Origin of the sequence: Nostoc linckia z4 (assembly GCF_002608075.1) — a bacterium.
Taxonomy (GTDB): domain Bacteria; phylum Cyanobacteriota; class Cyanobacteriia; order Cyanobacteriales; family Nostocaceae; genus Nostoc; species Nostoc linckia.
The window spans coordinates 57,672-111,783 of sequence record NZ_LAHA01000018.1; the positions used below are offsets into that span (position 1 = coordinate 57,672).

The window sequence follows — 54,112 nt, forward strand, 5'->3', positions numbered from 1 at the left end:
GATCGCAAATGGCGGAAGGTTTTGCTCGGACTTTAGGTGCAGGGAAAATTGCTGTTGTTAGTTCTGGTTTAGAAGCAAGTCATGTAGACCCAAAAACTATTGATATTATGTCAGAAATTGGCATTGATATTAGCAATCAAACCTCGAAGCCTTTAAGTGATTTTCAAGCTGAAGATTATGATGCTGTGATTTCATTATGTGGTTGTGGGGTTAATTTACCTCAACAATGGGTGTTAAGAGATGTATTTGAAGATTGGCAACTTGACGACCCAGAAGGACAAGCAATTGAAGTTTTTCGTCGCGTTCGTGATGAAGTTAAAGAACGAGTTTTAAAATTAATTGATTCTCTTAATTAAAGCAAGCTCAAGTTGATCGACAAGCCAGAAACGAAGGTAAACACTGTAGGGACTTCCAAGTAAAAAATATTCCATAGAAGATTGTTGACTGTTGACGGTTAACCGTTAACAGTCAACAGTCAACGCTTGAACCAGAATAATTTTTTGGAGTTCCTTAATACCACGGATGATAAAATTTGAGTTGAGCTAAGAAGCCATCCCTCAATTACAGTTAGTATTACGTATGGTAAATGAAAAATTGAGGGCTTGGGCTGGGCATAGGGCATGAAAAAATCCCCTGTTTGGCTTATTCCCGACTTCAACAAATCATCTCGCTGCGTAAATCCTGATAGTGTTTCCTACTTTGCTTATGACACCTGAAGAAATTACGGCTACTTTAACAGAATTATTTGGCACAAATGTTGATGCCAGCACCCCTAATTCTTGGGAAGTCAATACTTCTACTTTTAAACTTTTGGTGCTACTGTCTAAAGATAATACTTGGCTGCGAGTTTTGCTACCAGTATTACCATTACAAGAAGCCCAATCTTTTTTAGCAGAATTTTTGTCAGCTAACTTTGATGAAACTCAGGAAGTACGGTATGCTTTGTATGATGGGCAAATTTGGGCAGTGTTCCACCATAACATTACTACTTTGGTAAAAGTGGATTTTGAAAGAGCGATCGCCCGATTAATTTCTCTACATGAAATAGGTATAGATAATGCCTTCAATCGCTTAGTTGAAACCCGTATCCGCCAAGTTATTAAAGTTGCAAAACTACAAGGACAATCCCTGCAAGCTACCATTCAAAACCTAGAACGTTTTTATGCAGAAGGAATCATGGGTGAAATCGATGAGACTCCAGAGGCGCGAGAAGAAACCCTAGCTGCTTGGCGGCGTCAGTTACAACGCTTATGGGATGAAGTATAAAATGGATATCATTGAAATTCTCAAACAAGACTATCAAAGATTCCCAGTCAATCAAACTTACAGTATTTATGCTCCAGATGTTTATTTTCAAGACCCATTGAATAAATTTCGTGGAGTTAAACGCTATCAAGAAATGATTAATTTCATCCAAACTTGGTTTTTAAATCCCAAGATGGATTTACACAATATTGAACGTTTGGGAAATACAATTAAAACAGAGTGGACACTAAGTTGGAATACCCCTGTTCCTTGGAAGCCACGTATCTCCATTACTGGTTGGAGTGAATTAGGTCTTAATTCTGAGAATTTAATTATCTCCCACATTGATTATTGGAACTGTTCGCGACTAGACGTAATTAAGCAGCATTTTTTCTCTGCAAAAAATTGATATTGCCAGAAATTAATAGCTGATTACTATTACAGTAGAGGCATTGAAGAAGAATTCAGAAGTCAGAATTCAGGAGCAAAGCCGGAGACGCTCCGCCAAGGCGTCAGAATCAATTAGTGGGGGATTCAGACCCGCCACTAATTGTTCGCGTAGCGTCTCCCCTTGGGAGAAGACTACTAAATCGTTCGCGCAGCGTCTCTGAAAGAGAAGATTTAGTGGGGGTCTTAAACCGGATTATTCAGACGCTCCTACGTCGCTCTAAGCGAAGCCATGCCGCAGGCTTTACGCTGCGCTATCCGCCACTCGTACAGAATTCCCAAGCTGAATTCTGACGACTGACGCCTTTATTCTGTTTGATAACTAAGTATCAAACTATAGAAGCAAATGCTGATGGCTGGTTGTGGAGTCAGCAATTAAAGTTATTTTTGGGAGTGTATGAGTCAAAATTACGGTTTTCTAACGCGGATAAGCAGTTAGTAGCGACTCCAGAAGAAAGGGTAAAAGCAGCAGAACGAGAAGCTGAACAGCTAGAGTAGTAAGCACCAAACCCACAGGTAGCCAAGGATACAATACAAGGTACATAACTCCGCGAAGAGCCGATTCTAATTGGTGAATTTACCAATTCTGTTGTAAATATTGAGTTTAGCGATCGCTCCATTCAACCTACAACTTATGATCGATAATAAACTCAACTTGAAAGTGCAATGGCAATGACTGATAAAGAACTCAAACATCTAATTGAGAGTAATGCTAAAACAGTCCAAGCTATGTTGGATGAAATCAGCGAAGCGCGAGAGGAACGCCAAGAACTCCGAGAAGGAATGATTCAACTTCAGAATGCACTGACACAATTAACGAACATACAAGATAAGATAGCTAATTTACTAGTTGCTGTTGATGGCGATCGGCCTACAATTCTGAAAAAACTTTCAGCAATTGAAACCAAGCTCGATCTACTGTTACAGGAAAACCCAACAGATAAATTAGAGTAAATATTGACAAGCTAATCGTCATTCAAATTGCATCTTTGTGTCTGGTGTGTCCCCGTGTAAGAGCGTCTTTCTAACGAATTGAGTTATGCAATTTAAAAGCGCATCAGCTTATTTGGTGTCTCTACGAGTAGTTCTGCGAATCAAAACGGATTCCTATACTATATAAATAGCAGTCAATATGGCAATATAGCTGGATTGTCCCACATATTTATTATTGATCTGCTTGCGCCTAAACGTGTTAAAGCAGCATTTATTTTCCTTAAACAGCCGATAATTGTAAATAAATGTAAAAATCCTTAGGCAGGAAAGAAGCATCCATGCGTGTAATTTTAATGACTGGGAAAGGCGGCGTGGGTAAAACCTCCGTTGCTGCTGCAACTGGACTCCGTTGTGCAGAATTAGGTTATCAAACCTTGGTTTTAAGTACAGATCCTGCTCACTCCTTGGCAGATAGTTTTGATTTGGAAATGGGACACGCACCCCGAAAAATTCGCCCAAATTTGTGGGGTGCAGAATTAGATGCACTGCAAGAACTAGAGGGAAACTGGGGTGCGGTGAAACGTTACATTACCCAAGTTTTACAAGCAAGGGGTTTAGAAGGGGTACAAGCGGAAGAATTGGCAATTTTACCAGGTATGGATGAGATTTTTGGCTTGGTAAGGATGAAACGCCACTACGATGAAGGTGAGTTTGATGTCTTGATTATCGACTCAGCCCCCACTGGCACAGCATTGCGCTTGCTGAGTTTACCGGAAGTCGGCGGTTGGTATATGCGCCGTTTTTATAAACCATTTCAAAATATCTCAGTAGCACTTAGACCTTTGGTGGAACCTCTGTTTAAACCAATTGCTGGTTTTTCGCTACCAGATAAAGAAGTGATGGATGCACCTTATGAGTTTTACGAACAAATTGAAGCTCTGGAAAAAGTATTAACAGATAATACTCAAACCTCAGTGCGTCTTGTGACTAATCCCGAAAAGATGGTGATTAAAGAATCTCTCCGCGCCCATGCTTACTTGAGTTTATATAATGTTGCCACGGACTTGGTTGTGGCTAATCGTATCATCCCCAAAGAAGTAGAAGACCCATTTTTCCAACGTTGGAAACAAAATCAGGAGCAGTATCGCCAGGAAATTCATGATAATTTCCATCCTTTACCGATAAAAGAAGTGCCACTGTTCTCTGAGGAAATGTGCGGACTGGCTGCACTAGAACGCTTGAAGGAAACCCTTTATAAAGATGAAGATCCAACTCAGGTTTATTACAAAGAAACGACTATTCGAGTTGTGCAAGAGCAAAACCAATACAGTTTAGAACTTTACTTACCCGGTATTCCGAAAAACCAAATTCAACTCAGTAAAACTGGGGATGAATTGAATATTACTATTGGGAATCACCGTCGTAATTTAGTTTTGCCACAAGCCCTAGCAGCACTACAACCAGCCGGAGCCAAGATGGAAAATGACTATCTGAAAATTAGCTTTGCGGCAATGTAAAAGTTTGATTTTGTTGATATTTGAAGAAGAATACAGAATTCAGAATACAGAATTCAGCAATCAATCGATAGGGGATTCAGACCCGCTACTGATTGTTCGCGTAGCGTCTCCCCTTGGGAGAAGACGACCAAATTGTAGATTTGGTGGGGGTCTTAAACCAGATTATTCATCCGCTAGTCGTACAAAATACCCGACTGAATTCTTACGACTGACGCCTTTATTCTGTTTGATAAACTTTCAACAAAAACTGCAAACTCAACAGTAAAAATATTTTCTGATAGCTAAGAAGACGCAACAAAAATTTGCGTCTTTTTTTTAATTTTTTATAAATTTAATTAGCTATTTGCCGTAGTTTTACTGAAGACAAATTGCTGAAATTAATTGAAAAATGTCATTAGATTTTAGAAAAAAGAATTCAGGAATCATGTTCGCCACTAAATGAATGAATAAAGGATTTTAAGTCTGCCACTTCAAGCATTGCTAAATTCTGTTAGCGCAGCAGGGCGTAGCCCATTCTGGCTTATGACTTGTGACTTCTCCATTAATCATGTGTGTTTGCAAATTATTAATTTAAGATTTTATCAGCAATGACCTCGAACTCTCACCAAGCTTGGCAGGCAACTGGCCATGAAGAAACTTTACTGCACCGGATTACAAACCGTATCCGGCGGAGTTTAGAATTAGAAGATATTATCACAGTCACAACAGCAGAGGTGCGATCGCTACTGCAAACTGACAGAGTGATGATTTACAAATTTCATCCCGATGGTAGCGGTCAGGTCATTGCTGAATCAATTCACAATAATCGTTTACCGTCACTACTAGGGCTAAATTTTCCTGCTGATGATATTCCATCTGCTGCCCGTGAATTATTTACAAAATCACGAGTGCGTTCTGTTGTCAATGTTGACACTCAAGAAATCGGTCAAAGTCTCCTGCACGATTTAGAAAATGGAGAAACCATCTCAGAGGAAATCTTTTATCGTCCTGTAGACTCTTGCCATGTTGAATATTTAAAGGCAATGGGGGTAAAGTCTAGTGTCGTAGCTCCTATTCTTGACCAAAATCAACTTTGGGGACTTTTGGTGTCTCATAATTCCCAAGCACGTTTGATTTTAGAATCAGAACTACAAGCATTACAAATAATAGTCGATCAATTATCAGTTGCCATCGCTCAAAGTACCCTCTTGACTCAAGTCCGCAAAACAGCTGCCCAAGAAGCCATCATCAACAACATTGCTAGCCTGTTACATTCACTACCGACAATTGTATTGCAGCCAGCCCTAGAAGCCGCCGTTGCTGCCTTTGATGGTGTTGGTGGTCGGCTTTGCATTAGAAATGCAGCTTTTGATTACCACAATGGTAGCGTCACCAGTTTTACAGAATGCTTAATTCCCGGAAATACTTGTATAAAACTGTATACCTGCGGTCAGCAACCCATAATACCAAAACAAACCATATATCCACTCATAGAGCAGTATAGTGCGTGGCAGGAATACTTTAATTTTATAGAAGAATATGATGTTTGGCCGATTTTAGATATTTATCAAATTCCAGGCTGGCGAAGTTTGCAAATTGCTTTTGAAGCAACTAAAATTCGGAGTATGTTGGTGATTCCACTCCACTATCGCCAACAGTTGTTGGGTTATTTAAGTATTTTCCGCAACGAAATAGATATAGAAACTCTCTGGGCGGGACAGTATGACACCGACAAGAGACAATTATACCCCCGGCGATCGTTTGAAGCTTGGCGCGAATCTAAAAAAGCACAGGTACAGCCGTGGACGCCTGAAGAAATTGAACTGGCTAAAAATCTTGGTAAACACTTTGCTTCGGCAGTTCAGCAGTATGAATTATACCAACAAGTCCAAGTCTTCAATGAAAATTTAGAACATCAAGTTAAACGACGCACAATGGAATTACAACGCACAGCCGAACAACAGCAAGCTGTGTTTAAAGTTATTGCCGAGATTCGTGAATCTTTGGAGACAGATACAATTTTTCAAACAACAACCAAAGAAGTTTGTCAACTAATCAAAGCCGATCGCGTTTCTGTTTATCGTTTCGATGGTGATTGGGGTGGTGAATTTGTCGGGGATTTCGAGGCTGCTAGTCCATACTGGTCGAATGAATCCGAACTAGGGATTAATACTATTTGGAATGACACCTACTTGCAAGATACCCAAGGAGGACGCTACCGCCACAATGAAACATTTGCAGTGGATGACATCTACACAATGGGATTTACTCAGTGTCATGTGGAGAATTTAGAGCAATTTCAAATTCGGGCTTTTATACTTGCTCCAATTTTTGTTGGGCAACAACTTTGGGGTTTATTGGCAAGTTATCAACACACTGGCCCTCGTCAATGGAAAGCTCCAGAAATCGATTTTATCAGTCAAATTGCGGCTCAAATGGGGGTAGCACTCCAACAAGCTCAATTACTAACTCAGACACGAGAACAGGCCTTAGATTTGCAACAAGCAGCAGAACAACAACAGGCATTATTTGAAGTTGTAGCGAAAGTAAGGGAATCTCTAGATTTAGATGCAATTTTTCAAACAACCACTCAAGAAATTTGTAAATCACTCAAAGCCGATCGAGTTGCAGTTTACCGTTTTGAAGCTGATTGGAGTGGTGAATACATTGCGGAATTTGTGAATGAAGGTTGGGTAAAGTTAGTCAATTTTGGTAATAATATAATTTGGCGAGATAGCTATTTGCAGGAAACCCAAGGCGGGAGATATCGCCACAATGAAACCTTTGTAGTTGATAATATTTATAAAGCTAATCACTCTGAATGTCACGTTTCAGCTTTAGAAGAAATTCAAGCCAAAGCCTATGCCATTGCACCTATTTTTATTAGGCAAAACCTTTGGGGTTTGTTAGCAGTTTACCAAAACTCTGCACCTCGTGATTGGGAAGCTTCAGAAATTCAATTTATCACTCAAATTGCCAATCAGCTTGGGGTTGCACTCCAACAAGTGGAATTGCTCAATCAGACCAAAGAGCAAAAGGAAAAACTGGCTATAGCTTTGGAGGATTTAAAGCAAACTCAAACCCAATTAATTCAAACAGAAAAAATGTCTTCATTGGGTCAATTAGTTGCTGGTGTTGCTCATGAAATTAATAACCCAGTGAACTTTATTTATGGCAACATTAATCATGTCAGCGAATACGCCCAAGATTTACTGGGAATGCTAGATCTGTATTTGCAAAACTGCCCTAACCCAGACCCAGAAATTCGCGATCGCGCAGAAGAAATAGATTTAGAATTTCTGATTGAAGATTTGCCGAAAACTCTCTCTTCAATGAAAATTGGTATCGATCGCATCCGGCAAATTGTTTCTGGTTTACGCAATTTTTCTCGCCTAGACCAAGCAGAAAAAAAACCAGTTAATATCCACGAAGGTATTGATAGCACATTACTAATTTTGCAGCATCGCTTGAAAGCAAAACCGGAAAGTCCAGCAATTAAATTAGTCAAAGAATACGGTCAACTTCCCTTAGTAGAATGCTATGCCGGGCCATTAAATCAGGTATTTATGAATGTTTTAAGCAATGCGATCGATGCTCTAGAAGATTATCGAGATTCTCAATCAAAAGCTCATAACAGTCAAATTACTATTACTACTTCTCTTGGGCAAATAGACAGTAATATCAAGAGTGTAATAGTTCGCATAAAAGACAACGGCCCAGGTATACCCGAAGACTTAAAGGTAAGAATTTGCGACCCATTTTTTACTACTAAACCAGTAGGAAAAGGCACTGGTTTGGGGTTATCAATTAGTTATCAAATTGTTGTTGATAAACATGGCGGTGTATTTAAATGCGATTCGCAACCAGGATTAGGTACAGAATTTTGGATTGAAATTCCCATTACACAAATTAACAAATCCCACAATCAAATTTCCTAGATTAGCGAGCAAGCCCAGTTTATCTACTATAGCGACCAACGTTCAGATAAGCCTGTTTTTTCTTTTTGCCGTTCAGAGTTCCCTCAATACGTTTTGGATAAGCATCCCTTGTGGTCTGGGAAAAGGTTAAGGGGTAAAGGGTAAAGGATGTATTTGAAACCTTTCCCCTTTGCCCTTTCCCCTTTAACCGAACCGTATTGAGAGTTCCCTTACCTTCATAGAGGATCTTTCTTAACACCAAGTGTATTGAATTTTATCTCTCAAGATGGATGATTTAAATTTTAAAACCTATCTGAAGGTAAATTGAATAAAACTCAACTTAGGCGATAAGATATCTGAACAAATCAAAATTACCTTAGTAAAAGCAAATATATGTTTAGTATACTTTGGGGTGTTGTTGTTGTCCTATTTGCTTTTTGGGCATTAGGATTAGTACTTCATATTGCCGGAAATTTAATTCATGCGGTATTGCTTATAGCTATTGCACTTGCTATTTACAATTTTCTGAAAGTGCGCGATGTTTAAAAATTAAAAAGCAAATCTCCATTATTTATACAAAAGTGCAAAAAGCACTTTTATGGGAAAAGGGAAAAGGTTAAAGGGGAAAGGGAAAATACCAAACCTTTTGCAAAAGTGCAAAAAGCACTTTTATGGGAAAAGGGAAAATACCAAACCTTTCCTCCTTCCCCTTTTCACAACTTCTCTTAGAAGTCTAATGATTACGTATTATTTCTCGCGCGGTGCGTCTGGCGATCGCCAGCTACAATTATGGAAATTTCCTATAAATTTTAACTTCTCAGTTGCACCGGCATAGCTAGATAAGTCATTTTTAAACCACCCAGTGGCGTAAAAATCACTGGAGTTAAACTTTGATTTAAATGCATTTGAATTTCGGTAGATGGTAATTCTTTTAAGCCTTCCATTAAATATTTGATGTTAAAAGCAATTTCTATGTTTTCCCCAGAAATTTGCGCCGGCATTGGCTCTCTACCACTACCTACATCTTGGGCTTCACAAGATAAAACAATTTCTTGAGCTTCGCTATCAATACTGAGTTTGACAATATTATTTTTTTGATCTGCCAGTACAGCAATTCGTTCTAAAGTACTGATAAATTGCCGCCGTTCAATTGTGACTTGTCGCTCAAATTGACGGGGAATCAGTTGTCGATAGGCGGGATATTGTCCTTCTAATGTACGACTGGTCAAGCGTTGATTTTGCCATGCAAACACCACTTGACCTCGATCCAAATATAAAGCCACGGGTTCATCAGATGAAGCGCTATGAGCTAGCATTCGTTGTAGTTCGCGTAATGCTCTAGCTGGGACTGTGACTTCTAATTGATTAGTTCCATCTAGAGGACGTTCGTTGCTAGTTTCTACCACTGCTAGGCGGTGTCCGTCGGTAGCTGCAAATTCTAAAGTATCTTCTTTAACTGTTAAATGCACTCCCGTAAGTACTTGTTTAGTTTCATCAGCACTAGTGGCAAATAATGAACCCCGTAATCCCTCGATTAATGCAGTGGTGGTGAGATGGATAACCTCTGTATTTTCAATTATAGGTAGTTCTGGAAATTCCTCTGGACTCATGGCTCGTACTTCATAATGGCCACTCTTGGGTGTGATTGTTACGCTCACACCTTCGCCACTTGATGTTGGACTAGTGGTGTCCGAGCCATCATCGAGAGTAATTTCGCCCTCTGGAAGACGAGAAATAATGTCTACAAGTAACTTAGCAGGAAGGGCGATGGCTCCTCCTTCCCATACCTCGGCGTTAAAACTAGTACGGATACCCAAACTCAAATCAAAGGCCGTTAAGCTGACTTGATTAGTTTCCGCATCCGCTTGTAACAGCACATTGGCAAGTATCGGATGAGTCGGTCGTGAAGGTACAGCACGACTGACGAGTGAGAGGTTTGTACTGAGGTCGCTTTGGGCGCAAACTAATTTCATAAGTCAGATTCACCTTGTGAAAAATATCCTAACATCACATTCATTCTTAATCAGAATTCAGAATCCAGAATTCAGAATTCAGGAGCCAGAGATAATTATTCCCCACCTCACCACTCAAAACTTATCGCCCAGATAAATTAGCAGTAAGCTATTTTAGGGCGTTTTTCATAATTGAGTATGGCAAGTATTAACGACAACTACCTGAAACTGAAAGCGGGTTATCTGTTTCCAGAAATTGCTCGGCGGGTGAATGCTTTTGCTGAAGCGAATCCTGATGCTAAGATTATCAGACTGGGCATTGGTGATGTTACTGAACCTCTGCCAGAAGCTTGCCGGACAGCGATGATTAAAGCTGTGGAAGAAATGGGCGATCGCAATACCTTTAAAGGCTATGGCCCAGAACAAGGCTATGCTTGGTTGCGGGAAAAAATTGCTGCTCAAGATTTCCAAGCACGGGGAGCCGAAATCGATGCTTCAGAAATCTTTATCTCTGATGGTTCTAAGTGCGACACTGGTAATATCCTAGAAATCTTCGGTCATGACAACACCATAGCGGTTACTGATCCAGTTTATCCCGTATATGTAGATACTAATGTAATGGCGGGAAATACAGGTAAAGCTAACGATAAAGGCGAGTTTGAAGGTTTAGTTTATCTACCAATTTCGGCTGATAACAACTTCACCGCCGAGATTCCCTCACAGAAAGTTGATTTAATTTATCTCTGCTTTCCCAATAACCCCACTGGCGCAACTGCTACCAAAGAATATCTCAAAAAATGGGTGGACTACGCCAAAGCTAATAACTCGATTATTTTCTTTGACGCAGCCTATGAAGCTTACATTACCGATGCATCGATTCCCCATTCAATTTATGAAATTCCAGGCGCAAGAGAAGTTGCGATCGAATTTCGCTCTTTCTCGAAGAATGCAGGCTTTACAGGAACTCGCTGCGCGTTAACTGTAGTACCGAAGACACTCACAGCCAAAGCCGCCGATGGTTCGGATGTGGAATTGTGGAAACTGTGGAATCGTCGCCAGTCCACTAAATTTAATGGCGTTTCTTACATCGTTCAACGGGGAGCCGAGGCGGTTTACTCTCCAGAAGGACAAGCACAAATTAAAGAACTTGTTAGTTTCTATTTAGAAAACGCCAAAATTATCCGCGAGAAACTCACAGCTGCGGGATTATCTGTTTACGGTGGCGTGAATGCGCCTTACGTGTGGGTAAAAACGCCTAATGGTTTATCAAGCTGGGAATTCTTCGATAAATTGCTGCAAACCGTCAACGTTGTGGGAACACCGGGTTCTGGCTTTGGTGCTGCGGGTGAAGGTTACTTTCGGATTTCGGCGTTCAACAGTCGGGAGAATGTGGAAGAAGCCATGAAACGCATCACTGAGAAGTTTAAAGTGTAAAGCGATCGCTCTTTACTGCTTTTGTTAAACTCATTTTATTAGTAAAGGTTACGGTGGGCTATATTATCCACCGAACCTGATAAGTAATTATTGAGATTTAGTTTACTCATATTTTGGTTATGACTGCTGCCATTCCCGTTTTCAAACCTGTTAGCCAGATGCAATTGTCGCCTGGTAGCACCGTGACCATTCCTGATGTAAGCTGGGAAGAATTTGAATCTATTTTGCAAGAATTGGGAGAAAAAAGAACTACAAGAATTGCTTATAGCCAGGGTAATTTAGAAATTATGGCTCCTTTACCAGAACATGAAATTCCCAAAGATTTAATTTCTGATATTGTCAAAATATTGCTAAAAGCTAAAGATATTAGATATCAACCTTTTGGTTCCACCACCTTTAAAAAGCAAGGTTTAGCAGGAGTAGAACCTGATGCTTGCTTTTATATTCAAAATTATCAACAAATGATTGGTCGTCGCCGCTTACAACCCGATGACCCGCCGCCAGATTTAGCGATTGAAACTGATGTCACATCAAAAACTACTCTGGATGCTTATGAAGCCATTGGAGTTCCAGAACTATGGGTTTATGACAATGGAAGCCTTTCTATTTATTTGCTTCAAGAAGGAAAATATATAAAATCTGACACGAGTCCTAATTTTGAGAATATAGCTATTACTCAAATTATTCCTGCGGCTGTAGAACGTAGTTGGCAAGTAGGAAGTTTTCAAGCTTTGTAAGAATTGGAAGCAACGATTTAGTAAATTACACAAAGTCTATATTTATGGAAAACCTTTTTGTAATTGGTCGTTTAAATGCAAATCCTCATTATTATGATTACTTTCATTATTTAGTTTTTAATGAAAATGGAACTGTAGATATGGGAGCTGGAGCAGGACAAGCAATAATTGTTGTTGTTCAAGGAAAATATTCAGTAGTAAAAATTGATGATTATTCTGCTTTTATTAATTTTTATGAATTAAGTGAAATCAATCAGTATATTAGAAATGGTAATATCGGAGATAAAATTCAAGATATTTCTCCCTTTTCAGTTAAAGTAACAAAAGAAAATGGAATTTTTGCTTTTTACCAAGAAGTTATTTGGAATATAAAAAATGAAGAAGAATATCCATGCTATTTATTTTCTACAAGATATGTATTTGATTCCGATCCCTTAAATTTTGCTAAAAAACGCAGTCAAAGAAACCTCTATTATTTAATAGAACAGAAAGATTTCGATGAATCTGAAAAATATTATTATCCTCAAGCTGAGTGTAAAAAAATGATATTGAGAGAATTACAAGAGCTTGGGATTACACCGATTGATTAACATACTATAAACTAAATTCATCTAAATGATGAGTGAATAAAATCGAATTATTTATCAAAGCGATCGCTAACGATAATTACCAATGCTAAACTCTATGAGCATAGTAAATTTTTATTCTAAACGGCATATTTGTGAAATGCTCGCAAATATATAAGTTAAGCATAGCGGTTATGGCACATACATAACTACTCTGACAATTGCGATGCCTACGGCGGTAAATTATGCACTTTCTTTCCTAATTATCCATTAGTTTCATCAAAAAATTATTCTTGAGAATTACTTTCTCCTTGTTCGTTATCATCAGGCGAATCAATTTTACCTCGCCGATAATTAGCCAAAGTCACTCCTTCTTCTAAAGATACAGCAGAGTATTTACTCAAGCCGATACGCTGTGACGAATAAATTCCTGAATGACCAGAAAATAAGTAACTTACTACACAACTAATACCAATAAATACGCCTGATTCTAAACCGAATAATTCAATTCCCATGAGAGTTGATGCTAAGGGTGTATTTGCTGCGCCTGCAAACACGCCTACAAATCCCATTCCTGCTAATAGTGGTGCGGGTAATCCTAAAATCAATGACAAAGCATTACCTAAGGTTGCACCAATAAAAAACAAAGGTGTCACTTCTCCTCCTTTAAAACCTGCACCTAAAGTTAAAGCAGTTAAACCCAATTTGGCTGCAAAATCCCAAGGAGGTAGTTGAGTGTAGAAAGCATCAACGATGGTTGGGATACCAAGTCCAATATACTTAGTTGTACCACTTAAAATCACAATTATTGCTATTAGCGCCCCACCAATTAAAGGACGCATTGGAGGATAGGATATTTTTGTTTTAAACAAGTGACTGATTTTATGAGTTACTTGAGCAAAAAATCTGGCAACTAATCCAAAAATCACACCAGCAATAATCGCAGAAATTAATCCCCAAATTGTCAGGGATGGTATAGATGGAGCGTGTCTATATGCTGTATGATGCAAACCAAATAGTAAAGTTACTTCATTTCCAACGATCGCCGCAATCAAAGAAGCAAAAAGAGCATCGTAATGAATCTTTCCAATGGCTAAAACTTCTAGACCAAATACAGTTCCTGCAAGGGGTGTACCGAATACAGAAGCAAATCCACCACTAATACCTGCTGTTAATAAAATTCTTCGATTAGCTCCTTTAAAATGGAATATTTTTGTCAATTGGTCGGCTAAAGAAGCACCCATTTGTAATGCTGTACCTTCCCGACCGGCTGAACCACCAAATAAGTGAGTTAGGTCTGTTCCTAATAAAACTAAAGGAGCCATACGTCCGGGAATAATATTTTGAGGATTATGGATTTCTTCTAATAAAAGATTATTTCCAGCTTCTACAGACCTGCCAAATTGATGATAAATCCAACCACTCAAAAAACCACCAAAAGGAAGCAAAGCGATAATCCAACGATGTGATTCTCGCCAATCAGTTGCCCATTCCAATGATGCTAAAAGAATAGCAGATGCGGTTCCCGCAAGAATGCCAATTACAAAGGCAATAGGCAACCATTTAATTAGGTGTGGCAGTGCGATAAATATTTCAAATTTACGAAGATTTTTCATGTTAGTTTGTAAGTATATTATGAGTCAAAATTCCAAATTCAAAAATGAGAATACTTAAAAAATCATTTGTTTGTGCAACTCTCAGTTATACAATCTAAAATTTAAAATCCAAAATTAAATTTTCATGACTTTCTAAGAAAATTACAGGTATTGGACTGGTTTCTAAAACAGCTTGTGAAACTGAGCCAATTAACACTTGTTCCCAAGGTCGATGTCCGCGTTTTCCCATAACGATCGCAGTCACAGAATACTCTTTAGCAATGCGGATAATTTCTTCTGGAATCGTACCTGTAACAGTTAAAAATTCATATCTAATATCAGATAATAACTGTTTAGCTTGTTGTTTTATTTGTTCGATATCTTGCTGGTTTGAAGTATTAATTACATGCAAAACAATGACTTCGCCATTACTGCGGCGTGCTAAATCTGCAACTTTGGTTAAAACTTCTGTGGCCAAACTTGATGTATCAACTGCTGCTAATAACAAAGTACGAGTAGCAACTGTAACTTTGCTTGGGTCAACTTCACCTTTGTTGAGCAATTTAGGAGCAAAAGTCATAGTTCCCCAAGCGCCTAAAGGTGCAGTGATTAAAATTGAAAGAGCTGCGATCGCTAAAATTATCTCTCCTCCCGCAATTCCTTGGGAGAGGGGTATTGCCCCGATGGCTGCTTGGACTGTGGCTTTGGCTGAGTTCCCTGGTAACAAAAATAATCTTTCTCGCCAATTCCAATTACTACCCAAAGTTGACAGATACCAACCCAACATCCGACCAATCAGTAAACCAATTGCTAAAATTAAAATGCCGGGTAAGAGAATTTTATTTAATACTTGCAGTTGAATATTTGCGCCTAACAATACAAACAAGAAAATCTCAGCTACTATCCATAAACTATCGAAGCCACCGCGCAATCTTCGCGCTAATGGAGCATCTAATTCAATCAAGAAAAATCCCATAGCCATTGCTGCCAAATAACCAGAAAAGTAAGGCATAACATGAGCTATAATTACTAAAAATAAGGCTAAACTAGCAGCAATTACAGTGTCTTGAACGACGTTTTGAGTCCAGTTTTGTTTGGTTAAGAGTAAAACTAATAAACGAGCCGCTAAATAGCCAAACAATACTCCCAAAAATATTTGCACGATAATTTGAAATGGCAGCAGTTGTAGAGCAGTTAAAGTCAACCCCCCAAAGGTAATCTGCTCAACACCTGTATCACTTAAAAAACCCAACAGTAGGCTAAAAACTAGTAACAGCAATACATCTGATAAAGCACTACCAGTTAAAATTGCATCGGGAATTCCTTTGGTGACACCCCAGCCTAAACTTTTGAGCCTCAACATTCCTGGGACAATTACAGCCGGAGATTCAGCACCGATTACACAGCCCAAAAGTAAACCAGTGGCAAAGTTAAATTTAAAAATTACCATAGCAGCAAAAGCGATCGCCATTGCTTCTGTTGCTGCTGGCAAAAACCCCAAGCGCAACGCCACAGTTCCCTGTTGAGCTAGCTTTTCTCGATCTAAACCAAGTCCAGCTTTCATTAAAATAATCATTACTGCCAAAGTTCTTAACTCATCAGCAGCACCCAACACATCTTCACTGATGACATTCCGAACTTGGGGGCCAAGAATAATCCCCACTAAAATCATGCCAATTAAAGGCGGAGCGCCTAAACGACGGGCGAGTTGTCCGACAAAAAAGCCCATCATTAAAATCCACAATACACTGGCTAACATTTCATGACTCCTTGAGGTGCAATCTGTAGATTTTCACTTTCTACAGAAGAGTCAGGTAATGCATTTAGCCAAGCCCTACTCTCCCGCAGTTAGCGAAGAAAGTAGGAGCCATCAGCCTTTCAAGTGATGATTTATCGGGTTGAAAAGGCGGTTTTGGCGAGCTCCATCGCCATTAATTTGGCATTAAATTAAGGATACCATTTTTGGCGTTGCTGATTTCATATATGAAAACAATTGTGCATGATATCAAAATCCTTGTAGAGACGTTGCAATGCAACGTCTCTACATCTGAATTCATACCACAATTTAGCAAAGCCCCATTTTTTAATATTTATTTTTTTGAGAAAGTAATAATAATACAGCTGCGATCGCCAACAAGCTCCCACTAATAAATGTTGCCTCTGCTCCCAATGTTTCCCACAAACCACCAGCGAGGAAACTAGCAGGTAAAAGCGCTATTGCCACAGCCAAATTGAAAAATCCAAAAGCAGTGCCACGCAGATTTGCAGGTATACTATCTGCCACTAATGCCAACAACAATCCTTTACTCATGCCCAAATGCAAACCATAAAGGGCAAACAATCCCCAAACTTCCCAAGGTGCTTGTGCGAAGGCGAAGCCCAGATATACTAAAGCGTAGAGGAGAAATCCGCCTACCAATAACCCAAATCTACCCAAGCGATCGGAAAGTATTCCTATAGGATAGGCGCTGAAGGAGTAAGCTATGTTCATGACTACAAATGTCAACGGTATCAGTGAGGCGGAAATACCTGTTTGTTCTGCTCGCAGTAATAAAAAAGCATTGCTGGAGTTGCCTAAATTGAATAGTAGCGCCACTACTACCAGCATCCAATATTTTTGACCTAAACTCTGTAAAGCTTGCCATTGCAGGGGATTGCTTCGCTTTGCTTGTGTTTCGTTTGTTTCGGGTTCGCTGATTCCTACTGTTAATAAAGCCACCGCGAAAAAACCAGGGATGAGGGCTAGCCAAAACACCAGGCGGAAGTTGTTTTGGGAAGCAGCCATTAAAGCAAACGCTATCAAAGGCCCCAAGAATGCGCCGATGGTATCCAGAGATTGACGCAATCCGTAGGCTGCACCACGTACCTCTGATGTAGTAGAATCGGCGACTAAAGCATCACGGGGTGCGACTCGGATACCTTTGCCAAAGCGATCGCCAAATCGAGCGATTAACACCCCAGTTGGACTGGTAGCTACAGCAAATAAAGGTTTCACAAAGGTAGATAACCCATAGCCAAACACCGCTAAACCCTTGCGATTTCCCAAGCGATCGCTCAACACTCCCGAAAAAACTTTCAAAACTGAAGCTGTTGCTTCCGCAATGCCTTCAATAATACCCACTGTCAACACATTCGCGCCTAAAGCTGATACCAGAAACAACGGTAACAGCGAATTAATCATCTCGGAGCTAATATCAGTCAGCAAACTGACAAACCCCAACACCCAAACAGTACGGGGAATTTTCTGAAAAAATTTATTTTGTAGTTGCATATTGACTGCTACTCTGACAAATACCGTAGATATATAATGATTCTCTTTTAACTTTTGCTTTTTGTACTAGCATTCAAAGCTGATAACCGCGTTTTCCCATTACAATAGCAATATATGATACGCCTCGGTCAAGCGTGTACCAAGCGGTATGATATGGTGTCATCATCAGAAAATAATTATCAGCCTGTTAAAAATTCTCCAACAAAACTAGATAAATTTTTAGTTTGTGGGCTAGGAAGTTTGGGTCAACATTGTGTTGCTATCCTCAAAGAATATGGTGCCATTGTTAATGCCATCGATTTAGAACAACCTCAAAATTTACAAATTCCAAATTTATTAAATTTATTAGAAAATTTATTCTTTGGAGATTGCCGTCAAGCTAGTGTTTTAGAACAAGCAGATATTAGTCAATGCCGGACTATCATTTTAGCCACTGGTAACGAAAGAGTAAATATAGAAGCTGCCTTTGCCGCACGGCTTTTAAATCCTCAAGTTCGTTTAGTGATACGTTCTGACAAACAAAATCTCAATCAACTTTTAAGTCAAACTCTTGGTAATTTTATTGCCTTTGAACCGAATCAAATTTCTGCTTCTGGCTTTGCTGTTGCAGCCCTTGGAGACGAGCATATTGGCTATTTTCAAGTAGAAGAACACCAATTTCGGGTAGTCAAGCATCAAATTCAAATGCACGATCCCTGGTGCAATCAACTGCACATACACGAACTGAATACTCAAAATCTCCGGGTTTTATATCACACTTATGATGCATCTGTTTTACCTAAAGAATTTCATCAGTGGGAACCAGAGAGAAAATTACGCCCGGACGATACTATTATTTATATTGAAGTGAAAGAGCAACTCCAAAGTTTGAAAAAAGTTGCCATTAAGCCACAACGTAACTGGCAGCAGTTATGGCAAGAAATTGTATTGGGCAGAGTTTGGAAAAATTTCCAACAACAAATTCCATCTTGGAGGCGAAAATTACATACCTATCAAAGTTTGCGGGTAGCAATCATTTGCGGACTAACAGTAATTTTTCTTTGGTGCATTGGAACAATTATTTATATCTTAAATTATCCTCATAGTAATGTAGTCGAAGCCTTTTATGGTACTGCTGTTTTACTATTAGGAGGATATGGAGATTTATTTGGCGGTATTAACTTTCAAACTCCACCAGAACCAGCCCAACACATGCCTGGATGGTTGCGATTATTTAGTTTGGTACTAACTTTAACGGGTATAGGCTTTGTTGGGGTATTATATGCATTGCTCACTGATGTCCTTTTAAGTTCAAGATTTCAATTTTTCAAGAGTTACCAACCATTAATCCCCGTAAAAAACCATGTTGTACTCATTGGATTAAATCGAGTCGGTCAAAGAGTAGCAGCTTTATTAGAAAAATTCAAACAACCTGTGGTGGGTATTAGTAGCACAGGATTGGGCATAGATTTTTTCCATAAAATCCCAGTAATTATTGATAGTATTACTGATGCTTTAGGAAAAGTGAATTTAGCTAATAGTAAAAGTGTCGTTGTAGTTACAGACGATGACATGGAAAATTTAGAAATAGCTTTGATGGTACACGCCCAAAGTCCTACAACTCGTGTGATTATTCGGACTTACGACCGAAATTTTCGTGATAATGTCGCACGCTTATTTCCTTATGCTCAAGTTATTTGCACCTCTGCAATTTCCGCAGAAGTTTTTGTCGCTGCGGCCTTCGGAGAAAATATTCTCAGCTTGTTTAACTTTGATACTCAAAGTATTTTAGCAGTGGAGTATACCATTGAAGTCGGCGATACACTCAACGGATTACTTTTGGCTGAGGTTGCCTATGGTTATGGAGTAGTGCCAATTTTATACCAAAATTTCAAGCGATCGCCAGTCAAATTAATGCCTTCTGATAATATACAGCTTGCGGTTGGCGATCGCCTCATCGTTCTAGCCAATACCAATAGTCTTCAGCGCATTGAACGAGGCGAAATGTTTAACAAAACTTGGCAAGTAGAAATCGAAAAAGCATTAGCTGAAGATGCCATCTTTGATGGTGCTAACGAAATCAGTATTATCTCAGGATGCAGTATCGGCACAGCCAGAAAATTAATGGATAATTTGCCCGGACAACTACCAAAAGCATTATATAAACAACAAGCTTTACGTCTAGTGCGGAGACTATCTAAATTAAGAGTAACAGCTAGGTTGAAACCCTTTTCTGATAACTGAATAATGTAGAAGTCAGAAGTCAGAACTCAGAATTCAGAAGTCAGAATTCAGAAGTCAGAACTCAGAAGTCAGAAGTCAGAATTCAGAAGTCAGAAGTCAGAAGTCAGAAGTCAGAATTCAGAAGTCAGAATTCAGAAGTCAGAACTCAGAATTCAGAAGTCAGAAGTCAGAATTAAGAACTCAGAATTCAGAACTCAGAATTCACAGCGTTAGTGATTTAATTATGAATTGTTTTTTGTTAAATTAATATTGTGAATTATTAATCAAACGTATAACTACAGATAGATGCAACTTTACATTGCGTTACGTTAGATTATATATAAAATATTAAAATGAAAGTAGTCATTAAAGTTTGCGGCTTGCCGCATTCATCAAAAAGTCAGACTTGAATTTATACTGAATTCTGACTCCTGAATTCTGAATTCTTCTTGATTAATTCCAGGGGGAAAACCGTACATATTGGATAGGTTTTCTGCATCCTACTATCTAATTCTAGCTCGATACAATCAAAGTGTAGCTTAATCAATGCTGTTTTCTAGAAAAACCATACAGCATTAGCAGGAGAGCAAAAATATGGGAAATCAATTCAAAACAGCTGCTTTGTTAGCTGCACTAAGTGGTCTTTTAATAGCAATTAGTTACTGGGTAATTGGTGGTACTAGTGGCTTATTGGTTGGAATCGTCTTAGCAGCAGTAACAAATCTGTTTTCCTGGTATCAATCAGATAAAATTGCCCTTGCAGTATATCAGGCACAGCCTGTGAATGAAAGGGAAGCACCGGGACTTTATCGGATGGTGGAAAAGTTGTCTCGTCGTGCGAATATTCCTACACCTAGAGTTTATATTGTTCCTAGCCAAACTGCTAACGCCTTCGCTACAGGGCGCGATCCAGAACATGCTGCTGTTGCTGTTACTGAAGGCATTTTGAATATATTACCAGAGGACGAACTCGAAGGCGTTATCGCCCACGAACTCACCCACATTATTAATCGTGACACCCTCACGCAAGCGGTTGCTGCAACAGTGGCCGGTGCGATTTCATTCCTCGCACAAATGGTAAGTTACAGCCTGTGGTTTGGTGGTGGTTCGCGAGACAGCGACAGGGGTGGAAATCCTTTTGGTGTTTTGTTAACTGTAATGCTTGCGCCATTAGCTGCAACAATTATTCAGCTGGCAATTTCACGCACAAGAGAATTTTCCGCTGATGCTGGTTCTGCAAAATTAACTGGTAATCCCCGTGCTTTAGCTAGAGCTTTACAAAGATTAGAAGCTACAGCCAGACAGATGCCTTTAAACACTAATCCAGCTTTCGAGCCATTATTAATTATTAATTCTATTTCTGGACAATTTTTGGGTAACTTATTCTCCAGTCACCCGGCGACAGAAGCGCGAGTTGCAGCATTATTAAAATTAGAACAACAGCTGACAACAAGAGCTTAATTGAGTATTGGGCATTGGTAACAATTCCCAATCCCAAATCTAAAATCCAAAATTGAATTTGCTTTGCAATTAAGGATGTTTTAAAGATGACTTCTAACAACATCGAATCCGTTGAAGCTACATTTGTGGAAACAACTGAATCTACAGTCATTGTAGAAATCAGTTCTCAAACTGATGCATTAGTAGAAATTGAAATGGCTGGTGAAAGTGATGAAGTGAAGCGCGAAACCAAAGCGCTAATTGAAGCACTAAAAAGACGCGCTCAAGCCGAAGCTGATTCCGCAGGTACTCTCACTCGTGAAACTTATTTAAATGCCGTGCGTCGAGCCAGAGAATTGGTTGAAGGAAGGAAATTGATTGAAGGCAATCGCCTGCAATTAGAAAATGCTTTGGCAGTATTTCAAGACGAAGCCCAAAGAAATTGGCACTTGATGATGAAGGATTTAGTAGATTTCAATTATCGCTTACAAAAAGCTGCCAAAGCTGCTTGGGAAGCCTTTAATCATCCTTATTCTCAAAATTAAATAGTTGATGCCAAAAGCAGTTCATATCAATTGCACATTAGACTTCTTGCAGAAGTCGGGAAAAGGGGAAAGGGAAAGGGGGGAAAAGGAAAAGGGGCAAAGGGAAAAGGGTTTTTATTTGCCCTTTTCCCTTTACCCCTTACCCTTTTCCCCACTTCTCTTAGAAGTCTAGTCAACAGTCAACAACTACCACAAGTAGTTATGCTTTTTCAGCGTGTATTAGCTTACCCTGAATTTAACCTTTGACACACATAACTTGTTTCAGAGTTGCCACAACTTCCACTAAATCTGCTTGATTTGCCATAACTTGTTCTATTGGTTTATAAGCACCGGGAATTTCATCTAAAACGCCAGCATCCTTTCGGCATTCTACCCCTTGAGTTTGCTCAATTAAATCATCAAGAGTATAGACATTTTTGGCTTTATTTCTAGACAATAACCGACCAGCACCGTGGGAGCAAGAACAAAAACTGTGGGCATTACCTTTACCTTTAACAATGAAAGATTTTGCCCCCATTGAACCAGGAATAATCCCATAATCTTCTGTTTGGGCGCGGACTGCACCTTTACGAGTCACATACACATCCTCGTCAAAATGCACTTCTTTTTCGGCGTAATTGTGATGACAATTCACCTGCAATAAAGGTTTAGTTGCTTTTCCACCTGCGAGATGTTTCTCGACTATGTGCTTAAAACGCGCCATCATTACATCGCGGTTCACACGGGCATAATCTTGCGCCCATTGTAAATCGTGCCAGTATGCTTGGAATTCTGGCGTACCAGCCACAAAGTAAGCCAAATCGGGATCGGGTAATTTCTCACCTGCCATCTTGGCTAATTCCTTGGCTGTGTTAATGTGACACTGAGCGAGATTATTGCCAATGTGGCGCGAACCAGAATGCAGCATTAACCAAACTTGATTCTCTGTATCGAGGCACACTTCAATAAAATGATTTCCTCCACCCAGAGAACCCATTTGTTTCATTGCTTTGCTTTGGAGGTCTTGCACGCCGCGATGCAAATCTTTAAAATCATTCCAACCTTGCCAATTAGTAACAGGTTTTTCAACGTCTTTGTTTTCGTTGAATCCTGTAGGAATTGCGGCTTCAATATCCAAACGGATTTTTTTGAGTTTACCTTCCAATTGTTCGCCAGTAAATGGGGTTTTGATAGCACCCATACCACAACCCACATCTACGCCGACAGCAGCAGGTATAATCGCTTCTTTGGTGGCTATTACAGAACCAACTAAAGCACCTTTACCTAAATGAACATCTGGCATTAAAGCTAGGTGTTTAAATACAAATGGCAGCGATGCCACATTTTTTGCCATCTTGGTTTCTTCTGGCCCCAAAGCGTGATTCGCCCAAGATAAAACGGGTGCTGGTGTAGTAATTTCTAACTGTTCGTAGGGCATAATTTTCTAATTTGAGATTTTTAATTTTAAGTTTTAAATTGGTAATTTGGCATTAGGTGGGTAAAGGCACTGGGGATAAGAGACTTCTAAGAGAAGTCGGGAAAAGGGGAAAGGGAAAGGGGGAAAGGTTTGGTATTTTCCCTTTCCCCGGTTGGTGAGCTTGTCGAACCATTAACCTTTTCCCACAAAAGTGCAAAAAGCACTCTTGTGCAAGAGGTCTAGTCAACAGTCAACACTTTCAATTTCAACGCCCGCATTACAAAATAATTCTATATTACAAATATAATACACTTTCATCTTTCCTACCTCCTCAGCGCCATCCCTACACAATGAAAAAAAAGATGTATTAAAATTTGTAAAGAAAATAATTCTGATTAAAACAGTTTTTACACTTCTTACACAATACCTATGACAGTGCGTCAAGATACAATCTGGGAACGTTTTTTATCGCCTGTAGCGCGTTTGTTCATTAATGAAGATGAGTTGCGGCGTTATCAACAGAGTATTGATTGGGAGAAAGAAAGCGATCGCTATCGCCGAGCTGATGTCATAATTCCATCGTACTACAGCAATCAAAACTTTCACGGCATCAAAGGCGGATATCTTACTTCTGATGCGGCGGTTACTTACGACCCCATAACGCAGTATGTTCTGCTACCTAACGAAAATCTGATTCGTCAGGCTTTAATTGATGCTGTCAAAGTCAAACCACGACGCATACTCGATTTAGGTTGCGGTACGGGTTCCACTACTTTAATGTTGAAACAAGCTTTTCCTGAAGCCGAAGTGATTGGTTTGGATTTATCACCTTATATGTTATTGAGGGCACAACATAAAAGCCAAGCTGCTGGTTTGGATATAGTCTGGCGACATGGAAATGCTGAGAAAACTGGTTTGAGTGATGCAACATTTGATTTGGTGACAGCTGCTTTACTATTTCACGAAATACCAGATGCAGTGTCATTGGCAATTTTGCGCGAAAGCTTCCGGTTATTGGTAACTGGAGGACAAGTGTTAATTCAAGATGGCAACCAAAAGACTCTGCGTCAATTAGAATGGCTCAATGACCTTTTTGAAGAACCATATATTCGTGAGTATGCCAATGGTAGCGTTGATGCGAATATGGGTGCAGCAGGGTTTGAAGCTGTGCGAACTCAAGACGTTTGGTGGATAAATCAGGTAACTAGCGGTATTAAACCGATTGCATCAGAAAATATCCGTCAAGCGAGTGCAATTTCAATAGACACCACAATAGATAATAATAATTTGGAGGAACTTGGATCGCCAGCGTTTGGCATAATCGCATGACTTTAAAGGCAGTTCTCTTTGATTTTAATGGTGTCATCATTAACGATGAGCAAATCCACCTGCAACTGATTGATGAGATTCTCATTCAAGAGAATCTGCAACCACAGAGGGTTGATGAGCGTCAAACTTCTTTAGGACGCAGCGATCGCGCTTGTTTTACTCAACTACTCTCCAATCGTGGTAGAATCGTGACGGAAAAATATTTAACTCAACTGCTGCACCGCAAAGCTGAAGCTTACACGCTAGAACTGGAAAAAATTGAGAAACTGCCTTTATATCCAGGTGTGGAAGATTTAATCTATCAAGTGCGATCGCGTAATCTGAAATTAGGATTAGTCAGTGGTGCTATTCGCAAAGAAATAGAACTGGTACTACATCGGGCTAAACTGAACGAATACTTTAAAATTATTGTCGCCGGTGATGACATCACTGCTAGTAAACCAGAACCCGATGGTTATCTACTAGCAGTGAAAAAGTTGAACGAAGAATACCCGGAATTGAATCTCCAACCCCAAGAATGTCTAGCAATTGAAGATACACCAGCTGGTATTCAAGCAGCAAAGCGATCGCACATGCAAGTGGTGGGTGTAGCGAACACTTACCCCTTTCACATGCTTCAGCGCTGCTGTAACTGGACTGTCGATTACCTCACTGATTTAGAACTCCAACGCGTGCAGGAAGTTTATTCTCAAAAACAGTCCCAGCCATCAGTAAGTGAATGATAAAATATTCATTGGTGAATCAATTACGGGGAATTAGCTCAGTTGGTAGAGCGCTGCGATCGCACCGCAGAGGTCAGGGATTCGAGTTCCCTATTCTCCATTTGTCCGTTGTGGAAATTATAGCAGGGAAGAGGCAATAGTTTGGTAGTGGAGTGTTTTAGCTAATTTGGTGCTTTAGTTTTTGCTTGATTCCTCCTCAAAAACTAACTGGATAAAGATGTTTGAGTTTGACTCTGGCATCTTCAATGCCCGATCGCACTTAATATAAGTGGTAGGTATGGCGATCGCATCCTTAGTTTTTAACGATATGCAATGATTTGTCCCAAATGCTTGAGGATTTTTAGAACCTGATAAAGATTATTACGGTATTGCGAACCGTTTGCAAACAACTCAGAAATAGCATATTGTTTACCCAAAGTTTTGATAAATAAATAGCTGCTACCATGCAATTGAGTTGTGTCGCCTCGCAATTGAATTGCGTCGCCTCGCAATTGAGTTGCGTCGCCTCGCAATTGAGTTGCGTCGCCTCGCAATTGAGTTGTATCGCCTCGCAATTGAGTTGCGTCGCCTCGCAATTGAGTTGCGTCGCCTCGCAATTGAGTTGTGTCGCCTCGCAATTGAGTTGTGTCGCCTCGCAATTGAGTTGCGTCGCCTCGCAATTGAGTTGTGTTGGTGTGCGATTGCTAAATTAATCTTTTTTTTAACTGTGGCGATCGCAACTTAATTAATAGTTATCAATTTTGTAACAACGAACCGCATAGACGCGGTAGCGGCTTCCCGCAGGGTAGGACGCATTCGCCAAGCGTCTCCTCAGAGAAGGACACAAAGAAATAAGAGTTTGAGAGAGTTTTTGCATAAGTCCTATATTTGAAACCTTTCCCCCTTTCCCCTTCCCCTTTCCCCTTTCCCCTTTTCCCTTTCCCCTTTCCCCTTTCCCCCTTCCCCTTCCCCTTCCCCCTGCGTCTGATTTCCACTCAAACTTTTTCTAAATTTTCCCGCATCGCCAGACATCGGGCATGATTCACACCCCGAACTCGCTCACAAATTTGTAATGCTTGCAAATAAAGAGATCTGGCTTGACTATAACGCCCCGTTTCCCGATAAATTTCGGCTAAATTATTCAGACTTTCGGCAACATTCGGATGATTTTCTCCCAACAACAGCTTATCAAGTTCTAACGCTTTGATACATAAAGGTTCCGCCTCTTGATAGCGTTTCTGTTCCCGATACAAATAACCCAAAGCATAGATAGTATCTGCTAAAAGTGGATGCGCTTTTTGTAATACGCGCTGCTTCAGTTCCAAAGATTGCAAAAACAAAGATTCTGCTTCATCGTAGCGTCCTTGAGCGCGGTAGATTAAACCTAAATTATGCAAATCTGTCGCCACATCAGGATTTTCTTCGCCTAAAAATTGCTTGTCTAATTCTATAGCTTGTTGCGATAAAGGTTCAGCTTCACTGAAGCGTCCTTGATGGTAATAAAGTAGGGCTAAATTATTTAATATCAACGCAACAGAAGGATGATTTTCACTCAGTAAAACTTTAGCAATTTCTAAGGAACGCAGATACAAAGGTTCTGCCTCATCATAACGTCCTTGCTCATCATATAATAATGCTAAATTATTCAGACTAGCCACAACATCAGCATGATTTTCTCCCAACAAATTTTTCCTTAATTCCAAAGCTTGTTGATAGAGAACTTCTGCTTTGTTATATTGTCCCGTAGATTTATAAATTCCTGCCAAATTATTCAAACTAGTAGCATAAGCAGGATGATTTTCACCTAATAGGCGTTTCCTTAATTCCAAAGCCTGTTGATATAGTGGTTCTGCTTCGCTGTAGCGTCCTGTTGCACGATATAAACCTGCTAAATTGTTGAAACTAGTAGCTAAGTCTATTTGCAAACCTAATTCATTTTGCAATTCAATGGCTTGACGCCAATACTTGATTGCTAATTCTTGTTCTTCTTGATAATTTTGAGACTCACCACGTTCTAATCTACTGCGGTAAATATCACCCAATCTAGAATATAAAGTAGCTAAGCTAGGGTCTTTAGTTCCTCGTTCGTGTTCGATATTATCAATTAGCCTTTGTAAATCTTGGATAGGTAAGAAGAAATGATTATTTACATTAGTATCTGTGCCAGCTAATTCTGTATCTCGAAAAACAAAACGTATAGGTTCTAATTCTTTACCAGCAATAGCATTAGTTTTTTTAGACACAAATCGAAATACACCATTCCGCCAACTCCAAAAATCAGGAGCTTTTTTACTCAAGTTAACTAAAATTTGATTAGTTACCCAAAGGACAATTGTAAAAGGAAAATCACGCAATCCTTCCCTTGTCCATTGTAAATAACCAAAAAATTTCTCCTGTTCTGATTGTTCTTGTCCTAATCTGAGGAAATAAAGTTGTTCTGCACCCGTGACAGTAATTATCGCTGGTTGACGCTGACGCAGATATTCTTCTTGTTCTACGAGTTGGTTGAGGGCAGCTTTTAAACTTGGTTCATGGCGTGCTAAGATTACCCGATATGCACAAAAATTCAGTTGAAGTTCGGCTTCATATCTAGCAATAATTTCATCGCGAAAGCCGGGATCGTCACAAACCGCAATTAATAAATTTAATCCTTGGGTTTGAGCTTCAATAGAAACAATTAAATCATCATAAGCATCTTCATTATCCCCCTCATCATCTAACAAATCTTCATTGGACATTAATAGCTCCCTGCCTTTTCAAGCTTTCGATAATAATTGGATGAACATCGTACCATGTTTCTTCAGTGCGATATTCTAGAACGTATAAACTATGTAGTAAATCTAAAAATTCAGGTTGTTTGGGGTCATTGGGCATAAATTCTTCGTAAACACTTTGTAAAATATCAATATCAACTTTTCCTAAACTGATAGAAAAATCATTGCGAATTTTATTGATTGCTTGGGCGAGAATTCCATCGTCAATAATAACTTCGGCGTTGGGATTGCGTCGAATCATCCGCAAACAAATACGGCAACATTCTTTAGAAATGCGAATTAATTCTCGTAATACGCCCCCACTATAAATTACAATTTTTTCAGCAGTTTCTGGTGCTATTAATTCACTGGCAATGCGCTTGTGTAAAACTTCACCGAGAATCTTTGTTGCTTCGGAACGCGGTTGAGCATGAGGAAAGCGATTTTTACCTTTGTCAAAAATTTTTAGGACAGGCATTGCTACAATTTGGTCATTAGTTTCAGTGGCAATGATTGTGCTAATAAAAGTTTCTCGTAAAACTGCAATGGGTATTGTGTAGATAATCCGAAAATTCGGTTGACAAAGAGCTTTAATATTATCTTTGTAAATTTCATTCACTCTGCCTAAATCCAGTTTATCTAAATCATCAATGATGACTAAAACATCTTGTTTAGTTGCAGCTTGAATCAAAGCCGCAATTTCGTTAATTCTCGCCACTAAATCTGAAATTTTGCGCTCAAACTCTTGTTTAATTTCATCCCGGACGCTAGCATCAGCTTTTAATTTAGAACTAATTAACTTGAGTAAGTCAAAACCTATCTCAGCCTCTACTTGCAAATTTAATTCTTCAGTGCGAGTCCGGGTAGCAAACCATTTATAAAGAGCCTCTTTAGTACTTTGAGGAATATCAACTTGGCGCGCTTCTGCTTCTGCCATTAAATTGACTGCAATGGCAAAGAGAATATTAATATGGTTCACTGCTGACATTTCAATTTTGTCAGCAATGGAAAATAGAACAACAAAATACTTATTTTGAATCTGCCTGCTAAATTCAGCCAACAAAGTTGACTTACCACAACCGCGATGTCCTGTAAAGACAATTTTGCCATCTTTATTGGGACTGTCTTCAACTAATTGGTTGAGGTCTGCAATTAAATCATCACCATATTCGACTCTAAATCTTTCCATCTCGTTCCGTTCCATTAACGGAAATAGTTCGAGATTGCTATATGCTGACTGAAAGGAATTTAATAATTCTTGAGACATTAGATTGTGCCGTAAAAGTGCTAGCTATTCATATAATGCCTCATCATTTTTGTTGTTAAAGCTCAGGCAATGTCTAGAAAAGATGATGCCGATTTTATTGATAAAGATTTATCAATTAATAATTACTAAGTAACTTTTATATGATGTCTTAAAAAATAGATGCTCTCTACCAAAATATCAACCAATAAACAAGTAACATACCTGAATCATGCATCAGGCTAAATAATAGATTATACATCAATTTATTAAATATCAATAATAGATTATACAAACTTGATAGTAAAAGTTACTTAATAAATCAAGAAAATAAAATTTTCAGTTATAAAAATAAATTTTTAGTGTGGTTTGTTGATTAGGGCGCAATGTCACTTACTGAAAGCTATTTTTAGGTAAATAGACGATACTTTAGGGCGACAACAGTTACATTCAATTCTAGATTGTAGCTAGCCTAACACGGTTAAAGGGCAATACAGTTCAGTTAAGCATTTTTTCCTTCTCTTTCTCTCTTTTCTCTGCGTCCTCTGCGCCTGGAGCGGTAGCCTGCGGCAAGCCGCTGCGCGTCTACGTAAAAAAAATGACTTTGACAAAGAGTGCTAGCTTTAACACCAAGCGTATTGGGTTAAAGGGGAAAAGGAAAATACCAAACCTTTCCCCTTCCCTTTTTACCGACTGCTGCAAGAAGTCTACTTTATTGACTAAAAAATATCAGGCTAAAATCCTAACTGCGAATTTCTTCCTGAAATATATGGAGAAAATTCCAAGTATTAATACATAAATCATTATTTATTTACTTGTGTTCTATTTGTGAATATGAGATGATTATTTACATTTAATACTGTTAATCGACGTATTTGCAGTATTTAACTTGTGAAACAGACGGATATCTGTATTTTGCAACCTCGAATAAAGGCTGCACAATTTGTTTTGCCGACTTACACAAGAGCCTTATTCGATAGTAAGGAGTGTAGATGTGAATTTAAGATATTTATTGTCCAAGTTGAAAAAACCGAAGTTATTTACTTTGGCAGCAGTATTTTTTGCTGTTGTGTTGATTGTCCCGTTATTACCTTTTTCTGCATTTTCCGCTAGTCCTCGTGCTAATATTCAGTTTGTTTCACCAAATTGGGTTATCGAGAATTCCAAAAATGCAAATTTGCGAATTCTGGATGTGCGAAACTTTCCTCTCGACTATATAGAAGGACATCTTCCTGGGGCAGTAAATATTGCTGATACTGCTTTTCGCGGCCCCAGACAAGGCTTACCCGTGCAGTATTGGAACAATGAAAAACTAGCACTAATCTTTGCGAATTCTGGATTAACAAATAACAGTCGGGTTCTTGTATATTCAGATGACAGAGATGTTTTAGGGGCAACAATGGTTGCTTATTTACTAGAACGTGCTGGACTGAAAGATATTGCTGTATTAGATGGTGGTTACACAGGTTATAAAGCTACTCAAGATGTAACCAAAGAATTTCCTAAATATTCAGTGGGAAAATTCACACTTAGGGATAATCCTTCAGTGCGAGTGAGTTTAAATGATGTGAAAAAACTCATCGGCAAACCAGGAGTAACCTTTATCGATCCCAGACCAGAAAAATTATTTCGGGGCGAGGAAAATATTTGGATACGTAACGGACACATTCCTGGTGCGCGGAATATTCCTTGGGTGACATTTGTAGATGCTCAAAATCCTCACAAGTTAAAGTCATTAGAGGAGATTAAGAAAATTCTCGCTGATAAAAAGATTAATCCTTCAAGTGACATTATTATTTCTTGTAGCACCGGCAGAGAAGCAACATTACAATATGTCGTTTTAAAGCATCTGCTTGGCTATCCAAAAGTCAGGGTTTATGAAGGTGCTTGGACTGAGTATAGCACTCAGAAGGATTTACCAGTGGCTACTGGAGAGGAAAAATCAGCTTAATAGTAAATCAGGATAAATGTATGAAATATGCAATTTTGTTCGTTGCAGCAGCAATTACAATCTTGGGGCCAGTAGATGTATTTGCTAATAACAATCAAGATCGAGATAGCTTAGTAAGTTGTAGAAGGAGTAAAGACCAATCTCCAGTAAATTCTACAAGCGATCGCTCAGGAGCATAGTAAGAAAATCTCCCGCTAAAATGTAAATTATTTAGCGGTGAGATTGTCAATATTTTGCACTCAAACTGAGTTATTCAGGAAAGAACACGAATGTCCGCAACTCGATACTCTCTCGTGGAGGTGCATTTGGGGGGCTGGTGGGGTCTTCAAATCCCGTATGGAGTGCAAAGCGGGCGCGTCCGTCTTCTGCGGAGTCGAAACACTTAATCAATACCACTTCGTTCCTTTGCATTTGTGGCAAGTAGTACCATTGATGTTTTGGATTATAAGTGACGGCGTAGGTTTCCCCAATGCGATCGGGGTATATGAGATCGTTCACTACCAAGTCTGTTGGTACAACACTTTGGGCATCACATAGTGTTAGTGGTGATTCTTGAATTGTGTCGCCAATTCCTCGCCAAACATTGATAATCGCAAACCGTCGTTGTAACAGGCTATCAATGTTATCTATACCCTGTGCAGCTAACTCTCTGCGGGCGCGTCTATGTCCACCTGAAGTACTGAAGTCATTATGTACGCGTTTCACAGGTTCCCTAATTCCACTATTGATATCCTGCTTCATCAATGTGGCGTTACGCAAGGTGCAATCAAATATCACTACTTCAGTTGCACCAGTCGCTTCTTTTAATAACTGTTTTGCTTCTGGGTAATAAACTTGACGTACTTCCTCTCGATCGTAAAAGTTACGGACGCTGGTATTATGCTGGGTAAATGCAAAACCTTCTCGGTCTAGCGAAATATTTTGTGCGATGGAACGAGCATTGTAAATTGGCACTTTGTATGACTGATAGTTGCCATTGGAACGAACAACACCTGATGGTGGTTCATAAGCATAGCTAAAAAGCTTGTCTGTAGTTGGCAACAGGTAACTGAGGTTAGCCTCCACAGATGGCAAATCCTCAACAATCGGTCTGTCTAGAACTTGGCTATTTAAGCTCATAAGTCATACCATTTGTAATTTTGTGATTAGACCTAAGTTCAAAAAGAAAGCAACGAAGGGGGAGACAAGGAAAGATTTGTCTCCTTTATTTGGAACACAAAAGACGCGGTTTCTGGGAACTCCAAAAAATAAAGAGCAACTTCAGGTGGTTGAATGTTGACTGTGAATCATTAAGGGTCAACAGTCTTCTATGGAATTTTTACTTGGAAGTCCCTAAATAAGTTATCTCTGCATCATCATTACGGAGATATGAATAATTTAGCTTTAGACTACTGGCTCTATTATAAAATACAGTTTATCTACCGAGTATAAGGTGTTTATTTTAGGAGTATTGCATGGGCTTTAATAAAATTCAAGCCCTTAGACAATAAAATTAGGACTTAGGCAACGCCGATATTGGACTTCTAAGAGAAGTCGGGAAAAGGGGGGTACATGTTTGGTATTTTCCCTTTCCCCAATTTAAAGATGCTTCCCTTTGACCACAAGAGTGCAAACAGCACTTTTGCAAGAAGTCTATTGTCATTGCGATGGAAACAAAGTGTAGGAGAACAATCCCAGTGTCAGGAGAGATTACTACGCCATCGCTCCTAATGAGGAAATTACGTTATTTTTGCGTCATTCGTGAAAATCTATCGATGCGCCGGGCATACATCGCGGCAATTTGCAATCAAAAAGCCCCTGGTCAAGTCAATACCAGGGGTATCCATCTTTATTCCCTGATATATAGAATGGCATCTGCATGTCTATGATAGATAGCTAGTTATGCAATATTTTCATAATATCAATGACGTTTTTGCAATTAGATTGGTAATTGGCGCAAAAACTCAGTAAAAAGGCTTAGCACTGAGCTAAGCCTTAATATGTTTAGTGCTAAAAGAGACATCGAAATTAATTTAAACTGAGTTTACAGACAGTTCATCTTCCTATAGGATGTGTCCAAGTATTCTAAAAACTGCTAAGCAATTACCTAATAATTTTTAATAAAAGGCTTGGCTAGGCCAAGCCTCTATATATACCAAGCATTTACTACACCAAGATTAATTTAGACTTACTCTTACTTTAGTTCATCTTCCTATAGGCTGTGTCCAAATATTGAAAAATTTGATATACAATTTTTTGGTTACTGAATAAAAAAAAGGTTTGGCTCTAAACCAAACCTGAACAATTGCTGTGCTTAACAACGTACTAAATTAATTTAGTTCTACTCTTTCTACAGATCATCATCCTAGAGAATGTGTCTAAATATTGTGAAATTTGGTATTTATTTATTTTGTAAAAATATTGACTATTTTAATTCCAGTACATATAAAAATATACTAGTATATAGTCCTAAAGTATGAAAAATAGTTCATAAATTCATAAACTATTTTATACTAAAGGTTTATGCGGTAGAGTGCTAAGTTTAAAATAACTCATCTTCAATTTGAAAAATCTGATTACCACCCTGTACTCACCAATACCACTTGCTACAAGTCTCTTAACTCCACTCCCAACCCAAATTACTATATGACTCCTATTTGATTGGGTGAAAATAACTCTGTACAGCCATACTCTCTGAAACCCTTTTACCTTACTACACAAATAATTTCAGATATTAAACCGGATTCCTATATCTTTGATTGCAAGTTAGTATAAATTCAAAAATTAAAGCAGATTAATGGATGCATACCTGTGTCAACGGTAAGCGCAAACATAATTTCTAAGAGATAGATTTTAAACACTATCTTTAGTTCATATTCACATTTGAAAAAAAACCCTGGATATTATTCCAGGGTACATACACGTTTTTCAGGCATTAACAGGCTGAATATTAACTCTAGAAAATAGTTTATTCTACTATCTAAAGAATGATACTAAGACCGCTACATATATGATATATGTAGTTTTTTGTTGCATAATCTAGCTATACATAACAAATTTCAAAAAATATGAACTAGCCTATCTGTGTCTCAGAGTTAGGCACAGAGCCTATTTGAATTCTGAATTAAATTATCTAGTATTTGGGGATACTAAAAAGTAGTATTTGAAAATTTTTTTATGACTTTAGTAGGGTATCAAATAGATTACCAGTTGGTATCGCTCTTTTATTGATACAGAATTATCGTTAGAGGTGATGGAGTAGGTATCTTACTGGCCATTTAGAAATTTTTGGCGAATTACTGATGAAAAAGGCATGGCTAAAAGCCACGCCTCCTATATACCAAGTGTTTACCATACTTAGCTAATTTAAGATTAGTTTTATTTCAGTTCATCTGTCTATAGTGTGTTTACAAAATGTTTAGAATCTGTTGATAAATCAATATTTTTAAGACATAAAAAAAATATTTTGTCTAGATATAAATCCAAAAAGATAAATTTATATGATTTATACAAAAATATACTGTGTAATAGTATTTATCAATAAAAATAAAAAAGCGTCAGTATAGTCTAATAAAAATATAATAACATCAAAAAGACATAAAAATACTATTTATATAAAAACAAGTACCTGTGTAATTGTGAACAATATCGGTGTTGACTGTTGACTGTCAACAACCTTAAGATCTAAATATTTGACAAATTATAGGAATTTTATTTAATTTTTCAACAAAATTCCGTACACTTTACTCTTTTATAACCCTCTTGCCTATTACCTATTGCTTATTGCCTGCCTAGATAGATATGTTCATTAATCAAATCGGACGGCTATATTTAATTCTGCCAATCACAACAGATGCGGATGGTAAATGTAATTAATCAAGAAAGGCTTGGTAGTTAACCAAGCCTTAGGTAAGAGTAGAGTCTATCAGGAGAATTTAGTCATTTTAACTGAGGAATACATCTGTCTAAAGAGAGTAGACAAATATCTTATCAATTTATTTATAAATATCTATACTAATAATAAAAAGGCTTAGCGGATTGCTAAACCTCCTTAGAAAGCAGTTATTCGACACACCAGAATTAATTTAAACTTGGTCTTCGTTATAGTCATCTTCCTCTAGGATGTATTGAATATTTATGAAATCTGATAAGCTTCCTTCGTTGCATCTAAATTACTGTTGATTGTTGACGGTTGACTGTCAAATAACCTCATGATTAATTCCAGTTTTGTATCATTTAGGAATAGATAGAGGTTTGGAATCTAGAGAAAATTCAATAAAATTAGGACACATATTTGATTTTTGAAATATAGGTAGCATCTATCCAGGACTTTAATCCATAATCCTTTCATCGAAAATTGGTATTATTGCTTGCTTCGTTGTGGCGGTACGTAGTGGAACCCAAGGAATTCTCGAAAATCTTGGATTATAGCAGTCCGATTTGATTTATAAACATATTTATCTAGGTAGGCAAGAGGTTTATAGAAAATTAAAGGGTAGGGAATTTTGTTCGCAAATTAAATAGCAGTCCTATAGCTGTGGGATTTTGCTACATTCTCTAACTGAATTTAAATTTATACACTTACAGCAGTTTTGGTGGTATTTAGGCCACAATTGAGGCGGTGAATGGTGAGTAGTGAGTAGGGAGTGGTGTAGCTGAATTACTTGAAAAGCGTTCTAATTAAGTATTAAAAATTATTAGCGTACGTAGTCCCCATTTTCTATAATAGACTTCTAAGAGAAGTCGGGAAAAGGAAAATGGGAAAGGTTTGGTATTTTCCCTTTCCCCAATAAAGATGTATCCCTTTGACCACAAGAGTGCAAAAAGCAATTGATTGCGAGAGGTCTAATCTTAAGTTAAGTGCAATAATTGAAAAATCAACTTATGCTTCAAGTTTATGGTAAACTAATGAACAGTTTAGAATGGCTATATTTAAATGTTTGTGCTTAGCAAAACTATACAATACTTAGCTAATTTTTTACTAATTTAAATGTCAGTTAAAATACTGCTTATATGTTCATGCATTCTATTACATTTGTCAAAAAATGAAATTCTATTTGTGAAACTTGATAGAATAAATGATAACTATTAAAGTCTATTGATTGCTTAGACCTTAGTAAATAATTTGACAATTAATAGTAGGATTACTTAATTTGTAGTATCTTTTTTTTAATCTGTTCGCGTAATATTTTAAGCAATGGTGTTGCAAGTAATCATTTGAACTTTCTAAAGCTTTACTATATAAATTTATTATGAACCAATTAAGAAAATATTTCGCAATTTTGCGTATGATTGAAAAGTATCTGCCAATGCTGTAAGTTTGAGGTTCTTTTACCTCAATCTTTTTTGTTTGGGCAAGGACGATCGCCCAAGTCAAACCAAAAGAAAACCATTACCTCAGTAACCGTTATTTTATCGTTTTGAGGAAGTCTCGTCTGTATATCTCAAGAAAGACAATGAATCCTAATAAAATGTTCTGGAGAAGAGATGTATTTGGCACATTCATTCACGAATGATGAAAAAAAGCAAAACTCTCACCAGCCTTTGATTTTGGTAGTGGAAGACAATAATGATAGTCTTCTGTTGATTAGCTATGCTCTAGAGTCAATAGGTTGTAGATTCATTTGTCAGACAGATTGTTCTGCAACGGTGTTGGTAGCTAAAGAATATCAACCAGACTTGATATTGCTAGATATTTTATTACCAGGTCTCAGCGGTATTGATGTTGCATATCATTTGAAGCAAGAACCTCTAACTTACCAAATTCCAGTGGTTGCAGTCACAGCCTTAGCCACTAAGGAGGATCGAGAGCGTATTTTGAGAGCGGGTTTTAATGATTACATTAGCAAACCCTACATGATTGAGGATTTAGAGGCTGTAATTCGTCGGGCGCTAAAGGGAGAATTCAGTTTTCACTCAGCTTTTGAGGTTTGCCAAGATTAGTAATGTAGCAGGGTTTTTTGGTGTCTGAATTTTACGGTGTCAACTGCTATATTCAAGGTTTTTGGGTAGTTCGACAGTAAATAAACTGCCTTTACCTACTTCAGAAGTGACTTGGATAGTTCCTGTGTGTGCTTCTACAATTCGGTGGGATAGATGTAGTCCTAAACCACTACCTGAACGTTTGTTTCTGCCTTGCCGAAATCGCTCGAAAATTGTTGCTTGCTCTTCAGGCGCAATTCCATATCCTGTATCTTCTACCTCAATTGTTACCCAATCTTGAGGTTTAGAATTTTTTGGTGATTTTTCAAAAATGCGGACTGTGATGCCTCCTGTGTCTGTAAATTTGATGGCATTTGCAATTAAGTTGTATAGTACCCGTCTGAGTTCAAAGCGATCGCCCATAACCATAGCAGTATTTTTATCCTGTGGGTTTAATCCACTAGTATCTACTTTCAAAGTCAAATTTTTTTCATTAGTCAGAGGTGTGATTTCACTCACCACTTCTTGAGCGATTTCTGCTAAATCGCATATTTCCCAATTTAAAGTTTTTTTACCGGCTTCAAAGCGATAAACTTCTAGGAGAGTGTTCACCATCTGCATTAAATTTTGGTTACTGCGAATCATGACGGCGATCGCTTTTTTCATTTCCGGCGAAATTTTGCAGAATGTTTCCATCTCAAACAAATTCAACATGCGATCGGCCGCTACCAACGGAGTTCGCAAATCGTGAGTCAAGCGGGAAACAAAGTCTTCTCGCTGGCGCGCCATTTTTTGTTGTTCGTCGAGACTGTGTTTGAGGCGTAAAAGCGATCGTACTCTTGCCAAAAGTTCATCGGTATCAAATGGTTTGCGAATAAAATCATCAGCACCAGCATCCAAACCTTCCACAACGCTAGATTCATGGAAAGCAGTAATCAACAAAATTGGGATATAACTACTAATTGCACGGTTATTGCGAATCCGGCGGGTAACTTCATAACCATCCATCCCCGGCATCATTACATCTAATAAAATCAAATCCGGTGGAGATTGTTCAATTTTTCGCAAAGCAGTTATCCCATCTGAAGCTAAATCAACTTCATAACCTTCACTTTCTAGAATCGTTTGTACCAAAATCAAATTATCTCGCGTATCATCAACTGCGAGAATGCGATCGATTTTATAATTTTCAACTACAGACATGATTTATCAACTTTTATCAATTTTTTTAGCAGTAACTTATAGTTTAAATTTGGGAGAACCTATGGGTGATTTTCTCCCTGGAGCAGATGATTGATGGGGATTTTTAGCAGAACAAAAAACCCCATCTTTTTCCCAATGTAAGCTTTGAGGCTCCACTGCTACAGTTGCTAATGTTACTTGGCGTGGCAATTCTATTCTAAACATTGAACCGATGCCTAGTTGGCTCTCTAGAACTATTTTGCCACCCATCATTTGTACCAATGAATCTACAATAGCTAAACCCAGACCAGTGCCTGGATATTTCCGAGTAATAGTTTGATCGACTTGGCGAAATGCTTCAAAAATAAGTTTGAAATCTCTAGGTGCTATACCAATACCTGTATCTTTAACGATAATTGCCACTCGATTAGCGGGTAGTTCCTTAATCTCAACTAAAATTTCACCGGATTCTGTAAACTTTATGGCGTTAGAAAGCAAATTGATTAAGATTTGTTTAACACGAAATGGATCGTTAAATCCCAAAGGATTTTGTAAATCGATTTCCACCAGCAATGAGAGATTTTTCGCCTCTGCTAAAGAATGCATTTCTCCAACAGCTGTGTTTACGATCTTAGAAATATCAAATATTTCTGGTTTTAAGTCTAATCGTCCAGACTCCAACTTAGAAAAATCCAGAACTTCATTGAGCAGCATTAACAAATGCTTACCATTATTTAAAATGCGCTCAACCATATCCGCTTGTTGGTGTGTTAGTTGACCGAACTTTGGACGCAAAAGTATTTGTGAAAAACCAATAATCGCATTCATTGGCGTTCTCAGTTCGTGGGACATGGTAGCTAAAAAATGTGATTTTAGCCGCGATGCTTCCAATAATTTAAAGTTTTGGATTTGAATTTGTTGCTGTTGTCTTTCTAATTCTTGGTTTTTACGAATCAGTTGTTCGTGACTTTCTCTGAGTTGCTGGTTTGCCAAAGCTGCCTGCATTTCAGCACGATGAACTCGAATGGCATTCCGCAAAATATGTGCCAATATTTCTGAGGATATTCTAGACTTAGAAAGATAGTCTGTAGCACCAGCTTTCATTAATTCAACAGCGATTTGTTCATCTCCTTGTCCAGTTAGGACTACTAGAGGAACTTTGATATCCGAAGCGCGTATGTTTTGGATGAGAGTTAATCCATCTTGGTCTGGTAAGCGATAGTCAAGGAAAACACAATCATAAGTGGTGGTGCTTAATACAGAAAATGCATCATGACCATCGCTGACTTCAGACAGATGCATTTGCACGCCGGCTTTTGTTAAGGCACGACGTACTGCCATCCGGTCTACTTCGTCATCGTCTACAACCAAAATTTTCAGCGTCTCTTCCATCGGTTTTAATTTTCGCCGTAAAACATAGGTTGATGTATAACATTTCTTTTTTCAGATTATCCTATTAAAGAATGTAAGATTTTCTGAGATCTAAAATCTGTAACTTAATTAACTAAGACCTTTTGTAATATATCCAAGTATGTTAAAAATTCCCAAATCAGAAAACTTGAAAAATAAAAACAATATTTCCCAAATCAGTATACCAATCATCGGAGACTCGCGATCGATTCTGACTTTTGAATGGCAGCTGTCATAAATCTCTTGACCAGAGTAACACGCTGCTTCATAATGGAAGCTAATTTCTGAAACTAAATCAGCAATAGAAATATTTATTTGGCATATCTTCTTGAGGAGGGTAGCTGCGATCGCCGCCCGAAGTTCTAGCTGTCTCTAGTTCATCACCTGGAAAGTCAACTAGGTTAAAAATATTAATTTTCATGAATGTAAGCTTGACATTCATCAATATTAAAGAAATCCCAAAAATCAACAACAGCACATTGTCGTTAACTGTTGACTGTCAACCGTCAACGCCAAACAATTATTTTTGGACTTGGAATTCCCTTAATTTTTTTATCCTCCATTAGTAGTAGACTAATCACAGTTGCAGGTGTTTCCTGAGAGTTAATTTTTGCTTGTTGTATCCAGAATATGGTTAATTGACTCTTGTATTGGCACTAAACTGCTGGCTTGTAACCAATACCTCAAAAGCAATTAGCAATTAACAAACTAAAAAATATTGAACTCAAGACAGTAAACAAGGCTAGTATAAAGTAAAATAAAATACTTTATAGAGCTTAAAACAATTGTAAATGAGTCAGTTCACAACCGTCGTCAGTCATTAGTGAGAGTTGCACACTATTATTGTGTACCATAAGCTTGAGCAGTTTTACCCATCAGTTTGGTCAAACGAGGTAAATAAAGAAGTACTAGGTGTACTTAATTGATAAATTTTAAGGAATCTTAACCTCTTGGAATTATTGACAGTGTTGACTGTTGACTGTTGACAGAGCAGTGAAGAATTAGAGTTTATTCTCCTTATCCCCACCTCACCATCCCCCCATCTCCTTTGTCCACATTCCTGGCTTTGCACAAGATAATAGTAAATAACCAGGGGATCGTAGAAACTAAAAGCTGATTTTTGCACAAAAGTGAGAAATTTAGTATTCGTATCAATATTTCATCCTTTTTGTGCAACTCACCATATATCTCCGGCTAGATTTGTACTCTATCTAAATACAAAAAATTAGGATATTTATTATTTCTATCGGTGGATGCAGAGTTATCAAAAGATCATCTATCTTTGGTTTGGGAAAATAAAGCGTAGGTAAGAAATAGGCGCTCAAGATGAGGCAGTGCGCTGGAAGTGTTTATCGACTTCCTAACGCCGAACCCTCTTTCTTAGCAGCTGCCGTTCATAAGTCATAATAGAGAATGAATCTAATATAATTGACATATGGATTCATTAAGTATGATGGTGATTGTTGAACTATTTTGACTCCTAAATTCTTAACAGAAAAAGTAATTACAAAAGGTAATACTTTAAAAGATGCAAACAGTGTAAGAGTGAGTGTAGCGATGAGTGAAATTAGCATTATTTTAATTGAAGATCATGATTTAACACGAATGGGACTAAGGGCCGCATTACAGTCTCACAGTGCATTAAAAGTGATTGGTGAAGCTGCAAACGCTACTCAAGGATTAAAACTTTTGGAAACGGCAAAGCCAGATGTAGCCGTTGTCGATATTGGCTTGCCTGACATGGATGGTATTGAGCTGACCCGTAAATTCAGACGTTATCAAGCGGAAACTGGGGGACAGCCAGCAACCAAGATTCTCATCCTCACAATGGATCATACAGAGGATGCTGTACTTGCGGCTTTTGCGGCAGGAGCAGATTCTTATTACATGAAAGAAACAAGTATCAGTAAATTAACTGAGGCTATACAAGCGACTTATGGTGGCAACTCTTGGATCGATCCCGCCATCGCCAATGTAGTTTTACGGAAGATGCGCCAAGGAATTCCTGGAGAAAGCCAAAGTTCTGACAAACCAAAAACCGTAAAAATCGAAGCCCTAGCCACAGAATACGAGCAAGTTTTGGAAACATACCCCTTAACCCAACGAGAATTAGAAATTTTAGAATTAATTGTCGCTGGATGTAGCAACGGGCAAATTGCCGAAAAACTCTACATTACAGTTGGTACTGTCAAAACCCACGTTCGGAATATTCTCAATAAACTCTGTGCTGATGACCGTACCCAAGCTGCTGTTAGGGCTTTGCGTTCTGGGTTAGTAGCGTGAGGGATTGGGGAGATGGGGGAGATGGGGAGAAAGATTGCTACCTTGTCTACCTTGTCCCCCATGCCCAATGCCCCATGCCCAATGCCCCATGCCCTTCATCCCAATCTTTCTTGCAAACATTGGGCAATGCGTAGTGCTGCACCTGGTTTTCCCATGCGGCGCACTCCGTTTTCGGCAATTATTTGCAAATTATCGGGATCTCTGAATAAGGACTGTACTATTTTTGCAACTTCCGCTGGCTGCTCAACTAAAATCAAAGATGAACCTAAAAGCCGACTTTGAGCTTGAGCGAAGCCAAGGTTATATTGAGGCCCTTTGCCGGGAATAGCGATCGCAGGTTTCCCTAAACCAATAAACTGTTCTGTAGCTGTACCCGCCATTGCGATCGCCACATCTCCTAAATGCAAACAGTCATTATAAGCTTGTTGTGTTAATACTAGATATGCATTTCTTTGCTTAAATGTCAATATATTTGGGTCTGGAAGTGAGATAGGACATTCTGATGCAGTTCGCCAACCTTGGGATTGTACCCTTTGAGATAAGATATTACAGTCTAGACCAGGGGCGATGGCAGCTAAAAACACCAAAGTGCCAGAGGTGTGGAAAGTAGAATTTCGCTGTTGCAAACTTGTCAGTAATGCAGACACAGCGATGGTGATGCTTTCCCAATTATTGTAGGCTTCTGGCGGACGGGAACCAGGCAAAAGAGTCACTACAAAAGGTCGCACAGTTTCCTGTTGGTGGCTAGCTACACTATAAAATTGTGAAGATGAGAATGTAGGTTCTAAACCATCCATCATCGGATTACCCAAACTCAAAGCCGGAATTGGCCATTGTTTTAATATTTCCGTTGTTAGCGCATCTCTGAGAAACACCGCCTGACAACGGCGACGACTCATCAACCAACGTTCCCAAGGATGATACACTGAACCAGAAAAGTTTTCCCAACTTCCACCCTGGGATTTTTTTGGTAACAAGCCAACTTCATCTCGCACGTGATATTCTGATTTTGCCGTACCAACAAAAGCATAATTAGCACCGCTCAAAGCCGCAAACAACAATGGCACAATATCTCCCACAGCTAAAATTGCTCTTTTGTTACCCAATTTTTTTTGAGAATTTACCCAGCGGCGAATTGCCTTCAATTGACTAAAGGTGAGTTGCAATAAACCACCGCGTACATCCCGCGCCAATTGGCGTCCATCCATATAAATAAAGCCACCAGAAGGCATAGTGCGTACTGAACCGATGAGAGGAATATTCAGTTGTTCATAAGCACGTCCTTCACCCACCAGAGGTAAAGCAAATATTTCTGGTGGATTTGGTTGTCGCTGGAGTTCTTGCAAAATACGAACTGCAATTATATCTTCTCCATGTCCGTTACTTAATACAAGTAATCGCAAACACGAACTTGCAGCTTGGGAATTAGAAGCTAAGGATAAGCGAGATGCATTACTCATAGGATTTTATAGTTGTACTGTGACTATCCAGTAATGGTGATATCATGCCGTAAAATTATATTTTGATTATTCTGGAATTCACCGATTAATGCCTAGCCAATCTCACAGTGTATAGGAATTTGATTTGGTATAAGGTAGGGTTGCAAAGCTTTGCGTACCTAAAAATTTATATTTTTCAACGGTTTTCACTAGTGGGAATCCTATTCTCGGTAACACAGCAAAGTTGCTGTGAAACAAAAAATCAAAATTAACTGTCTATGTGGGTAAGAGATATAAATAAGGAATTTTGCAAAGTAATTTGTAGTTAGTATTATCCTTACTACTTTACTTGAGTTGAATTAATACTAAATTCCTAAAGGATGTATTGTTTGAAATTGTTCAAACAGTCTTTTAGTCAACATTTATAATCCCAACTCTCAGTTAATTAAGTTAAATATTATGAAAATTTCTACTACGGCAATTTTGACTTTAGCAACTTTAGCTGCTGGCAATGTTACTCAGCAAGCCACAGCTGCATCTGCTAAAACTGTGACTCCAACTGCAAAACCTGATAATTTGGTAGTGCCAGTAATTGAAGAAACTCCCACACGAATAGAAACAATTGCTTCTCCAGAAACTATAGTTGCACAACAATTTTCCCAAAATCCCCTGCCAGGAACTACAACTGCAAATAAAAATTCCCCAGTCATTTTAAAACCACCAGCCACACTCATACAAAACCAACCAAACAAGGTTAACTCCTCTGAAACACCATTTGCAATTCCCTCGTCTCCCTCTCTCCAAACCCCTGTAATTAACAATGATTTAGTGGTGACGGCCACAAATGTACAAATAGTGGGGGCGAATCAAGAATTGCAAGAAATAATTCGCAAAGTAATTAAAACTCAGACTGGTGGAGAAACTAGTCAAAGCCAGTTACAAAAAGATGTGACGGCGATTTTGGATACAGGTTTATTTAGTAATGCCACTGTGAATAGTCAAAGTACATCTACTGGGTTGAATGTAGTTTATCAGGTGCAACCGGTAATCGTGCGATCGCTGCAATTATCTGGGGCAAAAGTCCTGACTTACCAAGTCGCCCAACAGCGTTTGCAATCTCAAATTGGTAGCGCTATCAGTCCGGCTGCACTCGAACAAGCAGTGACACAAATTAACAAGTGGTACGCTGACAATGGTTATAACTTAGCACGGGTGCTATCAATTAAACCCAGTCCTCAAGGAATTCTCACCTTGAATGTTGCTGAAGGCTTGGTGGGGGATATCAAGTTTCGCTTTGTTGGTGACGACGGTAAAACCGTAGATAGTAAAGGTAATCCCGTGGGAGGACGCACCAAACCAGATTTTCTCCAACAGCAACTCAAGCTAAAACCCGGTGAAGTTTTCCGAGAAAATGTAGTTAAACAAGACATCCAACAGCTATACGCCACCGGCTTATTTCAAAGTGTAAATGTTGCTTTGGAAGGAGACGCCACAAAAGTTGATGTGGTTTATCAACTCAAAGAAACTGGGGCCCGTGGCGTGAATTTGGGTGGTAGTTACAACGCCGAACAAGGATTGATAGGTACAATCAGCTATCAAGACCGCAATGTCGGTGGCGCTAACGATACTTTAGCGTTGAATGTTGGCGTTAGTAGCCGGGACTTACAGTTTAATAGTAAATTTATTAGTCCTTACCGAGCAACTAACCCCGATCGCTTGGGTTACACTGTGAATGTTTTCCGCAATGGCGAACTTTCTCAAACCTTTGACGATGAAATTAAGTTAGCCAACGGCGATAAAGTCCAAGAAGGTCACATTGGTGGTGGCATCAGTTTACAACAACCAATAGACGGCTGGAATACCTCATTAGGACTGAATTATAACCGCACTACTATCCGCGATCGCCAAGGTAATGTTACCCCAACAGATGCCCAGGGCAATCCTTTATCCTTCAGCGGTACTGGTGTGGATGACCTAACCACCGTATCCTTCACCGCCACCAAAGACCAACGAGATAACCCTCTTAATCCTACTAAAGGTTCCGTATTGAGTTTGAGTACAGAACAATCTGTGCCCATTGGTCAAGGTAATATTTCTCTCAATCGCCTCAAAGCCAATTACAGCCAATATTTACCAGTTCAATTATTTAGCAGCAAACAGCCACAAGTATTTGCAGTCAATGTCCAAGCTGGTACTGTCATTGGCGACTTACCCCCCTACGAAAGCTTTAACTTGGGTGGTTCTAACTCAGTGCGGGGTTATGACTCCGGAGAAGTTGGTAGCGGTCGCAGTTATGTCTTAGCTTCGGCGGAATATCGCTTCCCGGTTTTACCAATCGTCGGTGGTGTATTGTTCGCTGACTTCGCCTCCGACTTGGGTTCCGGTGATACTGTATTGGGAAATCCGGCTGGTGTGCGAGACAAACCAGGTTTGGGTTTTGGTTATGGCGCTGGAGTACGAATTGATTCACCTTTGGGCTTAATTCGCGCTGATTATGGTTTTAATGACCAAGGAGAAAGCCAATTACATTTAGGTATTGGACAACGGTTTTAAGAAGAAGAATTCAGAATTCAGAACTCAGAACTCAGAATTCTGAATTAGATAAAACTTAGAGGATGTTTGAAAAGTCATGAGTGATGTGCCAAATATTTTTACCCCACCCTAACCCTCCCCTTATAAAGGGGAGCCACTGCGTTGGACGGGTTCCCCGGCTTGAAGCAAGTGGCGGGAGGGAACCGGATTTTTCTTGTTTCCCCCCTTGATAAGGGGGGACTAAGGGGGGTAACAACGTAATTAAAATCACAGCTAATTACCTTTCAAACAACCTCTTACACAAGTACTATTTATTTCATCATGATTTAGGTTTGCTATATGCTTGCGATCAACGCTGGAATTTTTCTAAGTTAAAGCTTGTGAATCCAGATATATTGAAATGACGAATACCCCGAAGCAATAAAGTAGGATTTACAAGCCATTGTACTGCCAAAAAAAACTCTGTTCCACTTTCTATATATCGTGGAATACTGATTGATACACTATCTTGCAAATGCAAAGTCAGATAATTTTTATTTAAATCTTCTAGTTGTATCCATGCAGTTGGGACTGCTGGTGATACTATAAAATCAGGGGTCATTTTGGTGATTACTCCTTGCCAACCACTTAATTGATTTGCAGCAGGTAGAGGAGATTCATTAACTATACTGTCCAAATGTTCAGAAATTATCAAAATATCTAAAGTATTATTTTCGTTATATCTAGCAACTGCACTTCTACGCCTGTCTTGATGCTTAAAACCAGTTTCAAAAAAGAATATCGAACCAGGTTTTACTTCTGAAGAACCCCAGGAAAAGCTATCATTAAAATGAAGGGATCTGATGTGAGGTTTGAGATGCGGCCCATAGGTTTCTAATTTGTTTGTTCCATCAACATAGGTAGAATAATTCTGATGATTCATTTGACTGCCATCGCTGTTTAAATGGAAGCTTCTAACACATTGATGAAACTTAATTAATTGGCCTTCCAAGTTATAAACGTTCCAGGTTCCGTGCCAGTCTCCGATATGAGTGCAAAAATTCTCCCAGTTGATAAGTTGGGCATTTGTGATGATTTCTGAATTCATTGCCAGGTGTTGTTTAGATGATTTTTTGCTATAGACACGAATAATAATATACAAATTTGAAATTTTAAATTATATGTAAAAATTATCAGTAGTGCAGATTGAATTGCTGTTTAGGCTTGTAGCAATTACCTTGTCAAGTAGTAATTCCCCCTAAAATCCCAAAGATAAAGCACAGCTGGAGTCTGTTTTCTGCTGCAAGATTTCTTGACTATCGCGCTATCCTATGAAGAAGATAAAATTGTTGCGATCGCTGGGGAGGTTTTTCCCACCAAGGGAATTCCCAAAAGGAAATCATCCCATAGATAGACGGGCAAAAACCGCGTCATCCTAAAAATATGCGAAAATTTGGGGAAATATCTTAAAAATCAGGACTAGCTAGTTATCTGCTCACTCAAGACTCAGGACTTTCTATGTTAGCAGGCACAATTTTACAAGATGGAAAATATACCCTAATCCAAGAAATAGGGCGTGGAGGCTTTGGCATTACGTACAAAGCTAAGCATCACTACTTGGGTCAGGAGGTGGTGATGAAAACCATCAATGAACGGCTGCGACAACATCCTGATTTTGCCAAATTCGAGCGCCAATTCCAAGATGAAGCCAGACGATTAGCTACTTGCATCCATCCAAATATAGTCCGAGTCAGCGATTTTTTTGTGGAAGCTGGGTTGCCTTACATGGTGATGGAATACATTCCTGGGGAAACTTTGGGCGATGCATTTGTGTTACCAGGAATACCTTTACCGGAAGCCACAGCCATTCATTATATCCAGCAAATCGGTGCGGCCTTGCAGGTGGTACACAATAACGGTTTGCTGCACCGGGATGTGAAACCAGACAACATCATCCTGCGCCAAGGAACCCAGGAAGTGGTGTTGATTGATTTTGGCATTGCTAGGGAATTTAATGGTGGAGTTAGACAGACTCACACAGGTTTGGTTTCAGAGGGTTATTCTCCCATTGAGCAGTACCTAACCCAAGCACCGCGCACACCCGCCACAGACGTTTATGGTTTAGCCGCAACCTTGTATGCCCTGTTGACAGCTCAAGTTCCCATGCCAGCATTATTGCGCGATCGCGAGCAAATGGCATCCCCCCGCGAACTACAACCACATTTAAGTGCAGCTGTCAACCAAGCAGTAATGCGCGGTATGGCTGTAGAATCTCGTTTTCGTCCCGCCACCGTTGCCGAGTGGCTGCAATTGCTACCGGGGAGTGGAGTCAATATCACACCCCAAGTTTTACCCACCTCGGCGGTGCAGACTATTAATTTATCTGCACAGCAGGCGGAAACTCTCATTGGCAAAAATCTCAAGAAACCCAAGCCCCAGAAAACTCCACACCTTCAAAAACAGCAGTCATCTAAAATATTTCTTGGTATTGGTATAGCTGTAGTTGCCGCCACAAGTGGATTTGCCATCACTAAAATGTTACCCAAATCTCAGCCGCAGCCAACCGCCAAACCACTTTTTCAACAGCCGACTCAAGAACCAGCCGCCAAAGTACCGAATTCAAGCGATACATCTTCCTCTACGTCTCCAGAAACCAACACCACCTCAAAAACTGAATCTGCACGCACCTCCAATTTCCGGCAACGTCGGCGCATTCGTCCTTCTTCTCAAGAAGAATCTTCTAGCAACAGTGCCACAACAGAATTACAACGCAATAATTCCCAACAATCAGCACCTCCCCCCTCACCTTCCGTTGCTCCCACACCGACGCTAGTGGAAAAATTACGGGCAATTCGCTCATCTCGTAATGCTTCACCACCAACATCACCGAATAAAAACTCACCCACCTCTAATCAAAATCCTGTTACTCCTAAACCCATAACTCCTGCCAATTCTGTGGTAATACCATCAGAAACACTACCACGAGACTTCAGACCCCCAACCTCAGATCCTTCTGCTGTGGTAGTACCTACATTAGAAAAGCAAAATTCATCGGCTGAGAGTCAAACACCAAAAGACCAGAAATTAGAAAAAGAAACGCTAGATAATAATGGCAATGAGCAATAAACTTGCAACTTTATTGCTAATAACTAAATGTCTTGAATTTTGAATTCCTAATCTTAACTCAATACGCTTCAGTTAAGGTTTTTTGATTAAAATTCTCAATTCTAAAGACGCTATAAATCGCCGTCTCTACAAAAATCATTCCTTCGTAGAGACACGGATTTATCGTATGTGTTGCCTTAACCGAACAATATTGAATCTTAACTGGTTCATAATTTTCCTTAAATATTGAACAACTATCTTGTGAAGCATTGATTAAAATTTTCTGCACTAATTTGTGTAGACATTAAGCATTTTGTCGCCCAATACTACTCAGGTTTCTGTAGGCAATCTTTTTGCATTAGTTGAGCTTACAGATAAATAAATGCTGCGTAGCGTAGGCATCGCTCGTAGCTTGCAATACTTAAGGAGTAGTGGATATGGCTGATACAAACAGCAGCGCCAGAAATGTCATTATTTTTGTTGCAGATGGATTGCGTAATGGTTCTGTAAATCCCATTGATACCCCGACTTTATATAGCATCCGCCAGCAGGGAGTTAATTTTACCAACAGTCATTCGCTATTTCCGACTTTTACCACACCAAATGCTTCTGCGATCGCCACTGGACATTATCTCGGCGATACAGGTGACTTTAGCAACACTATCTATACTGGTTTTCCTACCCCCAATGCTAGTGGTAGTGTGACGCCATTCATCGAAAATGATGCGGTTCTGGGAGATATTGACGAAAAATTTCCTGGCAATAACTTTCTTGATGAAGAATCACTACTGTCCTACGCACGGGAGCAAGGTTTCAACACCGCAGCAATTGGGAAGCTAGGGCCAGTTGCCATTCAAGATGTCACCCAAGTGAATCGAGAAGGCGGTACGGCTGGAAGTATTCCCATCCCAGAGACTGTAATCATTGACGATCGCACTGGTGCAGCAGCTAATCCCACAACAGGTTCGCCTCAAGCTGTACCACTCGATCCTGATATCGTAGCTCGTTTACAAGCAGCGGGACTACCTACCACAACTCCAGGTAGAGGAGCAAATGGTAATTCTGGCAATAACACAACTCCGGGAACTACAGTTGCCAATGTTGACCAACAACAATTTTTTATCGATGCCACCACCAAGGCAGTTCTCCCGAAGTTTCAAGAAGAAGATAAACCATTTGTATTGGTCTACTGGTCAAGAGACCCTGATGGAACTCAACACAATCAAGGTGATAGCTTAAACAGTTTGACACCAGGCATCAATGGTGATACTTCCAAAGCTGGGGTTAAGGATGCTGACAATAACTTAAAACAGCTTCTTGATTACCTCAAAAGTACGGGTTTGGACAAGACTACTGATGTCTTCATTACTTCTGACCACGGTTTTTCCACCATCAGCAAACAAGTTATTGATAATCAAGGCACAACAACCAATAGTTATGCCGCAACTCAAACCTATGCTGGCGTCAATCCTGGGTTTCTACCACCGGGATTTGTTGCCATTGATTTGGCTCACGATTTAGGTCTACCTCTATACGACCCTGATAAAAATACAATCGCTCCTCTAGATATCAGTAACATTCAGTATGCTGTTGTTGATGCAACACAAGGTCAACGTCCCACAGCCGGGAATGGTGTAATTGGCGGTAGCGGTCAAGTAATTAATGGCAAACTCGACTCAGGTACAAAAATCGTTGTCGCTGCTAATGGTGGTTCGGATCTGATTTATTTGCCAAAGGGTAATGCTGACTTAGCAAAACAGGTAGTAAATTTGCTCTCACAAAAGGACTATATTAGCGGTATTTTCGTAGATAATGCCTATGGAAACATTCCAGGTGCTTTACCGCTAAGTGCCATCGGACTAAAAGGTGATGCTCAAACCCCCACTCCCACAATTGTCATCAATTTCAAAACCTTTAGCACCGACCCAAATAACCCAAACAACCCTCAAACTGAGGTAGAAATTGCTGACACCAGCCTACAACAGGGACAGGGGATGCATGGCAGTTTTGGTCGGGGTGATACCTTGAATAACATGTTGGCTATTGGCCCAGACTTCAAATCAAGTTATGTAGATTATGCACCTGTCAGTAATGCCGACGTAGCACCGACCCTTGCTCAGATTTTGGGTTTGGATATTCCTAGTAACGGTAATTTGAAAGGTCGCGTCATTACAGAGGCACTAGTGGGAGGGCCTGATTCAGTTGCGTTCACCCAAGGAACTTTGACTTCACAAGCAGCTACTAATGGTGAAACAACAATTCTGAATTACCAAAGTGTAGGCAATACTCAGTACTTTACAGCAGCCGGATTTGGCGATCGCACTGTTGGACTAAATACATTAGATGTCGATTTTGGTTCTACAAGTAGTGATGATGTCATCCTCAAGTCCAAGGAAATCTTATTTACAGGTGATGGTGCAGACTTTGTAGAAAGCACTAAAGGTAATACAATCCAAACTGGAAGCGGCGAAGATACGGTGTTAGTTAACAGTGACTCTTCAGTATCCGCAGGGGACGGTGATGATAGTATCTTTATTGGTCAAAATACTGCTGCTGACAATACTAGCGCCGATGGTGGCAATGGTGATGACCAAATTACTGTAATTGAAGCCAATGGTAACAATAACCTATTTGGCGGTGCTGGTGCTGACACCCTCACAGTAATTGAAGGTTCGCATCAATTATCCTTTGGCGGTTCAGGTAACGACACCCTCAAAAGTAATGGTAGCAATAACCGCCTGTATGGTGGTTCTGGAGATGACAAACTCTTCTCCAGCGTCAATGACTCCTTGTTTGGCGGCGATGGCGATGATGTGCTGTTTGCCGGNGAAGCTGGTGGTAATAAACTAACTGGTGGTACTGGTATTGACCAGTTTTGGATTGCTAATGCCAGTTTACCTATTGCTAAAAACATCGTCACTGACTTGACAATTGGCACAGACAAAATMGGRCTTGGGGGTRTTGGGGTGACTCAATTTAGTAATTTAACGCTGTTGCAACAGGGTAACGATACTTTGGTGAAAACATCAAATACAGAGTTGGCTTTGTTAGTGGGAATTACCTCCRCTAGCCTYACTGCTAATGATTTTGTTTTTRTTGCTAGTGTGGTTTAGTCATTCCACCTGATGTAGAGACGTAGCAATGCTACGTCTCTACATTTATTTGAAATACGCTGTATTCAAAAACTTTCTTCACTCATTCGCTGTTCTAACAATTCCAATAATTCATCCACATTTTTACCAACTTGCTCAAAACAAATTGGTGGTGGTGGTTCTGGTGCAAACTGAATTAACTTAATTTCACCCTTACCAATACCAATCATTACAACTTCTACTTCTGGTTGATGATTGTCGATAATTCCCAAAATTTCTTGCAGTCGATTTTCAACTTTATTATTTAAGTTTTCTATTTGTTCTTTGGGACAATAAACAAAATGCGGTGTAGGTTGCAAATCAATGCCAATGGTACCTTGACTATCACCATTTGCTAACCATAATCCCCAAAACAGCGCTGCCAATTCTTGTTGATTTGCTTTGACAAACTTATCTAACTGGCGACGCCATTTGTTGTCTGCTGTTTGGGGTTGAGGATTACCAAAAATCATAATTAATTTGTAATTAGAAAAAACAAAAATTTCCGCACTTCACCAATAATCTTTACTGTTGCCTGTTCCCTGTTCCCTGTTCCCTCGACCAAAGGTCGATGATATTTATCGCAAGCCACTTTGTACGCGCCAAAGGCTGGAATAAATGCCGTTTTGCTCTAGCAATTCTTCATGGGTTCCGGATTCTACTAATTTGCCATGTTCCATGACATAAATGCAATCAGCGTTGCGGATGGTGGAAAGACGATGAGCGATCGCTATTGTAGTTCTATCTACTGTAATTCGTTCTAGCGATCGCTGGATCGCCGCTTCTGTTTCATTATCCACTGCTGAGGTGGCCTCATCTAAAATCAAAATCGGCGGATTTTTTAACACTGCGCGGGCAATGGCAATTCTTTGTCGTTGTCCCCCAGATAACTTTTGTCCTCTTTCCCCGACAATTGTCTCATAACCTTCAGGCAAGTTAATAATAAATTCGTGCGCCTCGGCTATCTTCGCCGCCGTGATAATTTCTTGCTCGTTGGCATTAAAGCTACCATAAGCTATATTTTCTGCCACAGTGCCATGAAATAAAAACACATCTTGACTCACCAACCCAATGCAGCGACGTAAATCTTGCAAATTCAAAGTTTGCAAATCAATACCATCAACAGTAATGCTTCCGGCTTGGATTTCGTATAACCGCAACAATAGTTTCACTAAAGTGCTTTTGCCAGAACCAGTAGAACCCACAATGGCAATGGTTTTTCCGGCTGGAACATCCAAAGACAGATTTTTAATTACCGGAAATCTATCTTTATAGGCAAAATAAACATTTTTAAATTGCACTTCACCCCGCACTTCATCCACGGGTAACGGCGTATTTCCTGTATGGATAGCAATGGGAGTATCTAATAAATTCATCACTCGATTAGTAGAAGCCATTGCCCGTTGATATTGGTCAAAAGTGTCTCCTAATCGAGTTAAAGGCCACAACAAGCGCTGGATTAAAAACACCAATACACTGTAAGTGCCCACAGACATTTTTCCAGAAACCGCCGCCATACCGCCATATAATAGTAAGGCTGTAAAACCTACCAAAATCAGCATCCGAATTAACGGAACAAAAGCCGCAGAAAGGGCAATTGCTTTAGCATTACTGCGACGATAAGCTTCACTATCTATTTCCAAACGATAGGCTTCATAAACTTCAGCCGTAAAACTTTTAATAGTAGTAATACCGCCGATATTATTCGCCAACCGCGAGTTGAGAAAACCTACCTTTTCTCGCACATCAGCATAGCGCGGTGCAAGCAGACGTTGATAAGCAAAGGAACCCCACAGAATAAATGGCATCGGCGATAGAGCCATCCACGCTACACTAGGAGCCAATATAAAGAAAGCACCGCCAATGATGACCACAGTTGTGGCAACCTGAATAATATCGTTTGCTCCCACATCCAAAAATCGCTCTAATTGGTTAATATCGTCACTGAGGACGGACATTAAACCACCAGTGCTACGTTCTTCAAAATAAGCTAACTC

Annotated in this window: 41 protein-coding genes, 1 tRNA gene and 1 riboswitch (1 of these 43 running past the window's edge); of the genes, 26 read left to right on the forward strand and 16 right to left on the reverse strand. The window is 39.3% G+C overall.

All coding sequences use genetic code 11. The features are described 5' to 3' along the window. The 9 genes from arsC to VF06_RS16420 all read left to right on the forward strand — a co-directional run. On the forward strand, window positions 1–356 hold the 3' portion of the coding sequence (gene arsC / locus VF06_RS16385) for an arsenate reductase, glutathione/glutaredoxin type (protein ID WP_180267308.1). The gene continues 40 nt to the left of window position 1, outside the view; only the last 356 of its 396 coding nucleotides appear in the window; its start codon lies off the left edge, out of view; its stop codon occupies window positions 354–356. A 349-nt stretch (window positions 357–705) separates the two neighbouring features. After that, window positions 706–1,266 carry a hypothetical protein gene (locus VF06_RS16390; RefSeq protein WP_099067461.1) on the forward strand — a complete coding sequence of 187 codons (561 nt, stop codon included), beginning with the start codon at window positions 706–708 and terminating at the stop codon, window positions 1,264–1,266. A gap of 1 nt (window position 1,267) precedes the next feature. Further along, the gene (locus VF06_RS16395; RefSeq protein ID WP_099067460.1) at window positions 1,268–1,654 is read left to right on the forward strand and encodes a C6orf136 family protein; all 387 of its coding nucleotides are present in this window, start codon (window positions 1,268–1,270) and stop codon (window positions 1,652–1,654) included. 116 nt (window positions 1,655–1,770) lie between these two features. Next, entirely contained in the window at window positions 1,771–1,986 is a 216-nt protein-coding gene (locus VF06_RS39215) for a hypothetical protein (protein WP_143861696.1), read from the forward strand. Between the two features lie 21 nt (window positions 1,987–2,007). Beyond that, window positions 2,008–2,190, forward strand: a complete 183-nt coding sequence (locus VF06_RS16400; RefSeq protein ID WP_100793649.1) for a hypothetical protein — start codon at window positions 2,008–2,010, stop codon at window positions 2,188–2,190. A gap of 174 nt (window positions 2,191–2,364) precedes the next feature. After that, a complete protein-coding gene (locus tag VF06_RS16405) occupies window positions 2,365–2,646 on the forward strand; it encodes a hypothetical protein (protein WP_099067508.1) in 282 nt (93 codons plus the stop codon). 317 nt (window positions 2,647–2,963) lie between these two features. Beyond that, the gene (locus tag VF06_RS16410; protein ID WP_099067459.1) at window positions 2,964–4,142 is read left to right on the forward strand and encodes a TRC40/GET3/ArsA family transport-energizing ATPase; all 1,179 of its coding nucleotides are present in this window, start codon (window positions 2,964–2,966) and stop codon (window positions 4,140–4,142) included. Between the two features lie 587 nt (window positions 4,143–4,729). Then, window positions 4,730–8,059 (forward strand): GAF domain-containing protein, encoded by a 3,330-nt coding sequence (locus VF06_RS16415; RefSeq protein WP_099067458.1) that lies wholly within the window; start codon window positions 4,730–4,732, stop codon window positions 8,057–8,059. 372 nt (window positions 8,060–8,431) lie between these two features. Further along, window positions 8,432–8,584, forward strand: coding sequence for a lmo0937 family membrane protein (locus tag VF06_RS16420; protein ID WP_099067457.1), 153 nt, complete (start codon window positions 8,432–8,434; stop codon window positions 8,582–8,584). A gap of 263 nt (window positions 8,585–8,847) precedes the next feature. On the opposite strand, the gene dnaN is transcribed toward VF06_RS16420, so the two are convergent. Next, entirely contained in the window at window positions 8,848–10,011 is a 1,164-nt protein-coding gene (gene dnaN / locus VF06_RS16430) for a DNA polymerase III subunit beta (protein ID WP_099067456.1), read from the reverse strand. A 177-nt stretch (window positions 10,012–10,188) separates the two neighbouring features. Here dnaN and VF06_RS16435 point away from each other — a divergent pair, with 177 nt between their 5' ends. The 3 genes from VF06_RS16435 (at window position 10,189) to VF06_RS16445 (ending at window position 12,751) form a co-directional block, all read left to right on the forward strand. Continuing rightward, window positions 10,189–11,424 carry an LL-diaminopimelate aminotransferase gene (locus VF06_RS16435; protein WP_099067455.1) on the forward strand — a complete coding sequence of 412 codons (1,236 nt, stop codon included), beginning with the start codon at window positions 10,189–10,191 and terminating at the stop codon, window positions 11,422–11,424. A gap of 119 nt (window positions 11,425–11,543) precedes the next feature. Beyond that, window positions 11,544–12,161: a Uma2 family endonuclease gene (locus tag VF06_RS16440; protein ID WP_099067454.1), complete on the forward strand. Its 618-nt coding sequence runs from the start codon at window positions 11,544–11,546 to the stop codon at window positions 12,159–12,161. Window positions 12,162–12,205: 44 nt separating this feature from the next. After that, on the forward strand, window positions 12,206–12,751 hold the full coding sequence (locus VF06_RS16445) for a hypothetical protein (RefSeq protein WP_099067453.1): 546 nt from the start codon (window positions 12,206–12,208) through the stop codon (window positions 12,749–12,751). Between the two features lie 263 nt (window positions 12,752–13,014). On the opposite strand, the gene VF06_RS16450 is transcribed toward VF06_RS16445, so the two are convergent. The 3 genes from VF06_RS16450 to VF06_RS16460 form a co-directional block, all read right to left on the reverse strand. After that, window positions 13,015–14,343 (reverse strand): voltage-gated chloride channel family protein, encoded by a 1,329-nt coding sequence (locus VF06_RS16450; RefSeq protein ID WP_099067452.1) that lies wholly within the window; start codon window positions 14,341–14,343, stop codon window positions 13,015–13,017. A gap of 94 nt (window positions 14,344–14,437) precedes the next feature. After that, window positions 14,438–16,081, reverse strand: coding sequence for a cation:proton antiporter (locus tag VF06_RS16455; RefSeq protein ID WP_099067451.1), 1,644 nt, complete (start codon window positions 16,079–16,081; stop codon window positions 14,438–14,440). Between the two features lie 95 nt (window positions 16,082–16,176). Next, window positions 16,177–16,261: riboswitch (Fluoride riboswitch) on the reverse strand. A 144-nt stretch (window positions 16,262–16,405) separates the two neighbouring features. After that, a complete protein-coding gene (locus tag VF06_RS16460) occupies window positions 16,406–17,593 on the reverse strand; it encodes an MFS transporter (protein ID WP_099067450.1) in 1,188 nt (395 codons plus the stop codon). A gap of 114 nt (window positions 17,594–17,707) precedes the next feature. Here VF06_RS16460 and VF06_RS16465 point away from each other — a divergent pair, with 114 nt between their 5' ends. The 3 genes from VF06_RS16465 to VF06_RS16480 all read left to right on the forward strand — a co-directional run bounded on the left by VF06_RS16465 (window position 17,708) and on the right by VF06_RS16480 (window position 21,780). Then, window positions 17,708–19,816: an NAD-binding protein gene (locus tag VF06_RS16465; RefSeq protein ID WP_244918049.1), complete on the forward strand. Its 2,109-nt coding sequence runs from the start codon at window positions 17,708–17,710 to the stop codon at window positions 19,814–19,816. 573 nt (window positions 19,817–20,389) lie between these two features. After that, complete coding sequence (locus tag VF06_RS16475) at window positions 20,390–21,256, forward strand: zinc metalloprotease HtpX (RefSeq protein ID WP_099067449.1); 867 nt, start codon at window positions 20,390–20,392, stop codon at window positions 21,254–21,256. An 86-nt stretch (window positions 21,257–21,342) separates the two neighbouring features. Next, complete coding sequence (locus tag VF06_RS16480) at window positions 21,343–21,780, forward strand: hypothetical protein (RefSeq protein WP_099067448.1); 438 nt, start codon at window positions 21,343–21,345, stop codon at window positions 21,778–21,780. Between the two features lie 235 nt (window positions 21,781–22,015). On the opposite strand, the gene VF06_RS16490 is transcribed toward VF06_RS16480, so the two are convergent. Further along, on the reverse strand, window positions 22,016–23,197 hold the full coding sequence (locus VF06_RS16490) for an RtcB family protein (RefSeq protein ID WP_099067446.1): 1,182 nt from the start codon (window positions 23,195–23,197) through the stop codon (window positions 22,016–22,018). 408 nt (window positions 23,198–23,605) lie between these two features. Here VF06_RS16490 and VF06_RS16495 point away from each other — a divergent pair, with 408 nt between their 5' ends. The 3 genes from VF06_RS16495 (at window position 23,606) to VF06_RS16505 (ending at window position 25,327) form a co-directional block, all read left to right on the forward strand. Next, entirely contained in the window at window positions 23,606–24,505 is a 900-nt protein-coding gene (locus tag VF06_RS16495; protein ID WP_099067445.1) for a class I SAM-dependent methyltransferase, read from the forward strand. Then, window positions 24,502–25,227, forward strand: coding sequence for an HAD family hydrolase (locus tag VF06_RS16500; RefSeq protein WP_099067444.1), 726 nt, complete (start codon window positions 24,502–24,504; stop codon window positions 25,225–25,227). The genes VF06_RS16495 and VF06_RS16500 overlap by 4 nt, the downstream gene beginning before the upstream one ends. A gap of 27 nt (window positions 25,228–25,254) precedes the next feature. Continuing rightward, window positions 25,255–25,327, forward strand: a tRNA-Ala gene (locus VF06_RS16505). Window positions 25,328–25,526: 199 nt separating this feature from the next. Here the strand turns inward: VF06_RS16505 and VF06_RS16510 are convergent. From VF06_RS16510 to VF06_RS16520, 3 genes are all read right to left on the reverse strand, one after another. Next, on the reverse strand, window positions 25,527–25,886 hold the full coding sequence (locus VF06_RS16510; RefSeq protein WP_099067443.1) for a hypothetical protein: 360 nt from the start codon (window positions 25,884–25,886) through the stop codon (window positions 25,527–25,529). 315 nt (window positions 25,887–26,201) lie between these two features. Beyond that, window positions 26,202–27,944 (reverse strand): tetratricopeptide repeat protein, encoded by a 1,743-nt coding sequence (locus tag VF06_RS16515; protein ID WP_099071376.1) that lies wholly within the window; start codon window positions 27,942–27,944, stop codon window positions 26,202–26,204. Then, window positions 27,934–29,226 carry an ATP-binding protein gene (locus VF06_RS16520; protein ID WP_099071375.1) on the reverse strand — a complete coding sequence of 431 codons (1,293 nt, stop codon included), beginning with the start codon at window positions 29,224–29,226 and terminating at the stop codon, window positions 27,934–27,936. Before VF06_RS16520 ends, VF06_RS16515 begins: the two co-directional genes overlap by 11 nt. Window positions 29,227–30,247: 1,021 nt before the next feature. On the opposite strand from VF06_RS16520, the gene VF06_RS16525 reads away from it, so the two are divergent. Together VF06_RS16525 and VF06_RS40850 are read left to right on the forward strand one after the other, a co-directional pair. Beyond that, window positions 30,248–31,153: a sulfurtransferase gene (locus VF06_RS16525; protein ID WP_257208128.1), complete on the forward strand. Its 906-nt coding sequence runs from the start codon at window positions 30,248–30,250 to the stop codon at window positions 31,151–31,153. A 20-nt stretch (window positions 31,154–31,173) separates the two neighbouring features. Continuing rightward, window positions 31,174–31,332 carry a hypothetical protein gene (locus tag VF06_RS40850; protein ID WP_180267580.1) on the forward strand — a complete coding sequence of 53 codons (159 nt, stop codon included), beginning with the start codon at window positions 31,174–31,176 and terminating at the stop codon, window positions 31,330–31,332. 70 nt (window positions 31,333–31,402) lie between these two features. On the opposite strand, the gene VF06_RS16530 is transcribed toward VF06_RS40850, so the two are convergent. Then, window positions 31,403–32,272, reverse strand: coding sequence for a CmcJ/NvfI family oxidoreductase (locus VF06_RS16530; protein ID WP_099071373.1), 870 nt, complete (start codon window positions 32,270–32,272; stop codon window positions 31,403–31,405). 4,347 nt (window positions 32,273–36,619) lie between these two features. On the opposite strand from VF06_RS16530, the gene VF06_RS16535 reads away from it, so the two are divergent. Further along, the gene (locus VF06_RS16535) at window positions 36,620–37,075 is read left to right on the forward strand and encodes a response regulator (protein WP_099071372.1); all 456 of its coding nucleotides are present in this window, start codon (window positions 36,620–36,622) and stop codon (window positions 37,073–37,075) included. A gap of 39 nt (window positions 37,076–37,114) precedes the next feature. On the opposite strand, the gene VF06_RS16540 is transcribed toward VF06_RS16535, so the two are convergent. The 3 genes from VF06_RS16540 to VF06_RS42725 form a co-directional block, all read right to left on the reverse strand. Next, complete coding sequence (locus VF06_RS16540; protein WP_099071371.1) at window positions 37,115–38,257, reverse strand: hybrid sensor histidine kinase/response regulator; 1,143 nt, start codon at window positions 38,255–38,257, stop codon at window positions 37,115–37,117. Between the two features lie 36 nt (window positions 38,258–38,293). After that, window positions 38,294–39,628, reverse strand: coding sequence for an ATP-binding response regulator (locus tag VF06_RS16545; protein ID WP_099071370.1), 1,335 nt, complete (start codon window positions 39,626–39,628; stop codon window positions 38,294–38,296). 313 nt (window positions 39,629–39,941) lie between these two features. After that, window positions 39,942–40,067 carry a hypothetical protein gene (locus VF06_RS42725; RefSeq protein WP_257207678.1) on the reverse strand — a complete coding sequence of 42 codons (126 nt, stop codon included), beginning with the start codon at window positions 40,065–40,067 and terminating at the stop codon, window positions 39,942–39,944. 1,136 nt (window positions 40,068–41,203) lie between these two features. On the opposite strand from VF06_RS42725, the gene VF06_RS16550 reads away from it, so the two are divergent. Further along, on the forward strand, window positions 41,204–41,929 hold the full coding sequence (locus tag VF06_RS16550) for a response regulator transcription factor (protein ID WP_099071377.1): 726 nt from the start codon (window positions 41,204–41,206) through the stop codon (window positions 41,927–41,929). Beyond that, the gene (locus VF06_RS39230; RefSeq protein ID WP_100793650.1) at window positions 41,926–42,063 is read left to right on the forward strand and encodes a histidine kinase; all 138 of its coding nucleotides are present in this window, start codon (window positions 41,926–41,928) and stop codon (window positions 42,061–42,063) included. Before VF06_RS16550 ends, VF06_RS39230 begins: the two co-directional genes overlap by 4 nt. Here the strand turns inward: VF06_RS39230 and VF06_RS16555 are convergent. Beyond that, window positions 42,025–43,389, reverse strand: coding sequence for a lipid-A-disaccharide synthase-related protein (locus VF06_RS16555; protein ID WP_099071369.1), 1,365 nt, complete (start codon window positions 43,387–43,389; stop codon window positions 42,025–42,027). The two genes, VF06_RS39230 and VF06_RS16555, sit on opposite strands and share 39 nt — an antisense overlap. Window positions 43,390–43,827: 438 nt before the next feature. On the opposite strand from VF06_RS16555, the gene VF06_RS16560 reads away from it, so the two are divergent. After that, window positions 43,828–45,921: a BamA/OMP85 family outer membrane protein gene (locus VF06_RS16560; protein WP_099071368.1), complete on the forward strand. Its 2,094-nt coding sequence runs from the start codon at window positions 43,828–43,830 to the stop codon at window positions 45,919–45,921. A gap of 328 nt (window positions 45,922–46,249) precedes the next feature. On the opposite strand, the gene VF06_RS16565 is transcribed toward VF06_RS16560, so the two are convergent. Then, the gene (locus tag VF06_RS16565; RefSeq protein WP_099071367.1) at window positions 46,250–46,987 is read right to left on the reverse strand and encodes a DUF3598 family protein; all 738 of its coding nucleotides are present in this window, start codon (window positions 46,985–46,987) and stop codon (window positions 46,250–46,252) included. Window positions 46,988–47,397: 410 nt separating this feature from the next. On the opposite strand from VF06_RS16565, the gene VF06_RS16570 reads away from it, so the two are divergent. Next, window positions 47,398–49,005 carry a serine/threonine-protein kinase gene (locus tag VF06_RS16570; protein WP_099071366.1) on the forward strand — a complete coding sequence of 536 codons (1,608 nt, stop codon included), beginning with the start codon at window positions 47,398–47,400 and terminating at the stop codon, window positions 49,003–49,005. Between the two features lie 416 nt (window positions 49,006–49,421). Next, entirely contained in the window at window positions 49,422–52,097 is a 2,676-nt protein-coding gene (locus VF06_RS16575; protein ID WP_099071365.1) for an alkaline phosphatase family protein, read from the forward strand. 65 nt (window positions 52,098–52,162) lie between these two features. Here the strand turns inward: VF06_RS16575 and ccmS are convergent, their stop codons facing one another. Both ccmS and VF06_RS16585 read right to left on the reverse strand, forming a co-directional pair. Continuing rightward, entirely contained in the window at window positions 52,163–52,588 is a 426-nt protein-coding gene (gene ccmS, locus VF06_RS16580; RefSeq protein WP_099071364.1) for a beta-carboxysome assembly chaperone CcmS, read from the reverse strand. A 105-nt stretch (window positions 52,589–52,693) separates the two neighbouring features. Beyond that, on the reverse strand, window positions 52,694–54,112 hold a 1,419-nt coding region (locus tag VF06_RS16585), incomplete at its 5' end, for an ABC transporter ATP-binding protein (protein WP_099084276.1).

Excerpts from the sequence above, each read along its gene's own strand:
- VF06_RS16390 (WP_099067461.1), top strand. The coding sequence starts at position 706 with ATGACACCTGAAGAAATTACGGCTACTTTAACAGAATTATTTGGCACA.
- VF06_RS16395 (WP_099067460.1), top strand. The coding sequence starts at position 1,268 with ATGGATATCATTGAAATTCTCAAACAAGACTATCAAAGATTCCCAGTC.
- VF06_RS16405 (WP_099067508.1), top strand. The coding sequence starts at position 2,365 with ATGACTGATAAAGAACTCAAACATCTAATTGAGAGTAATGCTAAAACA.
- VF06_RS16410 (WP_099067459.1), top strand. The coding sequence starts at position 2,964 with ATGCGTGTAATTTTAATGACTGGGAAAGGCGGCGTGGGTAAAACCTCC.
- VF06_RS16415 (WP_099067458.1), top strand. The coding sequence starts at position 4,730 with ATGACCTCGAACTCTCACCAAGCTTGGCAGGCAACTGGCCATGAAGAA.
- VF06_RS16420 (WP_099067457.1), top strand. The coding sequence starts at position 8,432 with ATGTTTAGTATACTTTGGGGTGTTGTTGTTGTCCTATTTGCTTTTTGG.
- dnaN (WP_099067456.1), bottom strand. The coding sequence starts at position 10,011 with ATGAAATTAGTTTGCGCCCAAAGCGACCTCAGTACAAACCTCTCACTC.
- VF06_RS16435 (WP_099067455.1), top strand. The coding sequence starts at position 10,189 with ATGGCAAGTATTAACGACAACTACCTGAAACTGAAAGCGGGTTATCTG.
- VF06_RS16440 (WP_099067454.1), top strand. The coding sequence starts at position 11,544 with ATGACTGCTGCCATTCCCGTTTTCAAACCTGTTAGCCAGATGCAATTG.
- VF06_RS16445 (WP_099067453.1), top strand. The coding sequence starts at position 12,206 with ATGGAAAACCTTTTTGTAATTGGTCGTTTAAATGCAAATCCTCATTAT.
- VF06_RS16450 (WP_099067452.1), bottom strand. The coding sequence starts at position 14,343 with ATGAAAAATCTTCGTAAATTTGAAATATTTATCGCACTGCCACACCTA.
- VF06_RS16455 (WP_099067451.1), bottom strand. The coding sequence starts at position 16,081 with ATGTTAGCCAGTGTATTGTGGATTTTAATGATGGGCTTTTTTGTCGGA.
- VF06_RS16460 (WP_099067450.1), bottom strand. The coding sequence starts at position 17,593 with ATGCAACTACAAAATAAATTTTTTCAGAAAATTCCCCGTACTGTTTGG.
- VF06_RS16465 (WP_244918049.1), top strand. The coding sequence starts at position 17,708 with ATGATACGCCTCGGTCAAGCGTGTACCAAGCGGTATGATATGGTGTCA.
- VF06_RS16475 (WP_099067449.1), top strand. The coding sequence starts at position 20,390 with ATGGGAAATCAATTCAAAACAGCTGCTTTGTTAGCTGCACTAAGTGGT.
- VF06_RS16480 (WP_099067448.1), top strand. The coding sequence starts at position 21,343 with ATGACTTCTAACAACATCGAATCCGTTGAAGCTACATTTGTGGAAACA.
- VF06_RS16490 (WP_099067446.1), bottom strand. The coding sequence starts at position 23,197 with ATGCCCTACGAACAGTTAGAAATTACTACACCAGCACCCGTTTTATCT.
- VF06_RS16495 (WP_099067445.1), top strand. The coding sequence starts at position 23,606 with ATGACAGTGCGTCAAGATACAATCTGGGAACGTTTTTTATCGCCTGTA.
- VF06_RS16500 (WP_099067444.1), top strand. The coding sequence starts at position 24,502 with ATGACTTTAAAGGCAGTTCTCTTTGATTTTAATGGTGTCATCATTAAC.
- VF06_RS16515 (WP_099071376.1), bottom strand. The coding sequence starts at position 27,944 with ATGTCCAATGAAGATTTGTTAGATGATGAGGGGGATAATGAAGATGCT.
- VF06_RS16520 (WP_099071375.1), bottom strand. The coding sequence starts at position 29,226 with ATGTCTCAAGAATTATTAAATTCCTTTCAGTCAGCATATAGCAATCTC.
- VF06_RS40850 (WP_180267580.1), top strand. The coding sequence starts at position 31,174 with ATGAAATATGCAATTTTGTTCGTTGCAGCAGCAATTACAATCTTGGGG.
- VF06_RS16530 (WP_099071373.1), bottom strand. The coding sequence starts at position 32,272 with ATGAGCTTAAATAGCCAAGTTCTAGACAGACCGATTGTTGAGGATTTG.
- VF06_RS16535 (WP_099071372.1), top strand. The coding sequence starts at position 36,620 with ATGTATTTGGCACATTCATTCACGAATGATGAAAAAAAGCAAAACTCT.
- VF06_RS16540 (WP_099071371.1), bottom strand. The coding sequence starts at position 38,257 with ATGTCTGTAGTTGAAAATTATAAAATCGATCGCATTCTCGCAGTTGAT.
- VF06_RS16545 (WP_099071370.1), bottom strand. The coding sequence starts at position 39,628 with ATGGAAGAGACGCTGAAAATTTTGGTTGTAGACGATGACGAAGTAGAC.
- VF06_RS42725 (WP_257207678.1), bottom strand. The coding sequence starts at position 40,067 with ATGAAAATTAATATTTTTAACCTAGTTGACTTTCCAGGTGATGAACTA.
- VF06_RS16550 (WP_099071377.1), top strand. The coding sequence starts at position 41,204 with ATGAGTGAAATTAGCATTATTTTAATTGAAGATCATGATTTAACACGA.
- VF06_RS16555 (WP_099071369.1), bottom strand. The coding sequence starts at position 43,389 with ATGAGTAATGCATCTCGCTTATCCTTAGCTTCTAATTCCCAAGCTGCA.
- VF06_RS16560 (WP_099071368.1), top strand. The coding sequence starts at position 43,828 with ATGAAAATTTCTACTACGGCAATTTTGACTTTAGCAACTTTAGCTGCT.
- VF06_RS16565 (WP_099071367.1), bottom strand. The coding sequence starts at position 46,987 with ATGAATTCAGAAATCATCACAAATGCCCAACTTATCAACTGGGAGAAT.
- VF06_RS16570 (WP_099071366.1), top strand. The coding sequence starts at position 47,398 with ATGTTAGCAGGCACAATTTTACAAGATGGAAAATATACCCTAATCCAA.
- ccmS (WP_099071364.1), bottom strand. The coding sequence starts at position 52,588 with ATGATTTTTGGTAATCCTCAACCCCAAACAGCAGACAACAAATGGCGT.